This window comes from Methylobacterium sp. 285MFTsu5.1 (assembly GCF_000383455.1).
Classification (GTDB): Bacteria; Pseudomonadota; Alphaproteobacteria; order Rhizobiales; family Beijerinckiaceae; genus Methylobacterium.
This window is the reverse complement of the sequence record NZ_KB911276.1, coordinates 57097-112463: the sequence shown is the minus strand read 5'-3', so window position 1 is coordinate 112463 and position 55367 is coordinate 57097. Positions and strand designations below refer to the sequence as shown.

General features: G+C 72.5%; 53 protein-coding genes (2 of these 53 only partly in view). 25 read left to right on the top strand and 28 right to left on the bottom strand.

Translation table 11 applies throughout. From position 1 onward, the window contains the following. Positions 1-111: the 3' portion of a biotin-dependent carboxyltransferase family protein gene (locus tag H288_RS0113275; RefSeq protein WP_020093065.1), read on the top strand. It extends 906 nt beyond the left edge of the window; only the last 111 of its 1017 coding nucleotides appear in the window; its start codon lies off the left edge, out of view; its stop codon occupies positions 109-111. Positions 112-204: 93 nt separating this feature from the next. Further along, positions 205-993 (top strand): aldolase, encoded by a 789-nt coding sequence (locus tag H288_RS0113270; protein WP_020093064.1) that lies wholly within the window; start codon positions 205-207, stop codon positions 991-993. A 7-nt stretch (positions 994-1000) separates the two neighbouring features. Here H288_RS0113270 and H288_RS0113265 read toward each other — a convergent pair whose 3' ends face one another. Then, a complete protein-coding gene (locus H288_RS0113265) occupies positions 1001-2293 on the bottom strand; it encodes a lytic murein transglycosylase (RefSeq protein WP_020093063.1) in 1293 nt (430 codons plus the stop codon). Between the two features lie 155 nt (positions 2294-2448). Between H288_RS0113265 and H288_RS0113260 the strand changes: the two genes are divergently transcribed. The 3 genes from H288_RS0113260 to H288_RS32345 all read left to right on the top strand — a co-directional run bounded on the left by H288_RS0113260 (position 2449) and on the right by H288_RS32345 (position 4732). Beyond that, positions 2449-2943, top strand: coding sequence for an SRPBCC family protein (locus H288_RS0113260; RefSeq protein ID WP_020093062.1), 495 nt, complete (start codon positions 2449-2451; stop codon positions 2941-2943). A 152-nt stretch (positions 2944-3095) separates the two neighbouring features. Beyond that, a complete protein-coding gene (gene pyk / locus H288_RS0113255; RefSeq protein ID WP_020093061.1) occupies positions 3096-4508 on the top strand; it encodes a pyruvate kinase in 1413 nt (470 codons plus the stop codon). 95 nt (positions 4509-4603) lie between these two features. Further along, positions 4604-4732 carry a hypothetical protein gene (locus H288_RS32345; RefSeq protein WP_012320301.1) on the top strand — a complete coding sequence of 43 codons (129 nt, stop codon included), beginning with the start codon at positions 4604-4606 and terminating at the stop codon, positions 4730-4732. Between the two features lie 65 nt (positions 4733-4797). Here H288_RS32345 and H288_RS0113245 read toward each other — a convergent pair whose 3' ends face one another. Further along, positions 4798-5985 carry a patatin-like phospholipase family protein gene (locus tag H288_RS0113245; RefSeq protein ID WP_026604915.1) on the bottom strand — a complete coding sequence of 396 codons (1188 nt, stop codon included), beginning with the start codon at positions 5983-5985 and terminating at the stop codon, positions 4798-4800. 512 nt (positions 5986-6497) lie between these two features. On the opposite strand from H288_RS0113245, the gene H288_RS0113240 reads away from it, so the two are divergent. After that, complete coding sequence (locus H288_RS0113240; RefSeq protein ID WP_020093059.1) at positions 6498-7031, top strand: GcrA family cell cycle regulator; 534 nt, start codon at positions 6498-6500, stop codon at positions 7029-7031. A gap of 12 nt (positions 7032-7043) precedes the next feature. Here the strand turns inward: H288_RS0113240 and H288_RS0113235 are convergent, their stop codons facing one another. Continuing rightward, complete coding sequence (locus H288_RS0113235; protein WP_026604913.1) at positions 7044-8042, bottom strand: TAXI family TRAP transporter solute-binding subunit; 999 nt, start codon at positions 8040-8042, stop codon at positions 7044-7046. Positions 8043-8272: 230 nt separating this feature from the next. Between H288_RS0113235 and cysK the strand changes: the two genes are divergently transcribed. The 5 genes from cysK (at position 8273) to H288_RS35635 (ending at position 10803) form a co-directional block, all read left to right on the top strand. Next, on the top strand, positions 8273-9247 hold the full coding sequence (gene cysK, locus H288_RS0113230) for a cysteine synthase A (RefSeq protein WP_020093057.1): 975 nt from the start codon (positions 8273-8275) through the stop codon (positions 9245-9247). 322 nt (positions 9248-9569) lie between these two features. Continuing rightward, positions 9570-10073 (top strand): hypothetical protein, encoded by a 504-nt coding sequence (locus H288_RS0113225; RefSeq protein WP_020093056.1) that lies wholly within the window; start codon positions 9570-9572, stop codon positions 10071-10073. Between the two features lie 81 nt (positions 10074-10154). Further along, positions 10155-10334 carry a hypothetical protein gene (locus H288_RS0113220; protein WP_020093055.1) on the top strand — a complete coding sequence of 60 codons (180 nt, stop codon included), beginning with the start codon at positions 10155-10157 and terminating at the stop codon, positions 10332-10334. Beyond that, entirely contained in the window at positions 10334-10648 is a 315-nt protein-coding gene (locus H288_RS0113215) for a hypothetical protein (RefSeq protein WP_020093054.1), read from the top strand. Before H288_RS0113220 ends, H288_RS0113215 begins: the two co-directional genes overlap by 1 nt. Next, a complete protein-coding gene (locus tag H288_RS35635) occupies positions 10645-10803 on the top strand; it encodes a hypothetical protein (protein WP_020093053.1) in 159 nt (52 codons plus the stop codon). The genes H288_RS0113215 and H288_RS35635 overlap by 4 nt, the downstream gene beginning before the upstream one ends. A 50-nt stretch (positions 10804-10853) precedes the next feature. On the opposite strand, the gene H288_RS0113205 is transcribed toward H288_RS35635, so the two are convergent. Together H288_RS0113205 and typA are read right to left on the bottom strand one after the other, a co-directional pair. Next, positions 10854-11087, bottom strand: coding sequence for a hypothetical protein (locus H288_RS0113205; protein ID WP_020093052.1), 234 nt, complete (start codon positions 11085-11087; stop codon positions 10854-10856). A gap of 166 nt (positions 11088-11253) precedes the next feature. After that, positions 11254-13077, bottom strand: a complete 1824-nt coding sequence (typA, locus tag H288_RS0113200) for a translational GTPase TypA (RefSeq protein WP_020093051.1) — start codon at positions 13075-13077, stop codon at positions 11254-11256. Positions 13078-13439: 362 nt separating this feature from the next. Between typA and H288_RS0113195 the strand changes: the two genes are divergently transcribed. Continuing rightward, on the top strand, positions 13440-16100 hold the full coding sequence (locus H288_RS0113195) for an ABC transporter ATP-binding protein (RefSeq protein ID WP_020093050.1): 2661 nt from the start codon (positions 13440-13442) through the stop codon (positions 16098-16100). Positions 16101-16177: 77 nt separating this feature from the next. Continuing rightward, a complete protein-coding gene (locus tag H288_RS0113190) occupies positions 16178-17614 on the top strand; it encodes a cytochrome P450 (RefSeq protein WP_020093049.1) in 1437 nt (478 codons plus the stop codon). On the opposite strand, the gene H288_RS0113185 is transcribed toward H288_RS0113190, so the two are convergent. The 5 genes from H288_RS0113185 to minC (H288_RS0113165) all read right to left on the bottom strand — a co-directional run bounded on the left by H288_RS0113185 (position 17604) and on the right by minC (H288_RS0113165) (position 21446). After that, positions 17604-18488 (bottom strand): alpha/beta hydrolase, encoded by an 885-nt coding sequence (locus H288_RS0113185; RefSeq protein WP_020093048.1) that lies wholly within the window; start codon positions 18486-18488, stop codon positions 17604-17606. The two genes, H288_RS0113190 and H288_RS0113185, sit on opposite strands and share 11 nt — an antisense overlap. A 162-nt stretch (positions 18489-18650) precedes the next feature. Then, a complete protein-coding gene (gene minE / locus H288_RS0113180) occupies positions 18651-18992 on the bottom strand; it encodes a cell division topological specificity factor MinE (RefSeq protein WP_020093047.1) in 342 nt (113 codons plus the stop codon). Next, complete coding sequence (gene minD, locus H288_RS0113175) at positions 18989-19804, bottom strand: septum site-determining protein MinD (protein ID WP_020093046.1); 816 nt, start codon at positions 19802-19804, stop codon at positions 18989-18991. Before minD ends, minE begins: the two co-directional genes overlap by 4 nt. Positions 19805-19817: 13 nt before the next feature. Further along, complete coding sequence (minC, locus tag H288_RS0113170) at positions 19818-20546, bottom strand: septum site-determining protein MinC (RefSeq protein ID WP_020093045.1); 729 nt, start codon at positions 20544-20546, stop codon at positions 19818-19820. 231 nt (positions 20547-20777) lie between these two features. Beyond that, positions 20778-21446, bottom strand: coding sequence for a septum site-determining protein MinC (gene minC / locus H288_RS0113165; protein WP_042672281.1), 669 nt, complete (start codon positions 21444-21446; stop codon positions 20778-20780). A gap of 212 nt (positions 21447-21658) precedes the next feature. On the opposite strand from minC (H288_RS0113165), the gene addA reads away from it, so the two are divergent. Together addA and trxA are read left to right on the top strand one after the other, a co-directional pair. Next, positions 21659-25156, top strand: a complete 3498-nt coding sequence (addA, locus tag H288_RS0113160; protein WP_020093043.1) for a double-strand break repair helicase AddA — start codon at positions 21659-21661, stop codon at positions 25154-25156. A gap of 222 nt (positions 25157-25378) precedes the next feature. Beyond that, the gene (gene trxA, locus H288_RS0113155) at positions 25379-25702 is read left to right on the top strand and encodes a thioredoxin (RefSeq protein ID WP_010682902.1); all 324 of its coding nucleotides are present in this window, start codon (positions 25379-25381) and stop codon (positions 25700-25702) included. Between the two features lie 123 nt (positions 25703-25825). Here the strand turns inward: trxA and H288_RS0113150 are convergent, their stop codons facing one another. The 4 genes from H288_RS0113150 to trpA form a co-directional block, all read right to left on the bottom strand. Continuing rightward, entirely contained in the window at positions 25826-26725 is a 900-nt protein-coding gene (locus tag H288_RS0113150) for an outer membrane beta-barrel protein (RefSeq protein ID WP_020093042.1), read from the bottom strand. A gap of 232 nt (positions 26726-26957) precedes the next feature. After that, complete coding sequence (locus H288_RS0113145) at positions 26958-28283, bottom strand: folylpolyglutamate synthase/dihydrofolate synthase family protein (protein WP_020093041.1); 1326 nt, start codon at positions 28281-28283, stop codon at positions 26958-26960. Between the two features lie 8 nt (positions 28284-28291). Beyond that, positions 28292-29188, bottom strand: coding sequence for an acetyl-CoA carboxylase, carboxyltransferase subunit beta (gene accD, locus H288_RS0113140; RefSeq protein ID WP_020093040.1), 897 nt, complete (start codon positions 29186-29188; stop codon positions 28292-28294). An 80-nt stretch (positions 29189-29268) separates the two neighbouring features. Further along, positions 29269-30108, bottom strand: coding sequence for a tryptophan synthase subunit alpha (gene trpA / locus H288_RS0113135; protein ID WP_020093039.1), 840 nt, complete (start codon positions 30106-30108; stop codon positions 29269-29271). A 198-nt stretch (positions 30109-30306) separates the two neighbouring features. Here trpA and H288_RS0113130 point away from each other — a divergent pair, with 198 nt between their 5' ends. The 3 genes from H288_RS0113130 to H288_RS0113120 all read left to right on the top strand — a co-directional run bounded on the left by H288_RS0113130 (position 30307) and on the right by H288_RS0113120 (position 34636). After that, positions 30307-30972 carry an HAD-IA family hydrolase gene (locus tag H288_RS0113130; RefSeq protein ID WP_020093038.1) on the top strand — a complete coding sequence of 222 codons (666 nt, stop codon included), beginning with the start codon at positions 30307-30309 and terminating at the stop codon, positions 30970-30972. 95 nt (positions 30973-31067) lie between these two features. Beyond that, complete coding sequence (locus H288_RS0113125) at positions 31068-31850, top strand: fumarylacetoacetate hydrolase family protein (RefSeq protein WP_020093037.1); 783 nt, start codon at positions 31068-31070, stop codon at positions 31848-31850. 113 nt (positions 31851-31963) lie between these two features. Beyond that, on the top strand, positions 31964-34636 hold the full coding sequence (locus H288_RS0113120; protein ID WP_020093036.1) for a glucosidase: 2673 nt from the start codon (positions 31964-31966) through the stop codon (positions 34634-34636). Between the two features lie 41 nt (positions 34637-34677). On the opposite strand, the gene H288_RS0113115 is transcribed toward H288_RS0113120, so the two are convergent. Further along, a complete protein-coding gene (locus H288_RS0113115; protein ID WP_026604910.1) occupies positions 34678-35085 on the bottom strand; it encodes a MucR family transcriptional regulator in 408 nt (135 codons plus the stop codon). A 303-nt stretch (positions 35086-35388) separates the two neighbouring features. On the opposite strand from H288_RS0113115, the gene H288_RS0113110 reads away from it, so the two are divergent. Continuing rightward, the gene (locus tag H288_RS0113110) at positions 35389-36486 is read left to right on the top strand and encodes an NAD(P)/FAD-dependent oxidoreductase (protein ID WP_020093034.1); all 1098 of its coding nucleotides are present in this window, start codon (positions 35389-35391) and stop codon (positions 36484-36486) included. A 20-nt stretch (positions 36487-36506) separates the two neighbouring features. On the opposite strand, the gene H288_RS0113105 is transcribed toward H288_RS0113110, so the two are convergent. From H288_RS0113105 to H288_RS0113075, 7 genes are all read right to left on the bottom strand, one after another. Continuing rightward, a complete protein-coding gene (locus H288_RS0113105) occupies positions 36507-37223 on the bottom strand; it encodes an LrgB family protein (protein WP_020093033.1) in 717 nt (238 codons plus the stop codon). A 3-nt stretch (positions 37224-37226) separates the two neighbouring features. Next, the gene (locus tag H288_RS0113100) at positions 37227-37631 is read right to left on the bottom strand and encodes a CidA/LrgA family protein (RefSeq protein WP_020093032.1); all 405 of its coding nucleotides are present in this window, start codon (positions 37629-37631) and stop codon (positions 37227-37229) included. Positions 37632-37646: 15 nt separating this feature from the next. Further along, complete coding sequence (locus H288_RS0113095) at positions 37647-38108, bottom strand: TerB family tellurite resistance protein (RefSeq protein WP_020093031.1); 462 nt, start codon at positions 38106-38108, stop codon at positions 37647-37649. 113 nt (positions 38109-38221) lie between these two features. Continuing rightward, on the bottom strand, positions 38222-39013 hold the full coding sequence (locus tag H288_RS0113090) for a DJ-1/PfpI family protein (RefSeq protein ID WP_020093030.1): 792 nt from the start codon (positions 39011-39013) through the stop codon (positions 38222-38224). 16 nt (positions 39014-39029) lie between these two features. Further along, the gene (gene tenA / locus H288_RS0113085; RefSeq protein ID WP_020093029.1) at positions 39030-39713 is read right to left on the bottom strand and encodes a thiaminase II; all 684 of its coding nucleotides are present in this window, start codon (positions 39711-39713) and stop codon (positions 39030-39032) included. Positions 39714-39716: 3 nt separating this feature from the next. Then, positions 39717-40391 carry a response regulator transcription factor gene (locus H288_RS0113080; RefSeq protein ID WP_012320334.1) on the bottom strand — a complete coding sequence of 225 codons (675 nt, stop codon included), beginning with the start codon at positions 40389-40391 and terminating at the stop codon, positions 39717-39719. Further along, entirely contained in the window at positions 40388-41869 is a 1482-nt protein-coding gene (locus H288_RS0113075; protein ID WP_020093028.1) for an ATP-binding protein, read from the bottom strand. Before H288_RS0113075 ends, H288_RS0113080 begins: the two co-directional genes overlap by 4 nt. Positions 41870-42157: 288 nt before the next feature. Here H288_RS0113075 and H288_RS0113070 point away from each other — a divergent pair, with 288 nt between their 5' ends. Continuing rightward, complete coding sequence (locus H288_RS0113070; protein ID WP_020093027.1) at positions 42158-43087, top strand: hypothetical protein; 930 nt, start codon at positions 42158-42160, stop codon at positions 43085-43087. 51 nt (positions 43088-43138) lie between these two features. On the opposite strand, the gene H288_RS0113065 is transcribed toward H288_RS0113070, so the two are convergent. Continuing rightward, positions 43139-44890 (bottom strand): DEAD/DEAH box helicase, encoded by a 1752-nt coding sequence (locus tag H288_RS0113065; RefSeq protein ID WP_020093026.1) that lies wholly within the window; start codon positions 44888-44890, stop codon positions 43139-43141. Positions 44891-45193: 303 nt separating this feature from the next. Between H288_RS0113065 and H288_RS0113060 the strand changes: the two genes are divergently transcribed. Continuing rightward, entirely contained in the window at positions 45194-46291 is a 1098-nt protein-coding gene (locus H288_RS0113060) for a calcium:proton antiporter (RefSeq protein ID WP_020093025.1), read from the top strand. A gap of 172 nt (positions 46292-46463) precedes the next feature. Here the strand turns inward: H288_RS0113060 and H288_RS0113055 are convergent, their stop codons facing one another. Both H288_RS0113055 and H288_RS0113050 read right to left on the bottom strand, forming a co-directional pair. Beyond that, complete coding sequence (locus H288_RS0113055) at positions 46464-47207, bottom strand: FAD-binding oxidoreductase (RefSeq protein WP_234081186.1); 744 nt, start codon at positions 47205-47207, stop codon at positions 46464-46466. A 28-nt stretch (positions 47208-47235) separates the two neighbouring features. Beyond that, entirely contained in the window at positions 47236-47841 is a 606-nt protein-coding gene (locus H288_RS0113050; protein WP_020093023.1) for a sulfite oxidase-like oxidoreductase, read from the bottom strand. A 170-nt stretch (positions 47842-48011) separates the two neighbouring features. Here H288_RS0113050 and H288_RS0113045 point away from each other — a divergent pair, with 170 nt between their 5' ends. Then, positions 48012-48314, top strand: coding sequence for a hypothetical protein (locus H288_RS0113045; protein ID WP_012320341.1), 303 nt, complete (start codon positions 48012-48014; stop codon positions 48312-48314). On the opposite strand, the gene H288_RS0113040 is transcribed toward H288_RS0113045, so the two are convergent. The 3 genes from H288_RS0113040 to H288_RS0113030 form a co-directional block, all read right to left on the bottom strand. After that, positions 48284-49252: a DMT family transporter gene (locus tag H288_RS0113040; RefSeq protein WP_020093022.1), complete on the bottom strand. Its 969-nt coding sequence runs from the start codon at positions 49250-49252 to the stop codon at positions 48284-48286. The two genes, H288_RS0113045 and H288_RS0113040, sit on opposite strands and share 31 nt — an antisense overlap. Then, a complete protein-coding gene (infA, locus tag H288_RS0113035; protein WP_012320343.1) occupies positions 49249-49524 on the bottom strand; it encodes a translation initiation factor IF-1 in 276 nt (91 codons plus the stop codon). The genes H288_RS0113040 and infA overlap by 4 nt, the downstream gene beginning before the upstream one ends. 211 nt (positions 49525-49735) lie before the next feature. Continuing rightward, positions 49736-50869, bottom strand: a complete 1134-nt coding sequence (locus H288_RS0113030) for a branched-chain amino acid ABC transporter substrate-binding protein (RefSeq protein ID WP_020093020.1) — start codon at positions 50867-50869, stop codon at positions 49736-49738. Positions 50870-51107: 238 nt separating this feature from the next. Between H288_RS0113030 and H288_RS0113025 the strand changes: the two genes are divergently transcribed. From H288_RS0113025 to H288_RS0113015, 3 genes are all read left to right on the top strand, one after another. Continuing rightward, positions 51108-52313: an amino acid aminotransferase gene (locus H288_RS0113025; protein ID WP_020093019.1), complete on the top strand. Its 1206-nt coding sequence runs from the start codon at positions 51108-51110 to the stop codon at positions 52311-52313. Between the two features lie 5 nt (positions 52314-52318). Beyond that, positions 52319-53356 carry an NAD(P)-dependent oxidoreductase gene (locus H288_RS0113020; RefSeq protein ID WP_020093018.1) on the top strand — a complete coding sequence of 346 codons (1038 nt, stop codon included), beginning with the start codon at positions 52319-52321 and terminating at the stop codon, positions 53354-53356. 309 nt (positions 53357-53665) lie between these two features. Next, positions 53666-55367: the 5' portion of a TonB-dependent siderophore receptor gene (locus tag H288_RS0113015; RefSeq protein WP_245274499.1), read on the top strand. 479 nt of this gene lie beyond the right edge of the window; 1702 of the gene's 2181 nt are visible here — the first part of the coding sequence; the start codon lies at positions 53666-53668; its stop codon lies beyond the right edge, outside the window.

Here is a 55367-nt window from a genome sequence, read left to right as displayed (position 1 = left end):
GATCTCCTGCGCGAGGCGATCCCGCGCGAGCCGGTCATCCGCACGGATTTCGCGTCGGACTTCCTGCTCGGCCTCAATCTCGTCGGCGGCGTCACCGACGGCCGCGCCTGAGCGCGGAGCGGCTGCGCAGGGGCGAGCGAGCGTCTAGAGTGCGGGACCGGTCGAGTCCCCGGCCCGAACCCCGACACAGGAAAGCCCGCACGCATGGCGCACGCCGTTACCGCCCCGGGAACCCCGCCCGCCCGCAGCAACGAGCCCCTGAACGCCGATAGCGTGCGCCGCGCCCGGATCGACCTCGCCGCCTGCCTGCGCTGGGCCGCGCGCAACGGCCTGGAAGAGGGCATCTGCAACCATTTCTCGGCGGTGCTGCCGGAGCGGCCCGACCTGTTCCTGGTCAATCCCTACGGCCTCGCCTTCGCGGAGGTCACCGCGTCGAGCCTGCTTCTCTGCGACTTCCACGGCAACGTCCTCGAGGGCGACGGCCAGCCCGAGGCCACCGCCTTCCACATCCACGCCGAGCTGCACCGGCTGAAGCCCCGCGCCCGGGCCGCGTTCCACACCCACATGCCCTATTCCACGGCCCTGGCCATGCTGGAGGGCGAGCCCCTGGTGTGGGCGGGCCAGACGGCGCTGCGCTTCTACGGCCGGATCGCGGTGGACGAGGATTACAACGGTCTCGCGCTCGATTCGTCCGAGGGCCGGCGGATCGCCGAGAGCGCCGGCGAGGCGGACGTCGTGTTCCTGAAGAACCACGGCGTGATGGTACTGGGCGAGACGATCGCGGAGGCCTGGGACGACCTCTACTACCTGGAGCGCGCCGCACAGGCGCAGGTCCTGGCCATGAGCACGGGGCGCGCGCTCAAGGCCGTGCCCGAGGCGATCGTGAAGCGCGTGGCGGCCCAGGAGGCGGCCGGGCGCGCCGAGAGCGCCCGCCTCCACCTGGAGAGCGTCAAGCGGGTGCTCGCCCGGGACGAGCCCGCCTTCCTGGCGTGAGCGTCCGTCAGGGCGCGGCCCGGACCCGGTCCAGCAGCGCGGCGTCGGCGTAACCGTCCGGCGGCAGGCCGACCGACCCCTGGAAGGCGCGCAGCGCCGCCCGCGTCTTCGGGCCGATCTTGCCGTCGACCCCGCCGGTGGCGAAGCCGCGCTCCGTCAGGCGGGTCTGCAGGTCGCGCCGCTCGTCGCCGGTGAGGGGCCGGTCGCCCCGTGGCCAGTCGTGCACCAGGCCCGGGTCGCCGCGCAGGCGGTCCGACAGGAGCGCGACGGTCAGCGCGTAGGCGAGCGCCGTGTTGTAGCGGAGGATCACCGCGAAGTTCGGCTGCAGCAGGAAGGCGGGGCCGCGGATCCCGGCGGGCAGGATCAGGGTCGCCTCGGCCGTGTCCGGCAGGGCGCGGTCGCGGGCGGGCCTCACGCCGAGCGCCCGCCACGCCGCGACGGTGCGGACCGTCGTCTCGTCGGCGAGCGCCGCGTCGAAGGTCTCGGGCAGAACCGCCTCGCTGCCCCATCCCGCGCCGGGCTTCCAGCCGTGGCTGCGCAGGTAGTTCGCCGTTGACGCGAGGGCGTCCGGCACCGAGGTCCAGATGTCGCGCCGGCCGTCGCCGTCGAAATCGACCGCCTCGCGCTGGTAGACGCTGGGCATGAACTGCGTGTGCCCCATGGCGCCGGCCCAGGATCCGGTCAGCCCCGCCGGCATCCGGTCGAGGGGCGCCTGGTTCCAGGCCAGGATTTGGAGCGCCGCCGCCAGCTCGTCGCGCCAGTAGGTCGCCCGGGCGGGATCGCTGCAGCCGAGCGTCGCGAGCGAGCGGACGACCGGCTTCACCACCGCCGGGTTGTCGAGCACGGCGCCGTAGCTCGATTCGACGCCCCAGAATGCCACCAGGATGTGGCGGTCGACCCCGTACTTGGCCTCGATGGCCGCGAGCGTGTCGGCGTGCTCGGCGAGCTTGCGCAGACCGGCCTCGACGCGGGCCGGCGTGACGCTGGCCTCGATGTAGTCCCAGATCGGCCGGACGAACTCGCCCTGGCTCTGGGTCGCGGCGACCACGTCCGGGTCGGGCATGAGGTGGGCGAGCTGCGCCTCGGCGAGGCCCTGCGGCACGGCGCGGGCCGTGACCCAGGCGATCAGGTCGGCCCGGCAGGCCTCGAAGGCCTGCGGCGCGGCCGGCGGCGACGGGTCCGGCCCCGCGGCGAGCGACGGCACGGCCGCGCCGATGACGAGTGCGGCGCCGGTCGCCAGGACCGCGCGCGCGGCGCCGCTCCGGGGCGCGGGCCGCTTCGGCGCGGCGCGATCGTCCATGGGCATCTCCGGTGATCCTGACGGGCGCGGCGTAGCATACCGCGCCGTCAGCGACACCTTCGAGACGCGGTCCGTCGCGGCCCCGGGGCTCGCCGCGGCCGGGCGGCGCCCCAAGTCGCGTCACATCAGCCCGGCGGCCCGGAGACCGACCCGTGATGCATCCCGCTTACCTGACGGCGATCGGCGCGGCCCTCTTGGCCGCCGGACCGGCCAGCGCCCTGGAGGTCACCCGCAGCCGCGACATCCCGGCTCCGCCCGCCGCGGTCTGGGCGCTGGTCGGCGATTTCTGCGCGATCCAGAACTGGCACCCGCAGGTCCAGCGCTGCATCCTGTCGGGCGAGGACGAGGATGACGGCATCCGCGCGCAGATCCGCGGCCTCGTGGTGAAGGGCGGCAAGGGCACGATCGCCGAGGTCGAGACCGCGCGCGACGAGACCGGCATGAGCTACAGCTACAGCTTCATCCAGGGGCCCCTGCCGGTGCGCGCCTACAACGCGACGCTGGCGGTCCGTCGCGACGGCGCGGGCTCCACGGTGATCTGGAGCGCGACCTTCGACGCCGAGGGCATGAGCGATGCCGACGCCGTCGCCGACATCACGGGCGTGTTCGACGCCGGGCTTGCCGGGATCGCCCGGGAGGCGGCCAGATAGCCCCCTGCCGAATCGGCCAGCCGCGCGAAAAATCGCCTGCCGGGCGCCGCGAGGCCTCGCCGCGGGGCCGTCGCGGACCGATGTGAGCGCCGTCGGCGCGACCGAGCGCCCGGCTCGATTCCCAGAGGCAGCCTCAGGAGGCCGAGACCCGCATGCGCCGTCACCGCCACGCCAAGATCGTCGCCACCGTCGGTCCCGCCAGCTCCGCCCCGGACCAGCTCCGCGCCCTGTTCCTCGCCGGCGTCGACACGTTCCGGCTCAATTTCAGCCACGGCCTCCAGGCGGATCACGCCAAGGTCCACGCGGCCATCCGCGCCCTCGAGAAGGAAGTCGGCCGGCCGATCGGCATCCTGCAAGATCTCCAGGGGCCGAAGATCCGCATCGGCACGCTCCAGGGCGGACGGCTCGATCTCCAGGCCGGCGAGACGGTGCGCTTCGTCCTCGAGGGCGCCGACGGCGACAAGCAGGCGATCCCGCTGCACCACCCGGAAATCTTCGACGCCGTCGTGCCGGGCCAGGAACTCCTCATCGACGACGGCCGGGTGCGGGTGCGGGTCACCGGACCCGAGCGGACCTCCATCACCGCCGAGGTCGTCACCGGCGGTCCGATCTCGAACCGCAAGGGCGTGAATCTGCCGGGCACGCTGCTGGACCTGTCGCCGCTGACCGAGAAGGACCGGGCGGATCTCGCCTTCGGGCTCGATCTCGGCGTCGACTGGGTCGCCCTGTCGTTCGTCCAGAAGCCGTCCGACGTCATCGAGGCGCGGGGGATCATCGGCGATCGCGCCGGCATCATGTCGAAGATCGAGAAGCCGCAGGCGCTGGAGCGGATCGACGACATCATCCGGCTCTCCGACGCCGTGATGGTCGCCCGCGGCGATCTCGGCGTCGAGATCCCGCACGAGGACGTGCCGGGGCGGCAGAAGGAGCTGATCCGGGCCTGCCGGCTCGCCGTGAAGCCCGTCGTGGTGGCGACCCAGATGCTCGACTCGATGGTCAATGCGCCCGCGCCCACCCGGGCGGAGGCGTCGGACGTCGCCACCGCCATCTACGACGGCGCCGACGCCGTGATGCTCTCGGCGGAATCCGCGACCGGCCGCTACCCGGTCGAGGCGGTGGCGATGATGGACCGGATCATCCGGAGCGTGGAGGGCCACAAGCTCTACCACTCGATCGTCGCGGCCTCGGAGCCGGGTGAGGAGGAGACGCCGCCTCACGCCGTGGCCACCGCCACGGCCGACCTCGCCGAGGCGGTGCGCGCCGCGGCCATCGTCGCCTACACGGCGAGCGGGACGACGGCCGCCCGGGTCGCGCGCAAGCGGCCCGCGGCCTCGATCCTGGCCCTGACCCCCAACGTCGCGACCTCGCGGCGGCTGAGCCTGCTCTGGGGGGCGCACAGCGTCCTGACGGAGGACGTCGACAGCTACGAGGAGATGACCTCGAAGGCCTGCCACCACGCCCAGGACGAGGGCTTCGCGCGGCCGAACGACGTCATCGTGGTCACCGCCGGCATCCCGTTCCACACGGCGGGCAACACCAACAACATCCGCCTGATGCAGGTCTGAGGCGCCCGATCGGGCGCCGGGCTGGAACGCGGCCCGCGCCTGACCCGTTGTTGGGGAAGCTGCGCCATTTGGGCGCGATACCGGAGGGCCGACCCATGAACCTGATCGGACGCATCGTCACCAAGATCCTCGGCAACGAGAACCGCCCCGTCGACCGGGACGACCGGAACGCCAGCACGGCGACGCCGCTCGGCCGCCTCGTGACGAAGATCCTGGGCAAGTAGGCGCGCCGTCCGCCCGCGCCATTCGCCGCGCGCCCGAGCCGGGCGCGCGGCGGACCGTTAGGCGGTCAGTTCGCGACGGCGCTGGCGGTCGCCTTGAGCACCGGCGCCGCCGGGATCGAGTGCTGCCAGAAGGTGCCGGTCCGGCCCTTCTCGTAACCGGCCTCGTACAGGGCCCGCATGTAGGCGGTGTCGAAGCCCTTCGCGGCGGACGCCTTGGGGCCGTTCTCGTCAATGTAGGTGAGATTGAAGCCGATGCCGTTGGTGCGGGCCAGCGCGTAGGTCGCCGTCAGCGTCGCGCGGGAGCGGGCGCGGCTCGCTGTGGTGAAGGAGCGCTCGACGATCGAGAGCGTGTTGTCCTTCGTCACCTCGAATTCCGGCTCCAGGCGGCCGTTGATCACCACGTAGATCTCGGCCTTGCCGCCGGTGCGGATCCGCCCGTCGCGCAGCAGCAGGGTCTGCGGCAGGGTGAAGACGGGGGTCACCACCGAGCCGTCGACATGCATCTCCTGGAAGCGCGCGTCGCCGGCCGAGACGTCGATGAACTGGGGCGGGAACACCGCCGGGATGCTGGCCGAGGCCGCCAGCACGTCGCGGAACAGCTGGCGGGCGTTGGGCACCCCGCTCGCCGCGATGGCGCCCATGTTCCAGATCACCGCGCGCTGGGAATCGAGGTTCGTCGTGACGACCAGCAGGCGCCGGCCCTTCGCGTGCTCCTCGGCCACGGCCTTGAGGAGATCGTCCGTGACGTAGCGGTCGATGAGGTTGCGCAGGCGCCCGTCGCCGAACAGGCCCGAGCCGAACAGCACGTTGGCCAGGTTCGGCGAGGCCACCAGCTCGCTGGCGACGCCGCTCGTGTAGAACTCGGTCAGGTAGGGGTCGTAGGCCGGGCCCAGGAAGGCGAAGGGCGCGATCAGCGCGCCCGTCGAGACGCCGGAGACCAGGGTGAATTCGGGCCGCTTGCCGGACGCCGTCCAGCCGTTGAGCACGCCCGCCCCGTAGGCGCCGTCGCCGCCGCCGCCCGACAGGGCCAGGTAGGTGAAGCCCTTGAGGCGCCGCTCCGGATTGGCGGCGAGCGCCGCGATCGTGTCCACCGACGCGTCCGCGAAGACGCGCGCGCCGGGGATGCCCGGCACGGTGGCGAAGGCCGCCTGCTCGGCACTGTAGGGGGTCCGCGGAACGCTGCCGCAGGCCGCGACCTGACCCGCCAGCCCGAACGCCACCGCCATGCGCAGGCTGACCTGACGAACACCCATCGTCACTTCCTCGAACCGCGAAACGCGCCCACTCTGCCACACGGAACGAGCTTGGCCGTATCGCCTGTTCCGTCTTAGCCGGCTTCGGAGGAACGATAAGGCCGCGCTGTTGCGGTGGGGTCACGATCCCACGCGATCGGGGCGCAAGCGTGGCCGCTGCGGCCGGCGGCCCGGACGGTGCGGCGCCGTACCGGACACCGGCGGGACCGCGCCGGGGCCGCGCAGGATCGCGCCGGACCCGGCCGACCCGGGCCGGCCCGGGTCATTGCCGGTGGACAGGCGTCGCGGCGGCCCGTGACCGGCGACCGCCCGCCCTTGCAACGTTCGCGAGCGCCGCGCTAGGGTTCCCCCGTGGCCTGGCGAGACAGGGTGTCGCACGCGATGCGGCAGCCGGTGCGCGGGGGCGCGGTCTGCGCGGCGACACGGTCGGCCGGGATAACGGCTCCTGTCGGCTTGGAAGACGCGGACTGGCCTTCGGGAACGCGGCCGAGCCGCAGGGGGCGGAGGGGATGATGGAAGCGGGTCTCGGCTGGACGGACGATCGCGTGGCGCTGCTGCGCCGCCTGTGGGAAGACGGGCAGAGCGCCAGCAAGATCGCGGCGCAACTCGGCGGCGTCACCCGCAACGCGGTGATCGGCAAGGTCCACCGCCTGGGTCTGGCCGGTCGCGCCCGCGGCGGCGAGGAAGCCGCCACCGCCGTCCCGCCGTCGAAGACGGTCGAGATCGAGACCGCCATCGCGGTGGTCGAGACGCAGGCGCCCGAGCCGGTCGCGATCCTGGCCCACCGTCCGGCCCCGGACTTCCCGGCGCCCGCGCCGGCCGCGGCGCCCGCGCCCGTGGCCCTCGCGGTGTCGGAGCGCGTCACCATCATGGACCTCCGGGAATCCATGTGCCGCTGGCCCCTCGGCGACCCGACGACGCCGGAATTCCGCTTCTGCGGCGCCCGCTCCATCACCGGCCTGCCGTACTGCACCCACCACGCCGAGATCGCCTACCAGCCCGCCGCCGAGCGGAAGCGCGATCGCCGCGTCGCCTCGTTCCGCTGAGCCGCCGCGCCGTCAGCGCAGCGTCACGCCGGCTTCGCGGAGGACGCGGGCGGTCCCGGGATTGACCCGGTCCGCCGGGACGAGGCCGACGAGGTTCCTCGGCTGCGCTTCGGTGAGTTCCGTCCGCGCCAGCGCCCGGACGATCCGGTAGGCCGTCTCCTCGTCGAGACCGGGCCGCGCGATCACGAAGCTCCAGGACCCCACCGTCGCGATCGGCTCCGCCTGCCCGGCGAAGCTGCCGGCCGGAACCGTGAGGCGCCGCGTCGCCGCGCCGGGCTGCGCGAGGCGCGCGATGGCCGCCTCGGACGGTCCGAAGAAGCGGGCCCCGCCCGGATCCGCGGCCAGCGCGTGGAAGCCCGGCCAATCGAGGCCGCCGCCCCAGAGCGCGTCGGCGCGGCCCTCCCGCACCAGGGCCGGGCCGTCGCCGGCCCGGTCGAGGAGGATCGGGCTGATGTCGCGCTCGGGATCGAGGCCCGAGGCGCCGAGGACGCTGCGGCCCATGACGGTCAGCCCGGACTTGTGCGTGCCGAGCACGACCCTGCGCCCGCGCAGGTCCGCCACCGAGCGGATCGCGCTGGCCGCCGGCACCACGAACAGGCCCGGCGTCGGGTACATCGGCGCCAGGACGGTCAGGCCGCCGCCCTCGGCGAGGGCCGGGTAGGCGTACTCGCCCTGCACGAGGCCGAGATCGACGCGGCCGGCGCGGAGGAGGCCGACATTCTCGGACGACCCGCCGGTGGCGCGCCGCTCGACGGTCAGGGCCGGGTCCGCGGCTGCGACCGCGCCGGCGAAGGCCTCCCCGAAGGCCGGGAAGCCGCCCCCCGGCGTCGCGGTGGCGAGCACGACGCGGAGCGCCTCGGCGGCGCGCGCCGGCCGCGCCAGGACCAGCCCGAGGCCCGCCAGAAGAGCGGCCCGACGAGTCGGCCGAAGAGGGAGGCCCCGTCCGCCCGTCGGGCAGGATGGTCGGGCAGCGCCGGCCGCGGCCGGACGGGCAGGAGAATAGAATTCCATCAGGAACGGGCCGCTCAATAAAGGTCTTCCACCCCGCCGCGAAAGTTCGCCCAATTCCGGAAAGAACTTTCGGCAACGGCACTTAGCCCGATTGCTCCGGCCGCGGCAACGCGATATCGCAGCCTCCCGTCCGGGCCGGTCAAGCCTCCCCACGCGAGGGCGATCCCTTGGCGGGGCCTCTCCCGGATACGACATCTGTCCGATCCGTCACCACGAGCAGGAGTTCCGCGATGGCCGATACCCTCAACGCACCGGCGAAGGTCGGCCACGGCCGTGTCTACGGCTCGATCACCGAGACGATCGGCAACACCCCTCTGGTGCGCCTGAACCGGCTGCCCAAGGAGCACGGCGTCGACGCCGAGATCCTGCTGAAGCTCGAGTTCTTCAACCCGATCGCGAGCGTGAAGGACCGCATCGGCGTCAACATGATCGACGCCCTGGAGGCCTCCGGGAAGCTCCAGCCCGGCGGCACGCTGGTCGAGCCGACCTCGGGCAACACCGGCATCGCCCTCGCCTTCACGGCGGCGGCCCGCGGCTACCGGCTCATCTTGGTGATGCCCGAGACGATGTCGCTGGAGCGGCGCAAGATGCTCGCCTTCCTGGGCGCGGAGCTGGCGCTCACGCCGGGCGCGCAGGGCATGAAGGGCGCGATCGCCAAGGCCGAGGAGCTCCTGAAGGAGATCCCGGGCTCGGTAATGCCGCAGCAATTCTCCAACCCGGCCAACCCCGAGATCCACCGGAAGACCACCGCCGAGGAGATCTGGAGCGACACGGGCGGCCAGCTCGACGCGTTCGTGGCCGGCGTCGGCACCGGCGGCACCGTGACGGGCGTCGGCGAGGTGCTGAAGCCGCGCCTGCCGAACCTGAAGGTCTTCGCGGTGGAGCCGGAGGACAGCCCGGTGATCTCCGGCGGCCAGCCCGGCCCGCACAAGATCCAGGGCATCGGCGCTGGGTTCATCCCCGACAACCTGCACACGAGCATCCTCGACGGCGTCCTGAAGGTCACCAACCAGGCCGCGTTCGAGACCTCCCGGGCGCTCGCCCGGCTGGAGGGCATCCCCGGCGGCATCTCCACCGGCGGCAACGTCGCGGCGGCGCTGGAGCTGGCCAAGCGCCCCGAGTTCCAGGGCAAGCGGATCGTGACGGTCGCCTGCTCGTTCGCCGAGCGCTACATCTCCTCGGCGCTGTTCGACGGGATCGGCTGAACCGGCCATCGGAGCGGCCTTCGGGCCGCTCCCCTACGGAGCACCGATCGAATCGCACCGGGGCGGATCGCGGCGATGTGGATCCGCGCGCGCTTCCGGTCCGCCGGGGACGGACACGATCGTCGCGACCCACGGGATTTTTCATTTTATCACAGTCATACAATTATTTTTCCTTGATCAGTATCTGTCTCTTTTAAAATTTATTCGCAGCACAATACTGAGTTTTGGGCGAAAATTTCGGATCAACACTGCGATCTCCCGTGCCTGGACGCCAGAAAAACTCTCCGCTAACGCCGATCGGCGAACGGACAGCGATTCTCTCATGCGCGGCCTCCTGCTTCTCGTGTTCGGCCTCTGGGCTCAGTCGGCGATGGCCCTGGGCTTCGCGGTCCACGACCTGACCGGGCTGGCCGAGGCCGCCAGACTGGCGCTGGGACCGGCAGCCACCGCGCAGGCGGAGGCCCAACGTCTCGGCCTGCACTGCGCCGCCTGCGCGGGCACCCCGGCGATCGAGCTGCGGATCGGGCGCCTGACGGACGGGACCGAGGCCCGGGTCCGCTCCGGCAGGACGACCCTCGCGGCGCTCGAGGCGCTCTGCGTGCGGCGCAATCCGGATTGCCGGCTCTCGGCCCTGCCCGCCGGCCCGGCGATCGGCTGGTTGAGCGTGTACGCGCTGGACGGCGGCGCGGGTGCCACCGCGGTCATCCTCCGGGACGGCGATCTGCTGACGATCGAGGCCCGGGCATCGGATCGCGGGGCCGCGGAGGATGCGGCGCGGCGCCTCATGCAGGCCGTCCTGCCCCGGATCGTCGGGCCGGAGACCTGAACCGACCGCCTCCGGTCGCCCGGTCCGCGCAACCCTCATCGGCCGCCTCCGTTGTCCCCCGAAGAGGAAGAGAGGCGAGCCATGACAGACCAGACCGGACGACCCGCGCGGGAGGGGGCCGAGGCCCCGGTGGCCGCGAAGACTGAGACGCCGCGCGAGAAGCTCGGCCAGATGGAGGACAAGGCGCGGTCCGACACGGATCTCGGCGAGGCGATCGACCGCGCCACCGCCGCCGTCGGCCAGGACGACGGGAAGCGCTGATGGTCAGGCCGACGAGCGAATCCGGCACGGTCACCCGCAAGCCCGACGACAAGGTCGGTTCGCGCGGGAGCCCGCCCGCCGGGGGCGGCCATCAGACGGCCGATCAGGCGGCGATCACCGACATGGGCTCCGGCGAGGCGCCGCGGACCGAACCGAAGGAGGGATGGGGCGCGGCCGGAGAGCCCGGGCGCGCGCCGCCGGCGGTCGGCGGCTCCTCGGGCGGCCACTCGGACCAGAAGGCCTCGCGGGGTCCGGCCGCCGACACGAAGGTCGCGGGCGGGCACTACCGGGCGGAGCGGGAGAATCGGGAATGACCGAGCGTCGCGAGACCGGCGCGCAGCCGGACAAGCCGAAGAACGTCGCCCCCGACGCGGTCAAGGACCCGAACGAGAAGACGGAGGGCAAGCCCGGCCAGGGGACGCCCGCCGGCGGAACGCAGAACGACGAGACCGATCCCGGGGGCAGCTGACGCGACCGGGATGCCGCCGCGGCGGCATCCCCCGCGCGGCGACGCGCGGCTCAGGAGAGACGGAAGGGGATCGGCCCGGAAGCCAGCGGGACGTCACCGGGACGGCAGCCGGTCTCGACGCTGGCGTAGCGGATCGCGTCCTGGCGGCTGCGGAAGATGCCTCCGGCACGCCCACCGGTCTCGACGGCGACCCAGTGACCCTCGCCGTCCTGGCCGACGAGGTATGAGGGCGGCGCGGCGGCGGCCTGCGCGAGCGACGGAAGCGGGTTCAGCGCGACGGGCATCGGTGTCACGGGGTTCACGCGGGCCTCTCGGGTCCGCCCCATCGAAGTATTGCCCCCGGCATAAGGGTTCGATGGGTCCGAGAGCGGCCAGGAATAAGGGCCACATCAGCAACCGGGCCTGAGCGCCCGGTTGCCGGTCGTTCACGTTCGGTGACGGTCGCGCGCCTCAGGCGGCATTCTCCTTCGACCGCTCGGCCCGCTTGCGGTCGTTCGGGTCGAGGATCGCCTTGCGCAGGCGGATCGACTTCGGCGTCACCTCGACGAGCTCGTCGTCCTGGATCCAGGCCAGCGAGCGCTCCAGGGTCATCCGGATCGGCGGGGTGAGGCGCACGGCCTCGTCCTTCGACGTGGTGCGGATGTTGGTGAGCTTCTTGCCCTTGAGCACGTTCACCTCGAGATCGTTCTCGCGGTTGTGCTCGCCGACGATCATGCCCTGGTACACCTTCCAGCCCGGCTCGATCATCATCGGGCCGCGGTCCTCCAGGTTCCACATGGCGTAGGCCACGGCCTCACCCTGGTCGTTGGAGATCAGCACGCCGTTGCGCCGGCCCGGCATCTCGCCCTTGTAGGGCTCGTACGCCTTGAACAGCCGGTTCATGATCGCGGTGCCGCGGGTGTCGGTGAGCAGCTCGCCCTGGTAGCCGATCAGGCCGCGGGTCGGGGCATGGAACACGAGGCGCAGGCGGTTGCCGCCCGACGGCCGCATCTCCAGCATCTCGGCCTTCCGCTCGGACATCTTCTGGACGACGACGCCGGAATGCTCCTCGTCGACGTCGATCACGACCTCCTCGATCGGCTCCAGCAGGCCGCCGGCCTCGTCGCGCTCGTACACGACCCGCGGCCGCGACACGGCGATCTCGAAGCCCTCGCGGCGCATGGTCTCGATCAGGATCGAGAGCTGCAGCTCGCCGCGGCCCGAGACGTAGAAGCTGTCCTTGTCGGCCGCCTCCTCGATCTTGAGCGTGACGTTGCCCTCGGCCTCCTTGAACAGGCGGTCGCGGATCATGCGGCTCGTGACCTTGTCGCCCTCGGTGCCGGCGAGCGGGCTGTCGTTGACGATGAACGACATCGTCACGGTCGGCGGGTCGATCGGCTGCGCCTGGATCGGGGTCTCGACCTGCGGGTCGCAGAAGGTGTCGGCGACGGTGCCCTTGATCAGACCGGCGATCGACACGATGTCGCCCGCCTCGCCGATGTCGATCGGCGCGCGCTCCAGGCCGCGGAAGGCGAGGATCTTCGACACGCGGCCGGTCTCGACGACCTTGCCGTGACGGTCGAGCACCTTGATCTGCTGGTTCGGCTTCACCGAGCCCGCGGCGATCCGGCCGGTGATGATGCGGCCGAGGAACGGGTTGGCCTCGAGCAGGGTGCCGAGCATCCGGAACGGCCCCTCCTCGGTCCGGGCCGGCGGCACGTGCTTGAGCACGAGGTCGAACAGCGGCTCGAGGCCGACCGACGGGTCCGCGTCCGGGCTGTCGGCCATCCAGCCGTTGCGGCCCGACCCGTAGAGGATCGGGAAGTCGAGCTGCTCGTCGGTGGCGTCGAGGGCGGCGAACAGGTCGAACACCTCGTTCACGACCTCGTTGATCCGCGCGTCCGGACGGTCGACCTTGTTGATCGCCACGATCGGGCGCAGGCCGATCTTGAGCGCCTTGCCGACCACGAACTTGGTCTGGGGCATCGGCCCCTCGGCGGCGTCCACCAGCACGATCACGCCGTCGACCATCGACAGGATACGCTCGACTTCACCGCCGAAATCGGCGTGGCCGGGGGTGTCGACGATGTTGACGCGGGTGTCCTTCCAGACGACCGAGGTCGCCTTGGCGAGGATCGTGATGCCACGCTCCTTCTCGAGGTCGTTCGAGTCCATCGCCCGCTCCTCGACCCGCTGATTCTCGCGGAAGGTGCCGGACTGGGCCAGCAGCTTGTCGACGAGGGTCGTCTTGCCGTGGTCGACGTGAGCGATGATGGCGATGTTGCGCAGTTTCATGGCGGCCCGAAACGGGTTGTGCCGGCTCCCTGGCGGCCGCGCGGCGCGGCCGTCCGCGCCGGTTCAGGTACGGAGTCGTGGTGGTTGCGTCGCAATATAAGGACGCGCGCGCTTGGGCAAGGCCGCTGAAGTCATGGGGGCCTCGCGTGACCGGGATTGCTGGGGGAAGATCGGCGTCGGGATCCGGCGCCGAGTGCCCTATATGACGGCGCGATGACACCGCGGCCGGCGGGAATCCGCGCCTATCGGGCTGTATTGGATGAAACCGGATCCCTCGGGTAGCGTATCGACCAGGATCAGGCGTCCGGCTGCGGCGATTCGGCCGTCGGGCCGCCAGGGCGGGCTTTCGTCGGAAGGACACGATGCGCGCGCTTGAGCCGCGGCTGTTCCCGTATATCTGGCGCTACTCCAAGGTCGCGCAGCTCCGGATCTGCGCCGTCGTGCTGGCGTCGCTCCCGTTCTATTTCGCCTCGCTCGACCTGCCGAAGCGCATCGTCAACGACGCGATCACGGGGAAGGCCTACGCGCACGGCAAGGCGACCGCGCCGTTCCTCGAGCTCACCGTCGAGTGGCCCGCCTTCCTGGGCGGCGGCAAGACGCACCTGTTCGAGGGGTTCCAGCTCGACCGGTTCGAGCTGCTGCTCAGCCTGTCGACGCTGTTCCTCAGCCTCGTCCTGATCAACGGCGCGTTCAAGTTCTGGATCAACCTCCAGAAGGGCATTCTCGGCGAGCGGATGCTGCGCCGCCTGCGGTTCCAGCTGTTCTCGCTGATGCTGCGCTTCTCCCCGGAGACGCAGCGGGAGGTGAAATCCTCCGAGACCGCGACGATCATCCGGGACGAGGTCGAGCCGATCGGCTCCTTCATCGGCGACGCGATCGTGGTGCCGGTGTTCCTGGGCACGCAGGCCGCGACGGCGCTGGCCTTCATCATGATGCAGAACATCTGGCTCGGTATCGCGGCCGGCGGCATGGTCGCCGTGCAGATGACCGTGATCCCGCGGCTGCGGCGGGAGATCATCCGTCTCAGCCGCCAGCGCCAGATCGCGTCCCGCGCCCTGGCCGGGCGCGTCGCCGAGGTGCTCGACGGCCTGCAGGCGGTGACGCTGAACGACACCGGCCGCTGGGAACGCGCGGAGATCGGCGGCCGCCTCTACCGGCTCTACGACCTGCGCCTGCGGATCTACCGCCGCAAGTTCGCGGTCAAATATCTCAACAACCTGCTCGCGCAGGTGACACCGTTCCTGTTCTACGCGATCGGCGGCTACTTCGCCCTGAAGGGCCAGCTCGACATCGGCCAGCTCGTGGCGGTCCTGGCCGCCTACCGCGACCTGCCGCCGCCCCTCAAGGAGCTGATCGACTGGGACCAGCAGCGCCTCGACGTCGAGGTCAAGTACGAGACTGTGGCGGCGCATTTCGGCCCGCAGCGCCTCCTGCCGGCCGAGCACGAATCCGAGCGCGCGGCGCCCCGCCTCGGCGGGCCGCTGCGGCTGGAGGGCCTGCAGCTGCGCGATCCGCAGGGCGGCTCCCTGATCGAGGTCGGCGACGCGGAGGTGCGCCTCCCCGGGCAGGTCGCCCTGGTCCCGCCCGGGGCGATCGCGCAGGAATTCGTCCGCGTGCTCGCCGGGCTCCAGTCGCCGCCCGGGGGCACGGTCCGGATCGGCGAGCACGACCTCTCGACGCTGCCGCGCCGCGACCACGCGCGGCGCATCGCCTACGCGGGCGTCCAGCCCGTGCTGTTCCCCGGGACGCTGCGCGACAACGTCCTCTACGGGCTGCGCGTGCACCCGCTGCGCACCAAGAGCCTCGACCTCAGCAAGGCGCGGATCAACGAGGCGGTGAAGACCGGCAACCCCTGCGACAGCGTCGAGGACCCCTGGATCGACTTCAAGCGCCTCGGCGTCCGGGATGCCGACGAGCTCGACGAGCGCCTGCTCGACCTGCTCGGCCGGCTCGACCTCGGCGACGAGCTCTACCGGTTCGGGCTCGGCGCCCTGAGTTCGGTCGCCCACGACACGCCGGTGGGCCAGCGCATGATCGCGGCGCGGGAGCACCTGCGCGAGCATTTCGCCCAGAAGGGTCTCGCCGACCTCGTGATCCCCTTCGCCCGGGGCCACTACAACGAGCAGGCCACCGTCGGGGAGAACCTGCTGTTCGGCGTCCCCCGCGACCCGACGCTGACGGATCCGCGCCGCCTCGCCGGCGTTCCCCTGTTCCGCGACGCGCTGGAGAAGGTGAAGCTCCTCGACGAGCTCGACCGGATGGGCGTCGCCATCGCCAGCAACCTCAAGGACATCTTCGCCGACGTGCCGCCGGGCCACCCGCTGTTCCGGCGGTTCTCGCTGATCACCCCGGACGCGCTGCCCGACTACCTGCGCCGGCTCGCGCGCCTGCCCGAGGACGGGCGGCTGAGCGAGACCGACAGCGTGGCCTTCCTGGCGCTGGCCCTCGCCTATGTCGAGCCGCGGATGCGCTTCGGGCTGCTCGACGAGACCCTGGCCAAGCGCATGGTCGGCGCGCGGGCGGTCGTGCAGGGCTTCATGCACGGCGACGACGGCTGCGACGTCGAATCCTACGACCCGAACCGGATCAACCCGCGCAGCACCGTCCTCGACAACCTGCTGTTCGGCCGCATCGACACGGCGCGGATGCACGGCGAGGCGCTGATCCAGAAGGAGGCCCGCGCGGTGTTCCGGGAGTTCGACCTGGAGCGGCCGATCCAGCGGCGCGGCCTCGAGAAGGAGGTCGGCAACCGCGGGCAGGCGCTCGCCGAGCGCGTGCGGGTGCGGGTCGGCCTCGCGCGGGCGATCCTGCGCGAGCCGGAGATTCTCGTGGTCGACCGGGTGGACGAGCACCTGGAGCGGGGCGTCGACACGCTGCTCGACGTGACCGAGACCGCCCTGCCCCGGGCGAGCCTCGTGGCGAGCCTGTCGCCGGAATCCGACCCGGCCCGGTTCCCCGCGCGCCTGCCGATCCAGAGTGCCGACCGGAGTGCCGAAGCGCGCCTGCGCGCGGCGGCGGAATGACGTAAGCGTGACCGGTCCGCGCGGGGCGCGGCCGGCGGTTTACAGGGCTGCCCGTCTCCGGCACAGGATGGCACCCCATGCCAACATTCTCGGACGCCACCGCGACCCCGGACCGGACGATCCCGAGCCTCGCCGGGACGCCGCGCGTGGTGCCGCCGCACCGCGCCCCGCCCGAGCGCGAGCTGCCGCTGCCCGCCTACCTGCGGTCGATCCGCGACAACGCGCTCGCGGGCTTCCCCCGGCGCGCCTTCGAGGAGCCGGTCACCCGCCGGGGCCTGCTCGGGCGGTCGAGCTTCGTGCTGAACGACCCCGAGGCGATCCGCCGGGTGCTCGTCGAGAATCAGGCGAACTACGCGCGCACCACCGGGACGACCCGCATCCTGCGCCCGATCCTCGGCGACGGGCTCCTGATCAGCGAGGGCTCGGCGTGGCGGCACCAGCGACGCACCCTGGCGCCGGCCTTCACTCCGCGGGCGATCGACGGCCTCGTGCCCCACATCGCCGCCGCCGTGACCGACGGGATGGAGCGCATCGCCGCCGAGGCCGCGGCGGGGCCGGTCGACCTGTTCACGTCCTTCTATCGGCTCGCCCTCGAGATCGCCGGGCGCGCCATGTTCTCGGTGGGGATGGACCAGCACGGCGCCGAGCTGCGCCAGTTCATCGCCGAGTACGCCGAGCGGATGGGGCGGCCGCACCTCCTCGACATCGTCACCCCCCCGGGCTGGCCGGTGCCCCTCGACTGGTCGCGCCGCCGGTTCCGGCGCCGGTGGATCCCGTTCCTCGACCGGATCATCGCGGCGCGCCGGGCGGTCGAGGGGGACAGGTCCCGCTCGGGCGATTTGCTCGACCTGCTCGCGGCCGCGCGCAATCCCGATACCGGCGCCGCCTTCACGCCCGACGAGCTGCGCGACCAGGTCGCCACCATGATCCTGGCGGGCCACGAGACCACGGCCGGCACGCTGTTCTGGGCGGCCTACCTGCTGGCCCTCGCCCCGGAGGTGCAGGAGCGGGTCGCCGCCGAGGCGCGGGCCGCCGACCTCGCCGACCCCACCGGCTGCCAGAGCGACGGGCGGCTGCCGCTCACCCGCGCGGTGATCGACGAGACCCTGCGCCTGTACCCGGCGGCCTTCGTGGTCGTCCGGCGGGCGCTGGGCCCGGACACAGTGGCGGGCCACGCGGTCAAGGCGAGCGACATCGTCATGGTGAGCCCCTGGGTGCTGCACCGCCACCGGTCGCTCTGGCCGGACCCGGACGCGTTCGATCCGGGCCGCTTCCTGCCCGGCGCCCAGGCCCCGCGGCGCTTCGCCTACCTGCCCTTCGGGGCCGGCCCGCGGGTCTGCATCGGCGCGCAGTTCGCCCTGAGCGAGGCCGTCCTCTCCCTGGCGCGGGTGCTCCAGCGGTTCCGGCTGGTGCTCGACGAGCGCGAGCCGGTGCTGCCCCAGGCGGTCGTAACGACCCAGCCCGATCGCCCAGCGCGCTTCCGGCTGATTCCCCGCGCGCCGTTCAGCCCCTGATCCCGGTGATCGTCGCCGAGATCGCCCGCGGGTCGCGCATCGGCCAGCGGCCGCTCTCCACCTGCGCCAGGAAGTCGTCCAGCAGGCGGTTGTAGGCGTCGGGCTCCTCGACCGAGAGGGCGTGGCCGGTATTGGGCAGCATGGCGAGGGCGGCGGAGGGGATGACCCGCTTGAGCATCAGGCTCGGGGCGAGGCAAGGCCAGTCCTCGTCGCCGGCGACGATCAGGGTCGGGACGGTCATGCGCCCCAGCTCGTCCGTGAGATCGTAGAGCGACGGCCGCCCCTTCTGCACGCCGGCCTGGGTGTTGGCCGAGCCGAGGGCCGAATGCTCGGCGAGCATCCGCCTGAACTCGGCGTGCCCGCGCGGGTCCTTGGTCTCGAACTGCACCCGCGTCGGCCCGACGGCGTAGCGCTCCGCGAAGGCCGCCATGCCGTCGCGGAGGAGCATCGCGGCGGTCGCGTCCGCCTCGGCGCGGAACAGCGCCTGCCGCTCCGGCTCCGCGCCGTAGCCGCAGCCGCCGAGGCACAGCGACAGCGCCCGGTCGGGGTGCCGCAGGCCGAAATGCAGGGTCGCGAAGGCACCCATGGAGATGCCGGCGACGTGGGCCTTCGGCGCGCCGAGATGGTCGAGGATGGCCAGGATGTCGTCGGCCGCGCGCGCCTGCGCGTAGGCCGTGACGGACTCCGGCACGTCGGAGGGCGGGTAGCCCCGGGCGTTGAACGCGACCGCGCGGTAGCGCCGGCCGAAATGGCGCAGCTGCGCCTCGTAGCTGCGGTGATCGCCGGCGAACTCGTGGACGAAGATCAGCGGCGTCCCCTGGCCGCTCTCCTCGTAGTGGAGCCGTATCCCGTCGTCCGTCGTGGCGCTCGGCATGGCGATCCTCTCATCGGCCTCCCCCGGGTTTCCGAGATGGCGCGACGGGGCGCCCGGTCGAGAGTCGGGACCGGAGTTCGTGGAAGGAACGACGAAGCCGCACCCGGCGGACCGGGCGCGGCGCGTGGATCTCCGTGCCGGCGGGGACGCTCCCCGCCCGGCTCAAGCGGCCTTCTTGGAGGAGGCCGGCTTGACGGCCCCCTTCTTGGCGGCGACCTCGGCGAGCTTCGCGGCCAGCTTGGCGTCGAGCTTGCCCGAGGCACCGAGCGGCAGCTCGATGTCGAGGCCGAGGGTCGAGACACCCTCGCCGCGCTCCAGGGTGACCTTCACCTTGTCGGGCTCCACCGCGACGTGGTTGGCGATCACCGCCAGGATCTCCTCCCGGAGCTGGATCACGAGGTCGGGGCGACCCGACTCCGCGCGCTCGTGGGCGAGGATCAGCTGCAGGCGGTCGCGGGCGACCGCGCCGGAGCTGCGCTTCTGGAACAGTCCCAGGATGCTCACGCCGCCCTCCGCATGAACAGCTTGTCGAGGAAGGACTTGCGCTCGACCGGCAGGCTCATCGGCACGGACTCGCCCTTGAGCCGGCGGGCCGCGTCGGCATAGGCCCGCGCCGGGGCGCAGAGCGGGTTGTTCAGCGTCACCGGGCAGCCGAGGTTCGAGGCGCGCAGCACCTCCTGGCTCTCCGGGATGATCGCGAGCAGCGGGATCGACAGGATGTCGAGCACGTCCTCGGTCTTGAGCATGTCGCCGCGGTCGGCCCGCATCGGGTCGTAGCGGGTGAGGATCAGGTGCTTCTCGATGTCCTCGCCCTTCTCTGCCTTGGCGGTCTTGGAATCGAGGAGGCCGATGATCCGGTCGGAGTCGCGCACCGAGGAGACCTCGGGGTTGGTCACGACCACCGCCACGTCGGCGTGGTGCATGGCGAGCTGGGCGCCGCGCTCGATGCCGGCGGGGGAATCGCAGATCACCCAGTCGAACTTCGCGCGCAGCTCGTCCATCACCCGGGCCACGCCCTCATCGGTGAGCGCGTCCTTGTCGCGGGTCTGCGAGGCCGGCAGCAGGTGCAGGGTCTCGAGCCGCTTGTCCTTGATCAGCGCCTGCGGGAGCTTGGCGTCGCCGTTGACCACGTTGATGAGGTCGTAGACGACCCGGCGCTCGGCGCCCATGACGAGGTCGAGGTTGCGCAGGCCGACGTCGAAGTCGACGACGCACACGCTCTGCCCGCCCTGGGCCAGGGCCGCTCCGAGGGCCGCGGTCGTCGTCGTCTTGCCGACGCCGCCCTTGCCCGATGTGACGACGAGAACCTTTGCCACGCGTCGATCTCCCTTAATCCAGGCTTGCCATTCGGATGTTGCCGCCATCGAGCCAGACCTGGGCGGCCTTGCCGCGCAGGGCCGTGCCCATGTCCTCCGCCGTCCGCACGAGGCGGTCGATCCCCAGCAACTCGGGTTCGAATTTGCGGCAGTAGATTCGTGCGCGCGGGTTGCGCGCGGCTCCGGCGATCGCGCGACCGCGCAGGGCGCCGTAGACGTGGATCGAGCCGCCGGCCAGGATCTCGGCCCCGGAGGAGACGGACCCCATCACGGTCACGTCGCCGGTCGGGTTGATGACGCTCTGTCCGGAGCGGACCGAGCCCTCGACGGTGATCGAGGTGACCACCTGCGGCTCCGGCTCGGCCGGGACGCTCGGGATCTCGATCGTCTCGGACGGGTGCCCCTTGACCAGCAGCGGCGGCAGGCCGTCCACCACCGCGTCGGCCCCCTCGATGCCCAGGACCGCGATGCCGCGGGCCTTGAGCTCGTTCATGAGCGTCTCGAGCGCGTCCGGCTCGGGCTTGAGCTGGGCGCAGTCCAGGATGACGGCCCGGCCTTTCAGCAGGGTCGGCGAGCGCTTGAGCGCCGCGTCGAGGCCCGCGAGCCACTCGGGGAGCGGCGGCTCGGGGGAGAGGGCCAGGGCCTTGAAGGCCCGCCCGCGCAGGCTGAGCGGCCGGGGCGCGGAAGGAGCCGCCGCTGTGGCGGTCTCCGGGTCGATCGGCTCGGGGAGGGTGTCGCTCATGTCCGCCCGTTAAGAGTCCTTACCGGACCATTGACGGCGGGTATGGTTACCGAAGGGTTAAGTTTCTGATCCGGTCGGCAAATTCTGCCGGGATCCTTGTATCGGGGCAGCGGAGGATGGTCTCACGCCCTCGGGCGCGCGTCGCGGGGGGCTCGGCCCCGGTCTCCGTGGGTTCTGCGCGGGCTGAAAGGCCGTTAACCGACGGCCTGAACGCCGGAGCTGCGAAGCCTCTCAACCTCGCTCGAACAGGTTCAGCTTGATCGCGTCCTCCAGCAGCCGCACCTCCACGGCCTGCCCCCGGAAGGCCGGGTCGAGGTCGTCGGCGGCGCGGTAGAGACCGTCGATCGCGACCAGCTCCGGCTCGAACCGCCGGCACCAGATCCGCGCCGTCGGGTTGCCGGCCGCGCCCGCGATCGCGCGGCCGCGCAGGGCGCCGTAGACGTGGATCGAGCCGCCCGCGATGACCTCGGCGCCCGACGCCACGGCGCCCAGCACCGTGACGTCGCCCTCGAGGTGCAGCACGGTCTGGCCGGAGCGCACGGGCGCGTCGAGGATCAGCGACCGCACCGTCTCCCGGGCCTGCGGCTCGGCCGGCGCGGGCGCGTCCGCAGCCGACTCGTCCGGGGCGGCGACCTCCCCCGCGGGCCGTCCGCCCGACAGGGCCGGCGGGGTCGCGGAATCCAGGAGCGACGGCGCCGCGCCCTCGATCCCCAGGATCGGGATGTTGCGGGCGGCCAGCTCGGCGAGCAGACCGTCGAGATCCTCGCGGTTGAGCTGCAATCCGGACAGGTCGAGGATCACCGGCCGGCCGGCGAAGAAGTTCGGGGCACGGCGGTTGAGGGCGTCGAGGTCGCCGAACCAGTCGGCGACCGGGGGGATCGGCGCCAGGACGGTGGCCATGAAGGAGCGGCCGCGGAAGCGGATCGGCGGGCGCGCCGGCTCGGATGTCGGCTGGGTCACGGGCGTGTTCGGTGTGCGCGGAAGGGATCGTCTGCATCCATGGGACGGCGCCGCGCCCGGGGCAATCCCGCGAGGGCCGGTGTGACGCCTTGGCGGGCCCGCGGGCGCGTTTCTGTTGTAGAGAGTGCCGGCAGCCGAGCCGGACCGGACCGTTGAGCAGCGCCACCCCGCACGCCCCCGCCCCCTTCGTCGTCGACGACCTGACCCGCGCCAACCAGCGTCGGGCGGCCGACCCGCGCGCCTCCGCCTGGGTCTCGGCCAATGCCGGCGCGGGCAAGACCAAGGTCCTCACCGACCGGGTGGTCCGGCTGCTCCTCGACGAGGCGCCGCCCGGCCGGATCCTGTGCCTGACCTTCACCAAGGCCGCCGCGGCCAACATGGCGATCCGCGTCTTCCGGCTGCTCGGCCGCTGGGTCACGCTGGACGACGAGACCCTCGCCGCCGAACTCGCCGAGCTCACCGGCGAGCGCGCCGGGCCCGAGCGCCTGCGGCTGGCGCGCCGCCTCTTCGCCCGGGCGGTCGAGACGCCGGGCGGCCTCAAGATCGAGACGCTGCACGCCCTGTGCGAGCGGCTGCTCCACATGTTCCCCTTCGAGGCGAACGTGCCGGCCCGCTTCGTGGTGCTCGACGAGGCCAAGGCCCGGGAACTGTTCGACATCGAGATGGCCAACGTCCTGGCCGACGCCGTCGCGAACGGCGACACGCCGCTCAGCGCGGCCCTCGCGCGGGTCACGCCGGAAGCCACGGGCGACACCCTGCGGGCGGCGATCCGGGCGGCCGTGCGAGCGCGGAGCTTCATCGGCGACGCCGCCGGCCTGGAGCGGGCCTTCGGGCGGCTGCACGGGGCGCTGGGGCTGGCGGCCGAGGAATCCGCCGAGCGGATCGAGGCCGCGATCCTCGAGGGCGGTCCCGATTGCCGCCCGGAGGAGCGCGCCGCGCTGGTCGCGGCGCTGCGCACCGGCAAGGCCAACGACGAGAAGCTCGCCGACGCGCTCGAAGCCGCCGAGGCCGAGCGGCTCCGCTCCGCGGACCTTCCCGACCGGGCCGAGGCGCTCGCGCTCTACCGCGCGGTCTTCTTCACCCAGAAGGACGAGCCCAAGGCCGACAGCAGCCTCGGGACCAAGGGCGTGCCGGCCGGCGTCAAGGCGTCGCTGCTCGCCGAGCGGGACCGGTTGGAGCCCCTGTTCGACCGCCTGCGCGCCGCCCGGGCCCATGCCCGCACGCAGGCGCTGTTCCAGATCGCGGCCGAGATCCACCGCCGCGTCGAGGCGCAGAAGGCGCGCCTCGGCGCCCTCGACTTCGACGACCTGATCCACAAGGCGCTGGACCTGCTCGGCCGCGTCGGCGCCGGCTGGGTCCTGTACAAGCTCGACCGCGGCATCGACCACGTCCTCGTCGACGAGGCGCAGGACACGAACCCGGAGCAGTGGGCGATCCTGCGGGCGATCACGCAGGAATTCGCCGCCGGCGAGGGCGCGCGGTCCGGCAGCCGCACGCGCTTCGCGGTGGGCGACCCCAAGCAGTCGATCTACGGCTTCCAGGGCGCGGAGCCGCGGGAATTCGCCCTGACCCGCGCGTCCTGGATCGCGGAATCGCGCTCGGCCGGACTGACCTTCGAGGACGTGCCGCTCACCCTGTCGTTCCGCTCGACCGGCCTCGTCCTGCGCGCCGTCGACGCGGTCTTCGCCCTCGACGCCCACAACGAGGGCCTGTCGTTCGAGGACACGGTCCGCACGACCGTGCACGCCAGCGCCCGGCCGGGCGCGCCCGGCGCCGTCGAGCTGTGGCCGATCGCCGAGCCTGAGCCGGCCGCGGAGCCCGATGCCTGGACCGCCCCCGTGGACGCGCCCGAGACCAGCGCTCCCGCGATCGTCACCGCCCGGCGGGTGGCGCAGGCGGTGCGCGCCTGGACCACCGCGGGGGACGCGACCGGCCGGATCTGGCGCCCCGGGGACGTCCTGATCCTGGTCCGGAAGCGCGGGCCGGCCTTCGAGGAGGTGATCCGCGCCCTGAAGGGGCTCGGCGTCCCGGTCGCCGGGCAGGACCGGCTCGAGGTCTCCGCCCACATCGCGGTGGCCGACCTGGTCGCCGCCGGCCGGGCGGGCCTCCTGCCGGCCGACGACCTGACCCTCGCCACCGCCCTCAAGACGCCGCTCGTCGGCCTCACCGACGACGACCTCGTGCGGATCGCCGCCCGCCGCGACCTCGCCGAGACCCTGGAGGATGCCCTGCACCGCCACGCCGCGGCGGGCGACGCGGCCGCGCGGCGCGGGCTCGAGGCCCTGTCGGGCTGGATCGCCCTGGCGGGGCTCCACGGCCCGTTCGGCTTCTACGCCCGGCTCCTCGGGCCGCAGGGCGGCCGGGCCAAGCTGGTCGCCCGCCTCGGCGGCGAGGCCGGGGACGCGATCGACGTGTTCCTCGCCGCCGCCGCCCAGGCCGAGACCGGCGAGGACGCCCCGTCGCTGGGCGGCTTCCTCGCCCGCTACGTCGGGGCCGAGGCCGGCCACACGGTCAAGCGCGACCTCGAATCGGGCCGCGACGAGGTCCGGGTCATGACGGTCCACGGCGCCAAGGGCCTGGAGGCGCCGGTCGTGGTGATCCTCGACGGGTGCGAGCCCCTCGGCCGCAACGACCCGCCCCTCCTGCCGCTCCCGGCGACGGAGATCGCCCTGCCGCCGGTCTGGTCGGGCGGGCGGACGCAGGACTGCGCCGCCACCGACGCGGCGCGGGCGGCCCTGCTCGCCAAGGCCCGGCAGGAGCACAACCGCCTGCTCTACGTCGCCATGACCCGCGCGGCCGACCGGCTGATCGTCGCGCCCTTCCGCGGCCACGAGCGCGAGACCGAGGCGGCGTGGTGCCGGATGATCCAGGCCGGCCTGGAGGCGGCACTCGGCGCCGGCCGGGCGCTGGAACTCCCCTACGGGCCCGCGACTCTCTGGCAGGACGGCGCCCCGCCGGATTCCGCCCCCGCCGCGGGTGCCGCGTCGGCCGGAGCGGAGGCCGGGCCGGAGCCCGACTGGCTGCGCGGCCCGGTGCCGCCGGAACCGACCTCCGAGGCCCTGAACCCCTCCGGCGCCCTGCAGGCGGCGGACGGAACGCGCGTGCCGCCGCCGCGCCTCGCCGACGCGCAGGCCCGGCGCCGCGGGATCCTGACCCACGCCCTGCTGCAGCACCTGCCCCGGGTCGAGCCGGACCGCCGGGAGACGGCGGGGCGCGCCTTCGTGCAGGCCCGGGCGCCCGGTCTGCCGCGCGCGGCCGCCCCCGCGATCGTCCGGTCGGTCCTCCGGATCATCGACGCCCCCGACCTCGCGCCGCTCTTCGCCCGGGACGCCCGCGCGGAGGTGGCGCTGTCGGGGCGTGTCCGTGCCGGCGGGACAGAGAGGGTGGTCCAGGGGCGCGTCGACCGCCTCGCCGTGACGGCGGACATGGTGCACCTCGCCGACTTCAAGACCGGGCGCCCGCCCGAGCCCGGCGCGCCGCTGCCCGCCGCGGAGGCCGGCCAGATCGCCCTCTATGCGCGCCTCCTCGCGCAGATCTACCCGGGCCGGACGATCCGGCCGATTCTCGTCTGGACCTCGGGGCCGGTGATCCGCGCCCTCGATTCCGACGACGTCGCGACGGCCCTGGACCGGATCGGGATCGAGGCGTGACCCGTGCCCCGGGGCGCGTGCCCGGAAGCGGTCCGCATGCGCCAGCGCACGTCGCGGTGGGGCGATTCACCGAGAGAGCCGTGCGTCCCGGGCACCCCCGCCCTCCCCCGGCGACCGGACTTCTTGACCGGGCGCCGGGCCGTCGCCAATTCTGACCGGACCGCGCGGGCCTCTGCCCGTTCGACGCCGCCCGACGGGCGGCGGATTCCGAAAGGTGACGTTATGGCGACGGTGAAAGTAACCGACGCGAGCTTCGAGCAGGACGTTCTCAAGTCCGCCGAGCCCGTCGTGGTGGATTTCTGGGCGGAGTGGTGCGGCCCCTGCCGTCAGATCGGCCCGGCCCTCGAGGAGATCGCGACCGACCTGCAGGGCAAGGTGAAGATCGCCAAGGTCAACGTCGACGAGAACCCGCAGATCGCCGCCCAGTACGGCATCCGCTCGATCCCGACGCTGCTGCTCTTCAAGAACGGCGAGCGCGTGGACCAGAAGGTCGGCGCCGCACCGAAGGGCGACCTGTCGCGCTGGATCGGCGCCCAGACCGCCTGATCTGCCGTCACGGCTCCGAACGACAAAAAGAAAGCCCGGCCGCGAGGCCGGGCTTTCTCGGTTTCGAGCCCAAGTTTTTTATTTCGGGATCCCGGTGCTTGGCCCGGGATCCCGTATTCCGTCTCAGTACGAGCCGAACTTGTAGTTCAGGCCGGCGCGGACGACGGCGAAGGCGTTCTCGTTCCGGCTGGCGCCGGCGAGCGAGTACACCGGCACGAGGCCGACCGGGGAGATCGCAGCACCAACCAGCGGCGCCTGGGCGCGGCCGTTGTTGTTGTCGAGGTTCACGTACAGACCTTCGACCTTCAGCGTGACGGCCGAAGAGCGGAAGAAGTTCAGGAACGAGTCGGTGGGCAGGGCGTACTCGACACCGCCGCCGACCGTCCAGCCGGTCTTGAAGTCGTTCCGGCGGCCGGCGAAGTTCTGCAGGCCGACGCGAGCGCCGTCATCCGTGCCGGTGGCGTAGGCGAAACCGCCGGTAGCGTACACGAGGGTCCGGTCGAAGGCCCAGCCGAGACGACCGCGGACGGTGCCGAAGAAGTCGATGGTGTTGAGCGTGCCGTTGACCGGGATGAAGCCCGGGTTGATCGCCACGGCGTTGGTGGCGAAGCGGGCGCGACGGCCGAAGTCGAGGTACTGCGCGTCAGCCTCGAAGCCGATCACGGCGCCGGAGCCCGGGGTCAGCTGCCAGTTGTAGCCGATCTGGCCACCGCCCGAGAAACCCTCGCGGCTGTCGTTGCTGTAGACCAGCGACGAGCCGTTCGGCAGCAGGGCCTGGTAGGGGACGAGACCGCCCGGAACCAGAGCGACCGGGTTGCCGGGCGTCTGGACGAAGCCGCGGGTGGAGTTGCTGCTGGCGTCGAACGCGTAGCCGGCGTTGATACCGAAGTAGGCGCCGGTCCAGGTGAACACCGGAACGGGGGTGAACACCGGCGGCGGCGCGGCGCGGCGCGGCAGGTCGGCGGCCGAAGCGGCGGCCGTGAGCGCGGTGAACGCCGCGAGAGAGGTGAGAAGCTTCTTCATTACTGTGATCCCCAGCATAAGCCCGATCGCCGGTGAAACTATGCGATCGGGCCCCGCGAGGATGTAGCTTAGCTGCCACAGCGGGAGGAAAGCGTGGCCGTGGACGGGTGTCCGTCCGGGCGATTGCGGCGATTCGACGGATTTTCGAATGCAGAATCCGGATTTCACAGGTCTCCGGTTCCCGGCCACTTGATACAGCGGCCGCGCGCGGCGCTCCCAGACTGGAGACGACTCAGACCGGCGGCGTGTCGTTGGCGGCGAGAACCATGCCGGCCAAGTAGAGCGATCCGCAGATCAGGATTCGCGGCGGGCGCTCGAAGGCGATGTCCCGCACGAGGGCGAGGGCCGCCTCGATGCTCGGCGCCGCGTAGGTCTTGAGGCCGACATCCTCGCCGATCCGGGCCACCTCCTCGGCCGGGCGCGCGGCCATGGTCCCGGTGATCGGGACGGCCACCAGGGCCCGGGCCAGGCCCACGAAGTTGCGCAGGAACCCGTCGGCGTCCTTCGTGCCGAGCAGGCCGACCACGAGGACGAGCGGCACGTCGCTCTTCTCGCCGAGATCCGCCATGGCGGCCGCGAGGATCCGGCCGCCGTCGATGTTGTGGCCGCCGTCGAGCCACAGCTCGGTGCCGGCATCGAGCTGGGCGGCCAGCCGGCCGCGGCCGAGGCGCTGCAGCCGGCCCGGCCACTCGACCTCGGTCAGGCCCCGCTCCAGGGCCGCGATCCCGATGTCGCCGAACCCGGCGGCGCGCAGCGCGGTGATCGCGGTTCCGGCGTTGACCAGCTGGTGACGCCCGGCGAGGCGCGGCCGCGGGAGGTCGAACAGGTCGGTCTCGTCCTGGTAGACGAGCCGGCCGCGCTCCTCGTGCACGGAGAAGTCCTGGTTGCCCACCAGCACGGGCCCGGCCCCGAGGGCTTCCGCGCGCCGGCAGAGGACGGCGTCGGCCTCGGCGTAGTCCTGGGCGGCGATCACCGCCGGGCAGCCGCGCTTGAAGATCCCGGCCTTCTCGGTCGCGACCGACTCGACCGTGTCGCCGAGATACTCGGCATGGTCGCGGCCGATCGGCGTCACCACCGCGCAGGCCGGCCGGTCGATGACGTTGGTGGCGTCGAGCCGGCCCCCGAGGCCGACCTCCAGGAGCAGGACGTCGGCCGGGCTCTCCGAGAAGAGCAGGAACGCCGCGGCCGTGGTGATCTCGAACATCGTGATCGGCTCGCCGGCATTGGCGCTCTCGCAGCGCGCGAAGGCGTCGGCCAGCCGGTCCTCGTCCACGAAATGCCCGCCGCCGATCCCGCCGATGCGGATCCGCTCGTGGAAGCGGACGAGGTGCGGGGAGGTGTAGACGTGGGCGGCCAGGCCCCCGGCCTCCAGGATCGACCGCATGAACGCGATGGTCGAGCCCTTGCCGTTGGTGCCGGCCACGTGGATCACGGGCGGCAGGCGGCGCTCGGGATGGTTGAGCCGCGCGAGCAGCCGCTCGATGCGCCCGAGCGACAGGTCGATGGTGCGGGGGTGGAGCGCCAGGAAGCGCGCCATCAGAGCGTCGGACGAGGCCATCGCCGGGCTCAGGCCGCCTCGGAAGCCGCGGCCGGCGCGTCGGCCTGGGCCGCGTTGGTGAGGAGGCTGCAGAGACGCGTGATCGTCTCCTTGAGCTGGTGCCGGTGGACCACCTGATCGACCATGCCGTGCTCGCGCAGGTACTCCGCCCGCTGGAAGCCGTCGGGCAGCTTCTCGCGGATCGTCTGCTCGATCACCCGCGGTCCCGCGAAGCAGATCAGCGCGCCGGGCTCGGCGAGGTGGACGTCGCCCAGCATCGCGTAGGAGGCGGTGACGCCGCCCGTGGTCGGGTTCGTGAGCACCACAATGTAGGGGAGCCGGGCCGCGTTGAGCCGGCGCACCGCCACGGTGGTCCGCGGCATCTGCATCAGCGACAGGATCCCCTCCTGCATGCGCGCGCCGCCGGAGGCCGCGAACAGCACGTAGGGCGTGCGCTTCTCCAGCGCCGTCTCGGCGCCGCGCACGAAGGCCTCGCCCGCCGCCATGCCGAGCGATCCGGCCATGAAGCCGAATTCCTGCGCGGCCAGCGTCATCGGAAGGCCGCCGACCCGGCCGAAGCCGATCTTGAACGCGTCCTGCAGGCCGGTCTTGGCCCGGGCCTCCTTGAGCCGGTCGACGTAGCGCTTCTCGTCGCGGAACTTCAGCGGGTCGGGGGTGACCTCGGGCAGGGCCACGTCGATCCACGTGCCCTCGTCGAACATCATCTTCAGGCGCGCCTGGGCGCCCATCTTCAGGTGATGCTCGGAACCGGGAATGACCCAGTGATTGGCCTCCACCTCCTTGTGGAACACCATCTGCCCCGTGTCCGGGCACTTGACCCAGAGGTTCTCGGGCGTCTCGCGCTTGAACAAGGTCTTGATCCGGGGGCGCACCACCTCCGAGATCCAGTTCATCGGTTCGACCATCGACTTGCGTCCGTCCGCTTCAAGCCCGCGCAGATATCAGGTGCGGCGCGCTCCGCCGCCAGGGGTGCCCGGTCCGCCCGTCAGGCGGCCCGCCCGACGCCCGCCGACCGCACGCCCGCGGCGAGTTCGCGCACCAGCTCCGTCACGGCCTCGACGGTTCCGGGCTGCGGCCGGCCCTCGCCGTCGAGGGAGCGCACCAGGACGTCCACGAGCGCGGAGCCGACCACGACGCCGTCAGCGCCCTCGGCGATCGCCGCCGCGTGGGCGCCGGTCTTGACGCCGAATCCCACGACGACGGGCAGCTCGGTGTGGCGCCGGATGCGGGCGACCGCCTCGGAGACCTTGCCGAAATCCGGGGTCGCCGTCCCGGTGATGCCGGTGATCGACACGTAGTAGACGAAGCCCGCCGTGTTCGCGAGGACGGCCGGGAGGCGCCGCTCGTCGGTGGTCGGGGTGGCGAGGCGGATGAAGGCGAGGCCCTTGCCGAGGGCCGGCAGGCACAGCTCGGAATCCTCCTCGGGTGGGAGATCGACGACGATCAGCCCGTCGACGCCGGCCGCCAGCGCGTCGTCGAGGAAGCGGTCGACGCCGTAGGTGTGGATCGGGTTGTAGTACCCCATCAGCACGATTGGCGTGGTGTCGTTGCCGGCGCGGAAGCGGCGCACGAGGTCGAGGGTGCCCGACACCGTCTGGCCCGCCTTGAGCGCCCGCAGGCCGGCCGCCTGGATCGCCGGGCCGTCCGCCATCGGGTCGGTGAACGGCAGGCCGAATTCCAGGATGTCGGCGCCGGCGCCCGGCAGCGCCTTCAGGACCTCGAGCGAGGTCGCGGGATCGGGATCGCCGGACATCACGTAGGTGACGAAGACGGACCGGTTCTCCGCGCGGGCGCGGGCGAAGGTGGCGTCGATGCGGCTCGGCATGGTCGGTCGATATTCGCTTCTGCAGGGCCGCCGACGGCCCGGGATTGCCCCCGCGCTACACCAAAGGCACCGGCCCGTGAAGCGGGCGGGCCCGCGGCGACCGCGGGCGAAGGCGTCCCGGAGGCCCGGCCACGCGCGAGACGCGGCCATGCGCGCGGGCCGGTTGCCGGGACGGCGGCGCCGGCCTAGCCCTCGCCCATGCCCGAGTCAGCCCTCCCGTCGCGCCCCCTGGCGGCGCTCCTGTTCGACATGGACGGGACGATCATCAGCTCGATCGCCTCCGCGGAGCGGATCTGGTCGCGCTGGGCCGAGGCGCACGGCCTCGACGCGGCGTCCTTCCTGCCGACGATCCACGGCGTGCAGTCGGTCGAGACCATCCGGCGGCTGAACCTGCCGGGCGTCGATCCCGTGGCCGAGGCGGCCGCGATCACCGAGGCCGAGATGGCGGATGTCGACGACATCGTGGCGATCCCGGGGGCGCAGGCCTTCCTGGAGGCGCTGCCGCGCCACCGCTGGGCGATCGTCACCTCGGCGCCCCGGCGGCTGGCGGAGCGCCGCCTCGCGGCGGCCGGAATGCCGGTCCCCGACCTTCTGGTGGCCGCCGAGGACGTGGCGCGGGGCAAGCCCGCGCCGGACTGCTTCCTCCTGGCGGCCGGGCGCCTCGGCGTCGCGGCGCCGGACTGCCTCGTGTTCGAGGACGCCCCGGCCGGCATCCGGGCGGCCGAGGCCGCGGATGCGGCCGTCGTGGTCGTCACCGCGACCCATCACGAGCCGGTGAGGACCAATCATCCCACCATCGCCGACTACACCGGGCTGCGCGTCGCGGCGGCCCCGGAGGGGATCCGGGTGACACGGACCGCCTGAGCCTCTCCATCCCGGCCGCGGATCCGCTGGCGGCCGGCCCCGCCCGGTCGTATCGCCCGCTTGCGCCGCGCGGATCGCGGTGAAGGGACACGGCCATGGTGACGATCAGTCGACGCCGCGCGCTCGGGGCGGTCGCCGCCGGCGCCACCGCGGGCCTCGGCCCCGCCGCGGCCGCCGAGGCGCAGCCGGCCCCGCTGTTCCCGCTGCCGCAGGCCATCATCCCGATCCTGGGCGAGGCGCAGGTCTTCCCGGTCCGCCGGATCTACTGCATCGGCCGGAACTACGCGGCCCACGCCCGCGAGATGGGCTCCGACCCGTCGCGCGAGCCGCCCTTCTTCTTCCAGAAGCCGGCGGATGCCGTGCAGGTCGTCGCGGGCGGCGTCGCCGACCATCCCTACCCGTCGCTCACCCAGAACTACCACCACGAGATCGAGCTCGTGGCCGTGCTGAAGTCGGGCGGGCGCGACATCCCGGCCGCGCAGGCGCTCGACCACGTCTACGGCTACGCCACCGGCCTCGACATGACCCGCCGGGACCTCCAGCGCGGCATGGGCAACCAGAAGAAGCCCTGGGAGATCGGCAAGAGCTTCGACCAGTCCGCGCCGATCACGCCGATCCTGCCGGTCGCCCGGGTCGGCCATCCGGCGCGCGGCCGCATCCGGCTCGCCGTGAACGGCACCGTGCGGCAGGACGCCGACCTGTCGGACATGATCTGGTCGGTCGCCGAGCAGATCGCCGAGCTGTCGCGGGCCTTCGAGCTGAAGGCAGGCGACATCGTCTTCTCGGGAACGCCCGAGAATGTCGGGCCGGTCGTCCGTGGGGACGTGCTCGCCGGCTCGATCGAGGGCCTGCCGGACCTGTCGATCCGCATCGTGTGATCGCGCGTCGCGCGATCCCCCGCGGAGATCCGGTTGCGGCGGGGCGTTGACTTTCCCTGCCGGCGTCGCGGCTTTATCCGGTACGGATCCGCGGGGGCAGGAGCAGCGCGCGTATGACCAAGCCCGACGGCGTGCCGCCGCACCTCTTCGAGACCGCCGAGGGCCGCCGTCTCGTGGAGGCCCGCTCCGATCCGGCGTGGCGCCGCTGGGGGCCCTACCTCAGCGACCGGCAATGGGGCACGGTGCGGGAGGATTACAGCCCGAAGGGCGACGCCTGGGACTACCTGCCCCACGACCACGCCCGGTCCCGCGCCTATCGCTGGGGCGAGGACGGGATCGGCGGCTTCGGCGACCGCCACCTGAACTGGTGCCTGTCCCTGGCGCTGTGGAACGGGCGCGACCCGATCCTGAAGGAGCGGCTGTTCGGCCTGACTAACCAGGAGGGCAACCACGGCGAGGACGTCAAGGAACTCTACTACTACCTCGACGGGATCCCGACCCACGCCTTCATGCGGATGCTCTACAAGTACCCGCAGGCCGCCTTCCCGTACGGGCGCCTGGTCGATGAGAACGCGCGGCGCGGCCTCGACGATCCGGAATTCGAGCTCCTCGACACGGGCCTGTTCGACGAGGGCCGCTACTTCGACGTCGAGATCGCCTACGCCAAGGCCGCCCCCGACGACATCCTGATGCGGGTGACCGCGACCAACCGCGGCCCGGACCCGGCCGCCCTGACGCTGCTGCCGCAGCTCTGGGCCCGCAACACGTGGTCGTGGAAGCAGGGCACGCCGAAGCCGGAGCTGATGGCCGGGTCGGAGGGCTCGGTCTGGGCGCGCCACCCCGAGTTGCCGACCTTCCGGTTCTTCGCCGAGGGCGCGGGCGACCTGCTGTTCACCGAGAACGAGACCAACACGCACCGGCTGTTCGGCAGCGGCCCCGCCGAGGGCTTCTACAAGGACGGGATCGACCGGTGCGTCGTGGGCGGCGACCGGGCCGCCGTCAACGCCCTGTCCGGCACCAAGTGCGCCGCCCGCTACGACCTGCATCTCGGCCCCGGCGAGACTCGGACCGTGCGCCTGCGCCTGCGCGCCGAGACCGCGCCGGGCGCGCCCTTCGCGGATTTCGACGCCGTCTTCGCCGCCCGCGAGGGCGAGGCCGACGACTTCTACGGGGCGCTCCAGGCGCCGATCGCCGATCCCGAGATGCGGCTCGTGCAGCGGCAGGCGCTCGCCGGCATGCTCTGGTCGAAGCAGCTCTACCATTACGACGTGCGCGAGTGGCTCGCCGGCGACCCAGCGCAGCCCGCGCCGGCGCCGGAGCGGCGACACGGCCGCAACAGCGACTGGTCGCACCTGCGCGCCAACGACATCATCTCGATGCCGGATGCCTGGGAGTATCCCTGGTTCGCGTCCTGGGACCTCGCCCTGCAGGCGATCGTGTTCGGGCTCATCGACCCGGACTTCGCCAAGAACCAGCTCCTGCTGCTGGTCGACGAGGCCTACACCCACCCGAACGCCGCGCTGCCGGCCTACGAGTGGGGCTTCGGGGACGCCAACCCGCCGGTCCACGCGCTGGCCGCCTGGCGGGTGTTCGAGCTGGACCGGGCGCTCACCGGCCAGCCGGACCACGCCTTCCTCAAGCGGATCTTCAACAAGCTCACCCTTAACTTCACGTGGTGGGTGAACCGGAAGGATTCCGACGACCGCAACCTGTTCCAGGGCGGCTTCCTCGGCCTCGACAATATCGGGATCTTCGACCGGTCGAAGCCGGTAGGCGACGGCGCCACGCTGACCCAGTCCGACGCGACGGCCTGGATGGCGACCTACGCGCTGAACCTGATGCGGATCGCCATCGAGCTGGCGCTCGACGACCCGACCTTCGAGGACATGGCGGAGAAGTTCTTCGAGCACTTCCTCCTCATCGCCGGAGCCACGGGAGCGGGCGTGTGGGACGAGCCGGACGGCTTCTTCTACGACGTCATCGAGACGCGCGACGGGCAGCGCCTCCCGATCCGCGCCCGGACCATGGTCGGCCTGATCCCGATCTTCGCGGTGGCGGTGATCAACGAGTGCGACCTCGCGCGGCTGCCGTCCCTGCGCAGCCGAATGGTGTTCTTCCTCAAGAACCGCCCGGACCTCGCGACCCTGGTCTCGCGCTGGAACGAGCCCGGCGAGGGCCAGACGGCGCTGCTGTCGCTGCTGCGCGGGCACCGGCTGAAGGCGCTGCTCCACCGCGCCCTCGACCCGAACGAGTTCCTCTCGGATTACGGGCTGCGCGCCGTGTCCCGCGTCTACGCGGACGAGCCGTTCTGCTTCGCCTGGGACGGGCGGGACCTGGGGCTCGCCTACGAGCCGGCCGAGTCGCGCTCGCGGCTGTTCGGCGGCAACTCGAACTGGCGGGGACCGGTGTGGATGCCGGTCAACTACTTGCTCATCGCCGGGCTGAACCGCTTCCACGACTATTACGGCCCGGATTTCAGAGTCGAAGCGCCGACCGGGTCGGGCCGGACCTACGCGCTCCGGGAGATCGCCGCCCACCTGTCACGGCGGCTGATCAGCCTCTCGACCCGCCGCCCGGACGGGCGCAGGCCGGTCTACGGCGACAGCCGGATCGAGCAGGAGGATCCGCATTTCCGCGACCACGTCCTGTTCTACGAGTACTACCACGGGGACAGCGGCCGCGGGGTCGGCGCGTCGCACCAGACCGGATGGTCCGGGCTCGTGGCCCTGCTGATCCAGGAAGTGGCGACCGCCGCCGCCGAGGCGCAGAACCCGGGCTGGCCGTGAGGACCGGTCGCCGGGCTCGCGCGCCGGCGACCGACGCCCATTTACTCCGCGGCCTGCTGCATCCGCAGGCGCTGGCCTTCGCCGATCTGGCGGGAGATCGTCGAGCGGCGGGCGCTGTAGACCGCCGAGACCAGCGGGTAATCGACGGGCAGGCCCCACTTGGCCTTGTAGGCCTCGGGCGTGAGGCCGCGCATCGTCAGGTGACGCCGCAGGGCCTTGTAGGGCTTGCCGTCCTCGAAGCTGATGAGCGTGTCCGGCCGGATCGAGGCCCGGATCTGCGCCTCGGTCGGCCGCCGGACCTGCGGCTCCGCGGGCTGGTCCAGGGCGGTGATCGAGCGGTGTACCTCGGAGAGCAGGTCCGGCAGCGTTCCCGCCGGGACACTGTTGCGCGTGACGTAGGCGCTCAGGATCTTTGCGGCGAGTTCGACGCTCGGCGATGTCATCTGCATGGTCGTCACCTCGATTCTACGTGTTTCGGATGTGGCTCTCGTCGGTTTCCGTCGGGCTCTTCGCCGCCGACGGCCGGTGCATGTCCCTGAGACGTTCTCGGCCTCGGCCGGAGGCGGCGGATGGCCTCATTATGGGCCAGTCCGCCGCCGCTACAACCGAGCCGCGCATTTATCGCGCCGATATTTCTACTTAGGATTGAGATTTAGGGTCAACGACGAATCAACGGGCGCGTCGTTGTTCCGGCTCAAGTGCGGTATTGAGGACTCACCTGCCCAACCGGGCGCGTTGGAGAACGCGAAGACATGGAGGCCCTGGTCGTCGGAGCCGGCGTCGTCGGACTCGCCATCGGGCGGGCACTCGCGCTGCGCGGGCATGCCGTCATCGTGGCGGAAGCCGAGGACGCCTTCGGAACGGGGGTCTCGTCCCGCAGCTCGGAAGTGATCCACGCCGGCATGTACTACCCGGGCGGATCCGAGCGCGCGCACCACTGCGTCGAGGGCGCCCGCCAATTATACAACTTTTGCGCGAGTCATGGCGTCCCGCATCGCGCGTGCGGCAAGCTGATCGTCGCGTCCGACGACGCGGAGGCCGAGAAGATCGCGGCGATCCGACGCCAGGGCGAGGCCAACGGCGTCCCGGGCCTCGAACTCCTCGACGGACGCGCCGCCCGGCAGCTGGAGCCGAATCTCGCCTGCACGGTGGCGCTGCACTCGCCACGCACCGGCGTCGTCGACAGCCACGCGCTGATGCTCGCCCTGCTCGGGGCGATCGAGGATCACGGCGGCGCGCTCGCCCTGCGCACCCCGGTCGAGGGCTTGGCACGGCGGGACGGGCAGTGGCGGGCCGCGTTCGGCGGCGCCGAGCCCGGCACGATGGCCTTCGACGCGGTGGTCAACGCCGCGAGCTTCGGTGCCCCGGCCCTGGCCGCCGGCACGGAGGGCTACCCGGCCGAGCGCGTCCCGACGCTGCGCCTCGCCCGCGGCAACTACTTCGGCTGCACCGGCAAGCCGGCCTTCTCGCGGCTGATCTACCCGGCGCCGCGGATCGACGGCGGCCTCGGAATCCATCTCACCCTCGACCTCGCCGGCCGCACCCGCTTCGGGCCCGACGTGGAGTGGGTCGACGGGTTCGACTACCGGGTCGATCCCGCGCGCGCCGAGGCCTTCTACGGCGCGATCCGGCGCTACTGGCCCGGCCTGCCCGACGGGGCGCTGTACCCGGACTACGCGGGCCTGCGGCCGAAGCTGACCGGGCCCGGCGAGGCGGCGGCCGACTTCCGGATCGACGGGCCGGCCGAGCACGGCCTGCCGGGGATCGTCCACCTGTTCGGGATCGAGAGCCCCGGCCTGACCTCCAGCCTGTCGCTCGCCGAGGCCGTGGCCGACCGGCTGGACGCCTGAGGCCTCAGAACAGCAGGTGCTCAGAACAGCAGGTGCAGCGCCAGGGGCGCGAGGATCGCCGTCAGGAAGGCGTTGAGCCCCATGGCGATGCCCGCGAAGGTGCCGGCGACCTCGCTGACCTGGAAGGCGCGGGCCGTCCCGATGCCGTGGGCCGCGAGCCCGGCCGCGAAGCCGCGGGCGCGCATGTCGCGGATCCGCAGGAGGTTCATCATCGGCGTCACGAGGATCGCCCCGATGATGCCGGTGAGGATCACCAGGATCGCCGTGAGCGTCGGGTCGCCGCCGAGCGCCTCCGCGATGCCCATCGCGACGCCCGAGGTCACGGATTTCGGGGCCAGCGAGACGAGGATCGGCTGCGGGATGTCGAGGAGGCGCGCGAGGCCGATCACCACGGCGAGGGTGGTGGCCGAGCCGGCGGCGAGGGCCGCCAGCATCGGCGCGAGGGCGCGCAGGACGGTCGCCCGCCGCTCGTAGAGCGGCATCGCCAGCACCACGGTGGCGGGCCCGAGCAGGAAGTGGACGAACTGCGCGCCCTCGAAATAGGCCCCGTAGGGCGTGCCAGTGACGGCCAGGACCGCCCCCACCAGGACGACGGTGATGAGGACGGGGTTGGCGATCGGGTGCCGGCCGGTCACGGCGGCGATCCGGTCCGCCAGGACGTAGGCGGTCAGCGTCACCGTCAGCCACAGGAGCGGCGTCTTGGCGAGGTAGACCCAGAGCGAGAAGTCGCCGGCCACCCGTCAGGGCTCCCCGTCGGTCCCGCGCCGCTCGACCAGCGCGGCGACGGCGCGGAACACCAGGACGGTGACCAGCAGCGACAGGGCGGTCGAGACGACCAGCACGAGGGCCAGTTTGGCGCCTTGCGCCCGCAGCAGGTCGAGGCGGCCGACGACGCCGACGCCCGCGGGGACGAACAGGAGCGACAGGTTCATCAGCAGCCCGCGCGCGGTCGTCTCGAGCGTCCCGTCGGTCAGCGGCTTCGGCAGCACGCGCGGTAGGCCGAGGCGGGCATTGTCGCGCAGCAGCAGGAACGCGAACATCAGGCCCATGCCGATCACCGGCCCCGGGATCGGGACGCCCGCGCCGCGCGCGAGGGCTTCGCCCAGCAGCTGCGCGAGCAGGATCAGGGCCAGGCTGGCGATCATCGCGGGCGGCCGGGACTACGCGGCCGCGACGCCCTGCTGTCCGCTGCGGCGGGCCGCCGCGATGGCGGCCTCGTCGAAGCCGAGCAGGCGGCCGAGGCGCTCGACCAGCGCCTCCTCGAACTCGTCGACGTTGCCGTCCGCCGCCGCCACCGACCACGCCATGGTCAGCAGCTCTTCGCGCTCGGACCGGTCGGCCTCGTGCGGGATCATCTCCACGAGGCTCGCCACGTCGCGCACCTCCGAATCCATGGCGGCGGCGCGCTCGATCAGCGCCCGCGCCGCATCCGGACCGTCGGCGTAGTGGCCCTGCACGAGGCGCGAGAGGCGCTCGCTCTCGGCCGGCGCCAGGATGCCGTCGACGCGGGCGACGTGGACGAGGAGCGCGGTGGCCGCGAGATGCGTCTCGTCCACGGTCTCTTGCGTGCCGACGCCGAGAGCCTCGGCCGCGTAGGCGCGCAGGCGTGCGATCAGGGACATGGCGGCTCCGGGGGATCGTGCACCGCAACAGTTCGGGCCCCGGCGGCGCGCCGTCAAGCACGCCGCCGCACGTCGCGCCGGACCGTGTCCCGGTTGCATCGCCGGCGCGGCGCTCACCGGCGCGCTGCGGCCTCCGCCCCCGTCACCAGCGGCGCGAGGATCGCCTCGGCCGCCCGGACGGTCGCCGGCCCGGCCTCGGCGGGCGTGCCGGCGCGGAAGGGCGGCGCCGGGGCGTACTCGGCGACGAGCTGCGCGGTGCGGGCGTAGGTATCCCCGCGCAGGCGCGCGGCGAGCGCCAGCCCGAGATCGAGCCCCGCCGAGACCCCGGCCGCGGTGACGCGGTCGCGGTCGAAGACGACGCGCTCGGCCACCGGACGGGCGCCCAGGAGCGGCAGCACCGCGTCGCGCACGCTCCAGTGGGACGTCGCGCGGTAGCCGCGCAGCAGGCCCGCCGCCCCGAGGATCAGCGACCCGGTGCAGACGCTGGCGATCCAGCCGGCCCGCGCGGCGCGGTCGCGCAGGAAGGCGAGGAGCGCAGCGTCGCCCATCTGTGCGGGGGTGCCGTCGCCTCCGGGGACGAACAGGACGTCGAGGTCCGCCGGGCAGGTCGCGAAGCCGTGGGTCGCCACCAGGACGAGGCCGGTGTCGCTCGTCACCGGCCCGGGCTCCGCGCCGACGAGGTGGAGGCTGCCGGGGGCGAGGCCGGCGAGGAAGGTCTGCGGCCCCACGAGATCGAGCGCGGTGAGGCCCGGATAGACCAGCATGGCGATCCGGACGGGCCGATCCGGCGGGATCGGCGCCGGATCGCCGGCGCCGGCGGCCAGGGCCGGACGGAGCGGCGCGGCGAGGGCTGCAGCGAGCGCGGCGGCGACGAGATCGCGGCGGCTGGCGTCCGGCGCGGTCACGGGCGCGCCGGGCGGGTCACAGGGCCCAGGCCGCGTCGCGGTAGGCGCTGTCCCAGAACTGCCACTCGAGCCGGGTGGCCTGCGTGAACGCCCGGTGCATCCGCGCGCGCTCGGCCTCCGACGCGTCCCGCGCCGCGCAGTCGGTGGCGGCGATCATGGCCGCGACCGCTGCGGCGAAATCGTCGCCCGCGTAGGTGTCGATCCAGGCGCGATACGGGTTGTCGGGCTGCGCGCGGGCGAAGATGTCGTCGCCGACCGCCTTGTAGATCCAGAAGCAGGGCAGCAGGGCCGCGCAGAGGACCGCGTAGGGCTCGGCGTAGGCGGTGGCCGTGAGGTAGCTGACGTAGTGGTCGCAGGCCGGCGTCAGGGGCGTGGCCGCGAAGGTGTCCGGCCCGATGCCGTAGTCGCGGAAGAAGCCGCCGTGGAGGGCGCGCTCGACCACGATCGCCTCCTGCGCGGCGCGGGAGAACTGCACGATCGTGTCCGGATCCGGCGCCTTCGCGGCGGCGAGGCTCAGCGCCCGGCCGAAGCCGATCAGGTAGTGCGCGTCCTGCACGATGTAGTGCCGGAACCGGTCCTGCGGCAGCGTGCCGGCGGCGAGCTCGGCGTTGAACGGCATCGACCGGATGGTCTCGTAGGCGGCGGCGTTGCGCGCCCAGGCCTCCCAGGAGAAGGCGTCGTCAGGTCCGGGGGATGCCACGGCTTAGCCCTGCCGCTGCGCGTGGGTGACGGCGACGTGGATCAGCTCGGCGAGGGTGCGCACGCCGAGCTTCTGGCGCATCTGCGAGCAGGCGTTCGTCACGGTCTTGTAGCTCACCGACAGGTCGGCCGCGATGGCTCCGTAGGAGCGGCCCTGCGCGAGGCGCGCCAGGATCTGCTGCTCGCGGGGGGTCAGCTGCGATTCCGGCGCGCGGCGGGCGTCGGCGCGCAGCATCGCCACCTCGGTGGCGAGGCGCCGGTCGAGGTAGACCTCGCCGACGCGGACCTTGGCGAAGGCCTCGAACAGCTCGGCCGAGGCGTGGTCCTTGAGGACGTAGCCCAGGGCCCCCGCCTCGAGGGCGCGGGCGACGATCACCGGGTCGTTGTGCATGCTGAAGACCAGGATGCGCGTCTCGGGCGCGACCGCCCGGATCCGCCGGATCAGGCCGAGCCCGGCCATGCCGCTGCCCTGGAAGGTCAGGTCGCAGATCACGACCGGCGGGCGGAGCCGGTGGAAGATCCGGTAGCCGCCGACGACTGTCGTCGCCTCCGCGATGGTCTCGACGCCGGAATCCTCCAGCACGCGTCGACAGCCCTGCAGGACGATGGGGTGATCATCGATGACGAGAACCGGCAGGCGCGTGGCGGCGGCGTCGATCTGGGATGCGATGGCGTTCATGCGCTCGGCGCGGTGTTGTTCTCGTCGCCCCGGTCGGGCGGAACGGGGATCGTGATCCGGACGATCGCCCCGGGGCCGGCATTGTCAAGGGCGAAGGTGCCGTCGAGGGCCTCCACGCGCTCGCGCATCCCCGACAGACCGAGCCCGGTACCGTGTTCCGGCGGGATTCCGGTGCCGTTGTCGCGGATGGTGAGGTCGATCCGGCCGCCGGTCTCGGCTGCCTCGGCCTCCACCCGGGTCGCGGCGCCGTGCCGCACGGCGTTGGTGGCGCTCTCCTGAACGCAGCGGAACACCGTGAGGTCGACGAGGTCGCCGTAGCCCCGGGCCAGCCCGTCGAAGCGGCCCGCGAAGGTGATGCCGGGATGGCGCTGCTCGAAGCCGCGCAGGAGTAGGTCGAGGCAGGTCGCCAGGGGCGCCTGCCCGAGGCCGTGCGGCCGCAGGCGGTTCAGGAGTTCCCGGTTGACGGTCTGGACCTGCCCGACGATCGCGCTGATCTCGGCCGCCCGGGCGGCGAGCTTCTCGCGGCTCGGCTCGGCCGTGCCGGAGGCGATGCGGCCGATCGAGGCGGCGTTGGCCTCAAGGGCGAACAGGCACGGACCAAACTCGTCGTGCAGCTCCAGGGCCGTCCGGCGGCGCTCGTCGTCCTGCGCGGTCAGGAGCTGGCGGTTGAGGCGGCCGTTGGCGGCCCGGACCTCGCCCAGGGCCTCGGCGACCTTGTTGAACCGCTCGGCGATCACGGCCAGCTCCCGGGCGCCGGGCGGCTCCAGGCGGGCGGTGTAGTCGTGGTGCTCCAGCTGGGTCAGGCCGGCGCCGAGCCGCCGCAGCGGCGCGAGGATCCGGCCCAGCGCGATGTAGAGCGCGATCAGCATCGCGGCGTTGATCGCCAGGGTGGTCAGCGAGAGCGCCCGGGCGTAGCCCCAGATCTCGTCGATCTCGTCCATCGGCTGCGTGGTGATCTGCGCCGTGCCGAGCCGCCGCCCGTTGACGACGATCGGAAGGGCGTGGCGCTCGATCGGCGGCATGATCAGGTCGGCGAACCAGCGCGGCGCCTCCCGGTCGGCGCGCGGCGGCGGCAGCGGCCGGCCGACCTCGTCGCCGTCCGCGTCGAGCACAGCGACCCGGACGTGCCGGAGGACCTTGAAGCGCAGGTCGAGGGTCTGGAGCAGCGTGTCGGGCGCGGCCGTGTCGGACAGGCGGATCGTGTCGGCCACTAGCGACTCGACGGTCGCGAGCGACGCGCGGGTCTCGACGCGCACGGCCGACCGGGCGTTCAGGACGATGACCGCGCAGGAGATCACGGCCGCGAAGGCGTCGATCAGCAGGACCACCGCGACGAGCCGCGCGCGGGTGGACCACGCCGACCAGGGCCAGCGGCGGAGCCGGGGAGCGTCCGGCGCTTCGGCCGTCTCGGTACGCGGGGACAGGTTCGGGCGGGTATCCACGCGCTGACGCATAGCGACCGCGCCGGCGAAGTCCATGGCGCCCGCCGCGGGCGGCCGGCGGAGTGGCGACCCGGACGTGCTCAGGCCGCCCCGCCCCCAGTGCCGCGGACGGGGCGAACACCGATTCTTAAGCGGCGTGGCGTAATCTTGTGGATAGCCGCGCCAGGACTGGCTGGGCAGGCAATTCGGACCGACATCATTGCGCCGTATTGCAGCTCCTCTATCGCCACCAGAGTCGAACCAGCTTCGAATCCTCGGAGTGTGGCGGCCGGTGAAGGGGAGCCCGGTCGCGCGCGGCGTGTATCGTGTCAGAGACCCCGGCCTATGATCGATCTCAACCTCGACCCGTCCGAGACCCGGCCTGACCGGACGCCGTCGGCCAAGCCCGGGCCGTCGCTGAACCTCAAGGTCGTGCTGTTCAGCGTGGCCGGCGCGAGCGCGCTGGTCGGCTTCGGCGTCGCCGCCTCGACGGTGATGGCCGGCCTGGCGGCGCCGACCCCCGTGAAGATCATCGCGTCCCGGCAGGCCGCGGACTGGCCGGAGCTGAAGGACGGGCTGCCCGCCATCAAGGGCTCCGTCCAGGCGGCGGCCGCCCCGGCGCAGCCCGCCAAGCCGGAGACACCGGCGCTCAGGATGGTGTCGCTGCCGGAGGCGTTCGCGGCGATCACGCCCGCGCCGACGCCGCCCGCGCCCGACGCCCCGCGGCCGGCGGCCCCGCGGCCCGCGAAGGTCGCCGCCGCCCCCGTCGCGCCGACGCAGCGCATCCCGGTTCCGACGCCCGTCACGCCGGTCGCGGCCGCGCGGGAAGTCGCGCCGCTGGCGCCGGGCCGCACGGCCGCGCTTCAGACGCCCCGCGCCTCCGAGACGGTCCGGGCCCGCGAGCTCGTCGAGCCGGCCGCGCCGAAGCCGGTGGCGGAGAGCACCGAGCGCGCGGAGAAGGCCGAGCGTCCCGAGAAGAAGGAGCGGGCCGAGAAGACGGAGCGCTCCGGGAAATCGGAGAGGACGGAGCGCGCCGAGAAGATCGAGCGCCCCGAGAAGCCCGTGCCCAAGGCGGCGACCCGCCAAACGCCCGCGCCGACGCGGACCGCCGATAAGGCGAAGGGCGCCGCCACCGCGACCGTTGCCCAGGCGGAGCCCGCCGAGGCTGAGGATACCGAGGTGCTCGGCATCAAGCTCCCGTCCCTGGCGCCGGCCGGGCGGAAGCTGAAGGAGAGCGTCGACGCCCTCGGTGACGCCGTCAAGAACGTCTTCTGATCCGCCGCGGCGGCCCCGCTCACGGGGCCGGACGTCTGCCGGGGCCGGCGCTCAGGCCCGGCCCGTCTGGCGCCCGGCCTTGTCGCCCTTCGGCCCGGTGCGCTCGGCCTTGCGCTGGTGCTTGCCGGCCCGCGGGCTCGCGAATCCCTTCGGCCCGGCGGGCGGGCCCCGGCGCTCGGCCGGCGCCCCATCGCCCGCGAGCGCTTCGACCTGGATCTCCGGCGAGCCGTTGCGGGCGAAGGATTCGGCGAAGCGCGCCGCCGCGTTGCCACGCACCTCGAACTTGGTCTCGCGGTCGAAGATCCGGATGGCGCCGATCTCCTGGCGCCCGATCCCGCCCCGACGGGTCAGCATCGGCAGCAGCCGGCGCGGGTCGGCGTTGTCGCGGCGGCCGAGGTTCAGCCGGAACCAGACCGCCGGGCCCATGGCGGCGATCCGCTCCGGGTCCATCGGGTCGTAGGGCGGACGCTCGCCGCGGGGCGCGCGGCCCTCGCCCGGATCGCTGACCTCCTCGGGGGCCGGCAGGCGGGTGCGGTACACGCGGGCCAGGAGCGCGGCGAGCTCCTCGGGGCTCTTGCCGGCGAGCAGCGTCTCGGCCAGCGCGACGTCCTCCTCGGCCGGCGGCTCGGCGAAGAGCGGGTCGGAGAGCATGCGCTCGCCGTCGAGCCGGCGGATCTCGTCGGCCGAGGGCGGTCCCGACCATTCGGGGCTCACCTTGGCGATGGCGAACATCTGCTCGGCCCGGCGCCGCCGGGAATTGGGGATCAGCAGCACCGAGGTGCCCTTGCGGCCGGCGCGGCCGGTGCGGCCGCTGCGGTGCTGGAGCACCTCGGCGTCGTGCGGGAGATCCGCGTGGATGACGAGGCTGAGCGACGGCAGGTCGATGCCGCGGGCGGCCACGTCGGTGGCGACGCAGACGCGGGCGCGGCCATCGCGCAGGGCCTGGAGCGCGGCGTTGCGCTCGCCCTGCCCCAGCTCGCCCGAGAGCGCCACCACCGAGAAGCCCCGCTCGGTCAGGCTGGCCTGGAGGTGCCGGACGGCGTTGCGGGTGTTGCAGAAGACGATCGCGGTCTTGGCGTCCGCCTCGCGCAGAAGGTTGAGCACCACGTGCTCGGTCTCCCGCGGCATGATCCGCACCGCGCGGTAGGCGATGTCGGCGTGGCCCTTGGTCTCGCCCTTGATCGCGAGCCGGAGGGCCCCGCGCTGGTAGCGCTCGGCCAGCGTCTCGATCGCCTTCGGCAGGGTCGCGGAGAACAGGTAGGTGGCCCGCTCCGCGGGCGTCGCCGAGAGGATGAACTCGATGTCCTCGCGGAAGCCGAGATCGAGCATCTCGTCCGCCTCGTCGAGGACCACGGCGCGCAGCGCCGTCGGGTCGAGGTTGCGGCGCTCGAGGTGGTCGCGCAGGCGGCCCGGCGTCCCGACCACGATGTGGGTGCCGTCCGCGAGCATCCGGCTCTCCCGGCGCGGATCCATGCCGCCGACGCAGGCCGCAACCCGGCCACCGGCCGGGCCGTAGAGCCAGGACAGCTCCCGCTGGACCTGCAGGGCAAGTTCCCGGGTCGGGGCGATCACGAGGGCGAGGGGCGCCGCCGGGGGCGGCAGATGCTCGGCCTCCCCGATCAGCATGCTGGCCATGGCGAGGCCGTAGGCCACGGTCTTGCCGGACCCGGTCTGGGCCGAGACGAGGAGGTCGCGGGAGCCGGCGGCGGCTTCCAGCACGGCGGCCTGGACCGGCGTCGGGTCGGCGTAGCCGCGGTCGCTCAGGGCCCGCGCGAGGGGGGCGGGCAGGGTCGGGAAAGGCAAGCTTCGGGAACTCTCAACGGCCGTGCCGCGCCCGGCAGCGCGCCATCGCGCGGCGGGGGAATCAGGCGCCGGACTTTATTCGGGTGCCGGGAAGGTAACGCCAACCGGGCCGACTGACCACTCCCGTCGCAGCATGGGGCGGTTGCGCGCGCTCGATCCGGGATCCGGCCCGCCTCATCGGCGCGCGAATGGACCCGCGGCCGATCGGCCGTCGACGCCGACACTGGTCCGACGACCTGCTAAGGCTCCCGTGAATCGCGCACGTCGAGGCCCGACGCGAACCGAGCGGAGTACACGTTCATCATGATGGCAGCCCTGCGGGTGGCGGTAGCCTGGGCGACGGTTCTCGCCTTCACGTGGTTCGGCAAGGACTGGCTCGGGGACCTGTCTCAGCCGCTGTTCGCGGGGGGCCTGTTCGCGTGGCTGCTCGCCGTGATCGTCTGGGCCGCCTTCGGCGTGGTGCACGAGGCCGAAGAACTGGCACACCGCCTCGGCGAGCCCCTCGGGACGCTGGTCCTGACGCTGGCGATCGTCATCATCGAGGTGGCGCTGATCTCCGCCGTGATGCTGTCGGCCAAGGACGCGCCGACCCTCGGTCGCGACACGATGTTCGCGGTGCTGATGATCGTGCTGAACGGCGTCGTCGGGCTGGGCCTCCTGGTCGGCGGCCTGCGCCACCACCAGCAGCGGTACAACCTCCAGGGTGCCTCGGCCTTCATGGCGGTGATCATCCCGCTCACCACGATCGCGCTGATCATCCCGAACTTCACCAGTTCCACCAGCGACGGGACCCTGACGACGCTTCAGGCGGTCACGTTCTTGGTGTTCACCCTCGCCCTCTACGGCGTGTTCCTGCTCATCCAGACCGGGCGCCACAGCGAGTTCTTCATCGACGCGGAGATCCCCGAGGCGACGGAGCCGCCGCACGGCGCGGATCCGGTCTCGGGCGGCAGCGTCGCCAAGCATGTCGGCCTGCTGCTCGCCAACGTCCTGCCGATCGTGATCCTGGCCAAGAGCCTCGCGGTGATCCTCGACCACGGCATCGCGGCGCTCGGCGCGCCGACGGCGCTGGGCGGCGTGCTGATCGCCGCCATCGTGTTCACGCCGGAGGGGATCTCGGCGCTCAAGGCGGTGGCCCGCAACGAGCTCCAGCGGGCGATCAACCTGTGCCTGGGGGCGGCCACCTCCACGGTCGGCCTCACCGTGCCGGCGATCCTGACCATCGGGCTGCTCACCGGCCAGACCGTGGTGCTCGGCCTCAAGCCGACCGAGATGACCCTGCTGGCCGTGACGCTGATCCTCAGCGCCCAGACCTTCTCGGGCTCGCGCACCACCGTGCTGGAGGGCGCGGTGCACCTCGTGCTGTTCTTCGTCTACCTCGTGCTGATCTTCAGCCCCTGATTCGGCTTCCGGCGGAACGCTTCGGTCGGCGCAACCCGCTCCGTCATCGCGAGCGCAGCGAAGCGACCCGGGGCGGCGCGACGTTGGAGAATGTGGCGCACTCTGGATTGCTTCGCTTCGCTCGCAACGACGACAGAGCCGAGATCCTCGACCGGAAAGCGCCAGGCCTCGTTCAGGCGCCGAAGCGCTCGGTGCGGATCAGGCCCGGCGCGACGCCCTGCGCCAGGATCAGGTCCGAGGCCGCGGCCACGAACCGGTTCGAGCCGCAGAGGAACACCTTCCCGGGCGCCCCGATCCGCGCCAGCGCGTCGGCGACGAGGTGCGCGTCGATCCGCTTGCCGCCGGGCTCGCGCGTGGTGGCGAGATGCAGGGAGAAGTTGGGATCCGTCTCGGCGAGCCGCTCCAGCTCGGCGACCGCGATCGCCTCCGCGCGGGTGCGGGCCGAGTAGATCAGCGCCGCCGGGATCGCCCGCCAGTGCTGCGCCCGCCGCCGCAGCATCGCCAGGAGCGGCACCACGCCGGACCCGCCGCCGCCCAGGAGCAGCGGCCCGCCGTCGGACCCGTCCCAGGAGAACGAGCCGCCGATCGGCCCGCGCAGCTCGACCCGGTCGCCGACCTCGGCGCAGTGCGAGAACCAGCCCGAGACCTCGCCGTCCGGCAGGGCCTCGATCATCAGCTCCAGGGTGCCGCTGCCGTCCTGCGCCGAGGCGATGGAATAGCTCCGCTGCGCTTGGTAGCCGTCCTCGGCGGTGAGCCGGACATCGACGTGCTGCCCGGCCCGGTAGGACTCGGCGAGGCCGCAGCGCAGCCGGACGCTCTTCACGTGCGGCGTCACCGGCGCGATCGCGGTGATCTCCGCCTCGTGCCAGCGGAAGACGATGGGCTCGAACGCCGGGTCAGTCACTGTGTCCGTCACCGCGTCAGTCACCACCTCAGGAACCGCCTCAGTCACCGATGTAGCGCTGCTCACGCCAGGGATCCCCGTACATGTGGTAGCCGCGCAATTCCCAGAAACCGGCCGTGTCGGTCTGAGTGAACCGCAGGCCCTTCACCCACTTGGCGCTCTTCCAGAAATAGAGGTGCGGCACGAACAGCCGCGCCGGGCCGCCGTGATCCGGATGGATCGGCTGACCCTCGTAGCGCGTCGCCACCAGGGCGCGACCGCCCACGAGGTCGGCCACCGGGACATTCGTGGTGTAGTCGTCGTGGGATTCCGCCAGGAGGTAGCCGGTCGGTGCCGTGATCCCGGCATCGGCCAGGATGTCGTCGAAGCTGACGCCCTCCCAGGTCGTGTCGAACTTCGACCACTTGGTGACGCAGTGGATGTCGCCGCGCCAGGTGGTGCGGGGCAGCGCCTCGAACTCCGCCCAGCTCCACGCCTTGATCGGCCGGGATCCCTCGCGCAGCGTGAACCGCCACGTCGCCATGTCGACGGTCGGGTTGGGGCCGATCTGGAGGATCGGGAAATCGTCGGTGAGATATTGACCCGGCGGCAGGCGCGCGCCGGTCTCGGGCGGCTGCCTGCGTCCGACGAAGCCCCGTGTCACCATGACGGTCGCCGCTCCTCTCGCTCGCCCTCCGGCTCGCCCCCGGGTTTGGTGCGGCGGAGCACCTCACGTCAAGCCGGCACGTGCGGCCGAACAAACGCCCCAAAGCTCGGGTGTGCTAGCAGCTCTGTGCCGATCGATCGGCACGAATCGCCTGCTTTCAGGGGGATGTCATGAAGTACCTTCTCGCGACGAGCCTTGTCGTCGGGAGCCTCGCCACGCTCGCGCCGGCCGCCCAGGCCCGCGACGGCATCGGCGCCGGCGGCGCGGCCGCCCTCGGCGTGCTCGGCGGCCTGGCCGTCGGCGGCGCCATCGCGTCGGCCAACAACGGCTACTACCCGGGCCGCCCGGTCTACCGCGCCCCGCCGCCGGTCTACGTCGAGGAGGATTACGGCCCGGTCTGCCACTTCGAGCGCCGCCGGACCTACGATGCCTACGGCGACGTCTACATCCGCCGCGTCCGCGTCTGCGAGTAGGCGGCTTCCGGAGTCGCCTCTGCGGCGGGCGCCGGTTTCAGGCGCTCGGCGCAGGCGATCCCGGCCAGCACCAGGGCCAGGGCGACCCCTTCCGTCGCGCCGAACGGCTCGCCGACCAGCAGGACGGCGAGGATCGCGCCGAAGATCGGCACGAGGTTGACGAACAGGCCGGCGCGGTTCGGGCCGATGATCTCGACGCCGCGCATGAAGAAGAGCTGCGCCAGCAGCGACGGCCCGAGGCCCACGAAGGCGACCATCAGCCAGCCCTCGCGGTTGGGCCAGACGGCGTGGCCCGTCGCCCACTCGACGGCGAGCGGCGGCAGCGAGGTGACGAAGGCCGCGACCGCCATCGCGGCGAAGAACACCAGGGCCGGCACCTTCGGGCGCGTCGGCAGGAAGATCGTGTAGCCCGCGTAAAGCAGGCAGGCGCCGAAGACGAGCACGTCGCCGCGGTTGAACGCGAGGGTCGTGAGCACCGACAGGTCGCCGTGCGTGGCGGCGAGGCCGGCGCCGACCAGGGTCAGCGCCACGCCCAGGACCTGCCCCGGCGTGACCGGCACCCGGTAGGCGAGCCGGTTCAGGACGATCACCAGCACGGGGATCGCCCCCTGGAACAGGGCGAGGTTGATCGCGCCGGTATGCACACCGGCCGCGTAGAACAGGCAGTTGAAGGCCGTGTAGCCGAGGCCGCCCATCAGCAGGATGCGCAGCCAGTGCGGCCGCAGGAGCGGCCACGCGGCGGCGAGCCGGCGCGCGGCGAAGGGCATGAGCACCAGGCAGGCGACCGCCCATCGGAGCGTCGTGATGACCTGGGGCGACACGTGACCGGGCGCCCAGCGGCTGGTGACGGCGTTGCCGGCCCAGAGCAGCGCCGTGACGGTCAAGAGCAGGTAGGCGGGCGCGGCCGGGGAAGCCCGGCGCGCGCGCCCGGTCGTCAACGGCGGCGGAACTGACCGCCGCGCACCGGCGGGCGGGGTCCGGACGAGCGCTCGTCCTTGTGGCGGAACACGAGGCGGCCCTTCTCAAGGTCGTAGGGCGACATCTCGACCGTCACCCGGTCGCCCGCCAGCGTCTTGATGCGGTTCTTCTTCATCTTGCCGGCCGTGTAGGCCACGATCTCGTGGCCCTGGTCGAGCTGCACGCGGTAGCGCGCATCCGGCAGGATCTCGATCACGAGACCATCGAACTGCATCAATTCTTCTTTCGCCATGCACCTTCTCCAGTCGGACCGTCCGGCAGCAGGCGTTCCGGCAATGCGTGTTCGGCTGTCATCGAGCTCGGGAAACGCCGCAGGGCGCGGATCCGATCCGGTGGACCGCCCGCGCCAGCTCAGCAGCACCGCCCGCATGTAGTCCCCGCGGGAACCGGCCGCAAGTCACGGACACCGAACACGTTCCGTCATCGACACGATTTGCCGGCTCTCAGGGCTCGGCGTCGTTGCCGGCATAGTCGAGGCGACCGTCCGGCGTCCGGCGCCAGATCCGCAGGGCGATCGGTGCTCCGGCGCGGTCGCCCCGCGCGTCGAAGGCCACCGATCCGAGCAGCGTCCGGGACGGCCCCGTCCGCACGGCCTCGGCCACCTTGTGGCCGTCCGCGATGCGGCCGGTCCTCGGGTCGGCGGCGCGGGTGCGCTCGGTCGCCTGCGCCAGGAGCTCCACGGCCGCGTAGGCGTTGGCCGCGACGCTCTCCGCCTCGGGCGAGCGCGGCACCGGGCGAGCGCCGCGGATCTCGGGCAGGCGCGGCGGATCGGGAACCAGGGTCATGACCGTCCCCTCCCCGTCCCCGTCGACCGCGGCGAAGGCGGGGTCGAGGATGCCGTCGCTCGCCACCAGCGTCGCGCCGAGGCCGGCCTCGCGCATGGCGCGGAGCAGGGTCGCGGCCTCGGGCGCGAGGCCGCCGAAATACACCGCGTCGGGGCGCGCCGCCTTCAGCCGCGCGACGAGGTCCGCGAGGTCGCGGGTGCCCCGGGGGAAGCCGTCGAACAGCACCTCCGGCGTGCCGGCCTCCTTCAGCCGCGCCGCCACCGCGTCGGCGAGGCCGCGGCCGAAGGTCGAGCGGTCGCTGAGGATCCCGACCCGGCGTCCCGCGAAGGCCTTCGCCAGGTAGGCCCCGGCCGCCCGACCCTGCTGGGCGTCGCTCGGTCCGAGGCGGAACAGGTTCCACAGACCCCGGCCGGTCAGCGGCCCGTAGGACGCCCCCGGCGCGACCATGACTGCGCCCGCCTCCTCGTAGACGGGCGCCGCGGCCGCGACCGCCCCGGATTCAAGCGGTCCGACGACGAGGCGCACCCCGTCGGCGGCGAACTTCTTCGCGACGGCGACGGCCTGCCGGGCCTCGCCGCCGTCGTCGGCCGGGACGAGGACCCAGCGCGAGCGGCCGCCCGCGGCGCGGTTGAGATCGGCCACCGCCTGCTCGGCGCCCTGCCGGAGCCCCTGGCCGAAGGCGGAATCCGGACCGGTCAGCGGCGCCGACAGGCCGATCCGCACCGGTGCCTGCGCGACGGCCGGGGCGGCCGCGAGGAGAAGGGCGAGGAACGGGAGGAGGCGACGGATCATGGCGGCACTCTAGGACCGTCTCCGCCCCGACCGGAAGGGCGCCGCTCCCGGATCGCCCGGACTATCGTCGGGCGCAGCGTCGCGCAGATCGTTGAGCGGATCGGGACGCTGATGCGCGCGGAAGCGCTGGCGGGCGAGCGCGATGTGCGGAATAAGGGCGTCGGCCCGGCCCGTCGCCGGGCGTGCCGGCGCCCCTCCGCGCGTCGCCGGCCGAGACCCTCTGGGACGATTGACGATCATGACCTCGCTGTTCGCCGGCATCCAGGACGCGCCGCTCGACCCGATCATGCGCCTGTTCGAGGCCTTCAACGCCGACCCGAGCCCCAAGAAGCTCAACCTCGTGGTCGGCGTGTACACGGACGCGGACGGCAAGGTGCCGCGCCTGCGCGCCGTGCAGACCGCCGAGAAGCGCTGGATCGAGAAGGGCCTGCCGAAGACCTACCGGCCGATCGAGGGCACCAAGCCGTTCCGCGACGCGGTCCAGGAACTCCTGTTCGGCAAGGGCGCGCCGATCCTGTCCCAGAACCGGGCCGCGACGCTCCAGAGCATCGGCGGCACCGGCGCGCTGAAGACCGGCGCCGACCTGCTCGCCAAGCTCTACCCGAACGCCACCGTGGCGGTGAGCAACCCGAGCTGGGAGAACCACAAGGCGCTGTTCAGCCAGGCCGGCTTCACCGTGGTCGACTATCCCTACTTCTCGGCCGAGACCGGCGGCGCCGACTACCCGGCCATGAAGGCCTATCTCCAGGATCTGCCGAAGGGCTCGATCGTGGTGCTGCACGCCTGCTGCCACAACCCGACCGGCGCCGATCTCGGCCTCGACGAGTGGCGGGACCTCGTGCCCCTGATGGCCGAGCGCGGCCTGATCCCGTTCCTCGACATCGCCTACCAGGGCTTCGGCAACGGCCTCGACGCCGACGCCGAGCCGGTGCGCCTGTTCGCCGAGTCGGGCCAGGAATTCCTGGTCGCCTCCTCGTTCTCGAAGTCGTTCTCGCTCTACGGCGAGCGCGTCGGCGCGCTCACCATCGTGGCCGAGAACCCGGCCGCGAAGGCCAAGGTCGAGGCCTTCGCCAAGCGGCTGGTGCGGGCGAGCTACTCGAACCCGCACACCCACGGCGCGGCGATCGTCGAGATCGTGCTCACCGACCCGGAGCTGCGCGCCGACTGGGAGCGGGAACTCGGCGAGATGCGCGACCGGATCCGCGCCATGCGCGAGCGGATGGCCGACAGCCTGCAGCAGCGTCACCCGGAGCGCGGCTTCGACGCCATCAAGGCGCAGAAGGGCATGTTCTCCTACACGGGCCTGAGCCCCGCCGAGGCCACCCGCCTGCGCGAGGACCACGAGGTCTACGCCCTGGAGACGGGCCGGATCTGCGTCGCCGCCGTCAACACCCACAACATCGACCACGTCATCGACGCGATCGACGCGGTGGTGAAGGGCTGAACCGGGTGTCGGCCACCAAGCGCGTCTGCCGATTCAACGTCTGGATCAATCCGGTCTTCGACGCGCGCCTGGGGGCCGAGCCCGACATCGACCTGCAGGTCGGCGACCTGCAGGGACCGGAGGACGCGCTCGCGGCGCTGCTGGCGCGGGCCCACGTCCTCCACGTATCGCCGGCGCGGGACGAGCTGCCGCGCCGCTGGCACGTGACCGACGCGCTGCTCGCCGAATGCCCGAATCTGCTCGCGGTCTCGTCGGCCGGGGCGGGCTTCGACACGGTGGACGCCGCCGCCTGCACCCGGGCCGGCGTCGCGGTGGTGAACCAAGTGGGCGGCAATGCCCGCTCGGTGGCGGAACTGGCGATCGGCCTGATGCTCGCCGTCTCGCGCAAGATCTGCGTCTCCGACCGCCTGCTCCGGACCGCGCGCGGCTTCACCCGCGAATCGCTGATGGGCCACGAGATCGGCGGCGCGACCCTGGGCCTCATCGGGATCGGTCATACCGGCCGGGAGGTCGCCAAGCTGGCCCGCGGCTTCGACATGCGGGTCCTCGCCCACGATCCCCTCCTCCCGGACGCGGAGATCCGGGCCCGCGGCGCGGAGCCGGTGGACCGGGCGCGGCTGCTCGCCGAGTCCGACATCGTGTCCCTTCACTGCCCCCTCGACGACACCACCCGGGGCAGCTTCGACGCCGCGTCCTTCGCGGCGATGAAGCCGGGGGCGCTGTTCATCACCACCGCCCGGGGCCGGGTCCACGACGAGGCGGCGCTCGCCGCCGCGCTCACCGCCGGCCATCTCGCCGGCGCGGGCCTCGATGTCTGGTCGCCGGAACCGCCGTGCCTCGACGCGGCCCTGCTGCAGCTCGACACCGTGGTGGCGACCTACCACACCGCCGGCGTCACCCACGAGGCGCGGCGCAACGTGGCCGCCTGGGGGGCCGAGCAGATCGTCGGCCTGCTCCGGGGCGAGACGCCGCCGCGGCTCGTCAATCCCGAGGTCTGGCCCACGGTCCTCGAGCGCCGGGCGCGGCTGCTCGGCGGCGCCTGAGCGGGAACAGGTCCCGCTCCGCCCTTTCTGGGCGGCGCGCGAACCGGTCACGATCGCTCGGACGACGCGAGAGGCGTCGGCTGTGCAGATGCCCCGCGACCCGGCGTGTTGAGAGCCCGTGCGCCGGAGCGACCCTCCCCTTCCCTCACCGCTCGAACCGGCGACGACGGCGTCTTCGCGCGCTTCGTGCGGGCGCACCGTCGATCCCGATCAGATTGTAGTTATTCAAAATCTAGTCTGGAGGCTCCGCCGGCGATCAAGCTTGACCGTGAATGTTTCCGCACCGTATCTGGCGCCACTCGAAACAGAATGGTCGACATCGTGGTACGGCGTAACTGTGCAAGGTCTTGCACGCGGGCTTCGCGCGGCGTTTCCGGGCGCGCAGCCAGAATCTCCCTCTTCCTCGCTCCGGTATTGCTCCCGTCTCCAGGCTGGGCTCAACTTGCCATTGACAGTTCCCAGGAAGTCCAGCTGGAGGAGCTGTCGGTGGCGGGGACCGGCGACGGGACGTCCCGCGTCGACGGTTACCGGGCCACGCGGGCAGTGAGCGCCACGCGGACCGACACGCCCGTCCGCGAGGTGCCGCAGACCATCGTGGCGGTGCCGCAGGAGGTGCTGGAGGACGCGGCGGCGACGCGGATCGACAGCGCCCTCGACCTCGCGGGCGTCGGCCGCGGCAACAATTTCGGCGGTCTCGGCCTGACCGAGTTCACGATCCGCGGCGTGGCGACCGGCGAGTATTACCGCAACGGGTTCCCGATCAACCGCGGCTACCCCAACAGCCCCGACATCGTCTCCATCGAGCGCATCGAGGTCCTCAAGGGCCCCTCGGCCTTCCTGTACGGTCGCGGCGATCCCGGCGGCACCTTCAACATCGTGACCAAGCAGCCGCTGGCGGCGCGCTCCCTCACGGTCGGCACGCAGTACGGCAGCTTCGGCGCCAAGCGGAGCACCTTCGACGCCACCGGCGCCCTCGATGAGAGCGGGCAGGTGCTGGCCCGCGTCACCGGCGCTGTCGAGGACAACGGCAGCTTCCGGGACTTCGTCACCAGCGACCGCTACGCCCTCGCCCCGGTCATCGCCTGGAAGCCGACGACGGACACGACCGTCACCCTGGAGGGCGACTTCGTCAGCACGGCGCAGACCTTCGACCGCGGCATCGTCCCGCTGGGGGGCAACGTGCGCGCCCTGCCGCGCAGCCGCTTCATCGGCGAGCCGGGCCTGCCGCCGGCCCATGTCGACAACGCCCTCGGCCAGCTGCGCGTCGAGCACCGGTTCGACCAGGACTGGGTGCTGAACGTCGGTGCCCAGGTTCTCGGCGGGAACCTGTCGGGCTACGGGGTCGGCGCCATCGGCCTGCTGCCGGATGGCCGGACCCAGCGGCGGACCCTGGAATGGCGGGACCTGACGTGGTCCGACCTCGACCTGCAGGCGAATCTCGCGGGCAAGTTCGAGACCGGCCCGTTCCGCCACACGCTCCTGCTCGGGCTGGAATACGACAGCTACCGCTACCGGGAGGTGTTCAACCGCTCGAACGTGGCGACGAACCCGTTCCTCCTCGACCTGCTGGCGCCGCGCTACGGCCAGCCGCTGCCGCCGATCACCGCGCAGGTCACGAACTTCCTGCAGAAGACCGAGAGCTACGCCGGCTACGTGAAGGACCAGATCGACCTCACGCCCCGCCTCCACGCCCTCCTGGGTGTCCGGGTCGAGGACCTCGGGCTGGTCTCGACGAACAACCTCACGAAGAGCACCACCAGCCTCCAGGGTCTGGTTGCGACGCCGCGCTTCGGCCTGCTCTACGACCTGACCGACACGGTCGCGCTCTACGGCAACTACGCGCGCTCGTTCCGGCCCAATATCGGCACGGATCGCAGCGGCCGGCCCTTCGCGTTCGAGGAGGGTGAGGGCTACGAGGCCGGCGCGAAGGTCAGCCTGCTCGACGGGCGCCTCGACGCCACCGCCGCCCTGTTCGAGATCCGGCGCTCCAACGTCCTGAGCACCGATCCGG

Excerpts from the sequence above, each read along its gene's own strand:
- H288_RS0113270 (WP_020093064.1), top strand. The coding sequence starts at position 205 with ATGGCGCACGCCGTTACCGCCCCGGGAACCCCGCCCGCCCGCAGCAAC.
- H288_RS0113265 (WP_020093063.1), bottom strand. The coding sequence starts at position 2,293 with ATGGACGATCGCGCCGCGCCGAAGCGGCCCGCGCCCCGGAGCGGCGCC.
- H288_RS0113260 (WP_020093062.1), top strand. The coding sequence starts at position 2,449 with ATGCATCCCGCTTACCTGACGGCGATCGGCGCGGCCCTCTTGGCCGCC.
- pyk (WP_020093061.1), top strand. The coding sequence starts at position 3,096 with ATGCGCCGTCACCGCCACGCCAAGATCGTCGCCACCGTCGGTCCCGCC.
- H288_RS32345 (WP_012320301.1), top strand. The coding sequence starts at position 4,604 with ATGAACCTGATCGGACGCATCGTCACCAAGATCCTCGGCAACGAGAAC.
- H288_RS0113245 (WP_026604915.1), bottom strand. The coding sequence starts at position 5,985 with ATGGGTGTTCGTCAGGTCAGCCTGCGCATGGCGGTGGCGTTCGGGCTG.
- H288_RS0113240 (WP_020093059.1), top strand. The coding sequence starts at position 6,498 with ATGGAAGCGGGTCTCGGCTGGACGGACGATCGCGTGGCGCTGCTGCGC.
- H288_RS0113235 (WP_026604913.1), bottom strand. The coding sequence starts at position 8,042 with ATGGAATTCTATTCTCCTGCCCGTCCGGCCGCGGCCGGCGCTGCCCGA.
- cysK (WP_020093057.1), top strand. The coding sequence starts at position 8,273 with ATGGCCGATACCCTCAACGCACCGGCGAAGGTCGGCCACGGCCGTGTC.
- H288_RS0113225 (WP_020093056.1), top strand. The coding sequence starts at position 9,570 with ATGCGCGGCCTCCTGCTTCTCGTGTTCGGCCTCTGGGCTCAGTCGGCG.
- H288_RS0113220 (WP_020093055.1), top strand. The coding sequence starts at position 10,155 with ATGACAGACCAGACCGGACGACCCGCGCGGGAGGGGGCCGAGGCCCCG.
- H288_RS0113215 (WP_020093054.1), top strand. The coding sequence starts at position 10,334 with ATGGTCAGGCCGACGAGCGAATCCGGCACGGTCACCCGCAAGCCCGAC.
- H288_RS35635 (WP_020093053.1), top strand. The coding sequence starts at position 10,645 with ATGACCGAGCGTCGCGAGACCGGCGCGCAGCCGGACAAGCCGAAGAAC.
- H288_RS0113205 (WP_020093052.1), bottom strand. The coding sequence starts at position 11,087 with ATGCCCGTCGCGCTGAACCCGCTTCCGTCGCTCGCGCAGGCCGCCGCC.
- typA (WP_020093051.1), bottom strand. The coding sequence starts at position 13,077 with ATGAAACTGCGCAACATCGCCATCATCGCTCACGTCGACCACGGCAAG.
- H288_RS0113195 (WP_020093050.1), top strand. The coding sequence starts at position 13,440 with ATGCGCGCGCTTGAGCCGCGGCTGTTCCCGTATATCTGGCGCTACTCC.
- H288_RS0113190 (WP_020093049.1), top strand. The coding sequence starts at position 16,178 with ATGCCAACATTCTCGGACGCCACCGCGACCCCGGACCGGACGATCCCG.
- H288_RS0113185 (WP_020093048.1), bottom strand. The coding sequence starts at position 18,488 with ATGCCGAGCGCCACGACGGACGACGGGATACGGCTCCACTACGAGGAG.
- minC (WP_020093045.1), bottom strand. The coding sequence starts at position 20,546 with ATGAGCGACACCCTCCCCGAGCCGATCGACCCGGAGACCGCCACAGCG.
- minC (WP_042672281.1), bottom strand. The coding sequence starts at position 21,446 with ATGGCCACCGTCCTGGCGCCGATCCCCCCGGTCGCCGACTGGTTCGGC.
- trxA (WP_010682902.1), top strand. The coding sequence starts at position 25,379 with ATGGCGACGGTGAAAGTAACCGACGCGAGCTTCGAGCAGGACGTTCTC.
- H288_RS0113150 (WP_020093042.1), bottom strand. The coding sequence starts at position 26,725 with ATGAAGAAGCTTCTCACCTCTCTCGCGGCGTTCACCGCGCTCACGGCC.
- H288_RS0113145 (WP_020093041.1), bottom strand. The coding sequence starts at position 28,283 with ATGGCCTCGTCCGACGCTCTGATGGCGCGCTTCCTGGCGCTCCACCCC.
- accD (WP_020093040.1), bottom strand. The coding sequence starts at position 29,188 with ATGGTCGAACCGATGAACTGGATCTCGGAGGTGGTGCGCCCCCGGATC.
- trpA (WP_020093039.1), bottom strand. The coding sequence starts at position 30,108 with ATGCCGAGCCGCATCGACGCCACCTTCGCCCGCGCCCGCGCGGAGAAC.
- H288_RS0113130 (WP_020093038.1), top strand. The coding sequence starts at position 30,307 with ATGCCCGAGTCAGCCCTCCCGTCGCGCCCCCTGGCGGCGCTCCTGTTC.
- H288_RS0113125 (WP_020093037.1), top strand. The coding sequence starts at position 31,068 with ATGGTGACGATCAGTCGACGCCGCGCGCTCGGGGCGGTCGCCGCCGGC.
- H288_RS0113120 (WP_020093036.1), top strand. The coding sequence starts at position 31,964 with ATGACCAAGCCCGACGGCGTGCCGCCGCACCTCTTCGAGACCGCCGAG.
- H288_RS0113115 (WP_026604910.1), bottom strand. The coding sequence starts at position 35,085 with ATGCAGATGACATCGCCGAGCGTCGAACTCGCCGCAAAGATCCTGAGC.
- H288_RS0113110 (WP_020093034.1), top strand. The coding sequence starts at position 35,389 with ATGGAGGCCCTGGTCGTCGGAGCCGGCGTCGTCGGACTCGCCATCGGG.
- H288_RS0113100 (WP_020093032.1), bottom strand. The coding sequence starts at position 37,631 with ATGATCGCCAGCCTGGCCCTGATCCTGCTCGCGCAGCTGCTGGGCGAA.
- H288_RS0113095 (WP_020093031.1), bottom strand. The coding sequence starts at position 38,108 with ATGTCCCTGATCGCACGCCTGCGCGCCTACGCGGCCGAGGCTCTCGGC.
- H288_RS0113080 (WP_012320334.1), bottom strand. The coding sequence starts at position 40,391 with ATGAACGCCATCGCATCCCAGATCGACGCCGCCGCCACGCGCCTGCCG.
- H288_RS0113075 (WP_020093028.1), bottom strand. The coding sequence starts at position 41,869 with ATGGACTTCGCCGGCGCGGTCGCTATGCGTCAGCGCGTGGATACCCGC.
- H288_RS0113070 (WP_020093027.1), top strand. The coding sequence starts at position 42,158 with ATGATCGATCTCAACCTCGACCCGTCCGAGACCCGGCCTGACCGGACG.
- H288_RS0113060 (WP_020093025.1), top strand. The coding sequence starts at position 45,194 with ATGATGGCAGCCCTGCGGGTGGCGGTAGCCTGGGCGACGGTTCTCGCC.
- H288_RS0113050 (WP_020093023.1), bottom strand. The coding sequence starts at position 47,841 with ATGGTGACACGGGGCTTCGTCGGACGCAGGCAGCCGCCCGAGACCGGC.
- H288_RS0113045 (WP_012320341.1), top strand. The coding sequence starts at position 48,012 with ATGAAGTACCTTCTCGCGACGAGCCTTGTCGTCGGGAGCCTCGCCACG.
- infA (WP_012320343.1), bottom strand. The coding sequence starts at position 49,524 with ATGGCGAAAGAAGAATTGATGCAGTTCGATGGTCTCGTGATCGAGATC.
- H288_RS0113030 (WP_020093020.1), bottom strand. The coding sequence starts at position 50,869 with ATGATCCGTCGCCTCCTCCCGTTCCTCGCCCTTCTCCTCGCGGCCGCC.
- H288_RS0113025 (WP_020093019.1), top strand. The coding sequence starts at position 51,108 with ATGACCTCGCTGTTCGCCGGCATCCAGGACGCGCCGCTCGACCCGATC.